Here is a 57671-nt window from a genome sequence, read left to right as displayed (position 1 = left end):
GAAATTGCATCATTATACCGAGAAAGAGAAGCGATGCTGCTTGCCATTAAAGAGGGGATTATTGCGTTTGACCGCAAAGGTGCGATGACGATGATGAATACGTCAGCTGAACACATGCTGCGCGTTTCATCAGAGCGCCCCCTTCATATTGACCAAGTCTTGCCAAATGCCAATCTTCTATCCTATTTAACGGAAGAGACGATTGAGCCTAACATAGAGACAGTCGTCAATAATAAAACCTTTGTGTTAAACGTGAAAAAAGTTAAGCAGGACAATAGAGTATTCGGAGGAATTGTGAGCTTCAGGGAGAAAACAGAGCTGACGAAGCTGCTGGATACATTAACAGAGGTAAGCCAATATTCAGAAGACCTTAGAGCGCAAACACATGAGTTCTCAAATAAGCTGTACGCCATTTTAGGCTTGCTTGAGCTGAAACAAGTGGATGAAGCGATCGACTTAATTAAGGAAGAATATACGCTGCAAAATCGTCAGCATGATTTACTCATGAAGCAAATTCGTTCTCCTAAAATACAAGCTATTTTACTCGGGAAATTAGGAAAGGCATCTGAGAAAAAGGTCCATTTCCACATCGATGAAAATAGTTCATTGGAGCCGCTACCCGCTCATTTGAGTCTATCTCACTTTATCACCATCATTGGCAATCTTGTAGACAATGCCTTTGAGGCCGTATTAAACAAGGAAAAGCGAGAAGTAGGTCTGTTTATCACAGATATTGGATTTGATATTATTATAGAAGTTTCCGATTCAGGTGATGGCATCAATGATAAGGAATTATCACACATTTTTACAAGGGGTCATTCGTCAAAGGGAGAAGGGCGAGGCTATGGACTAGCTAATGTGAAAGAAGTATTGGATGAACTTGGGGGCTGGATTGAAGTCTCGAACCAAAAAGAAGGCGGTGCCATCTTCACTGTATACATACCGAAAGGCACAAAGGGGGAATAGATTGTGATGAAGGTACTCATTGCGGAGGATGATTTTCGAATCGCTGCCATTCATGAATCCTATATACAAAAGATACAGGGCTTTCAAGTCGCCGGAAAGGCAAAAAGTGCAAAAGATATGTGGGAGGCGCTTCAAAAAGAACAGATAGATCTCATCTTGCTTGATGTGTATATGCCTGATGAGCTCGGTACAAACCTGTTGCCGCTTTTAAGAGAACGCTATCCTGAAGTAGATGTGATCATTATCACCGCTGCAACAGAAACGATGCTTTTAAGAGATGCCCTTCATTATGGAGTGGTTCATTATTTAATCAAACCGGTGACAGCCCAAAAGTTCACGCAAGTCTTAACCGAATATAAAGAAAAGAAAGACTTAATCAATTCAAAGGATGAAGTCAATCAAACGATGATCGATCTGTTTTTTGGGCAAATGCAGGAAGAATCAAAACAAAAGGATGACCGGGACCTGCCAACAGGCATCAATTCACTCACCTTGGAAAAAGTGAAAACACTGATGGCATCGGAGAATAACGGAATTACAGCGGAAGAACTCGGAGAAAAAATGGGCGCATCACGCACAACAGCGAGACGTTACGTAGAATATCTCGTGACAACGGGAGAATGCCGGGCAGAGCTTGCATACGGGATCATTGGCAGACCAGAACGAAAATATTATCCTGCCAAAAAGCAAGCGGAGTCTTAAAAGATGAAAAAAGGAATGCTCCTAGTCATCATCATCTTTCTTTCTATGACGCTCACCTTTAATGAAAAAACAGCAGAAGATTCTTTCTTGCAGCATAGCCCATTATATATTGTAGTGTCTGGTGTACCTGACGGTGGATTTGACCAAACGGCCCAGGTAATGAAATCAGTGCTTGAACAAGAGAAGCTGGTGAAACGGCCTGTGAACATCCTTTATCAAAGAGGCGGGACGGTGGATAAGGGATGGACTTATATGATGGAGCGAGATGCCAATTATATTAGTTTAAATTCAAGCTTATTATTGAGCCGTAATTTGCTTGGAAGCAGTAACGTGACAATGAATGATGTCACGCCACTTGCGATTCTTGCGGAAGAGTGGCAGGTCGTCGCAGTCCCAGTGGATTCTCCTTTTGCAAATGGGAAGGAGCTATTAAACACATTAAAGAAGAAACCGGATTCCTTAAAAATTGGATTTGCCCCAGACTTCGGAAATGATGATCAAATCTCGTTCGCACGGGCAGCAGAAATGGCAGGGATTGATCCATACCGCATTCAATTTTTGAAATTTGACAGTGCAGATTATTTATTTCAGGCGCTTATTGACCATGAGGTGGATGCAGCAACAACAACGATTACAGAGGTTCGTCATGATTATGAAAAGAAGAGGCTAAAACTCATAGCGACCACAACCAATCAGCGTTTAGAGGGATTTGAAGATGTGCCTACTTGGAAAGAGCAAGGAATCCCACTCATCTTTTCTCATTGGCGTGGTGTCATGGGACCCAAGCAAATGAATCAGCACGAGATTCGTGAATGGGATCAGCTTCTTCAAAAAATGACACAGACTACGTCCTGGAAAAAGCAATTAAAGCAAAAGGGCTGGACAGGTCGCTATATGAACAGTAAAGAGGCGAAGGTCTTCATGGAAGATCAATTAAGGCGTTATGAGCAATTTATACAAGGAGAACAAGCGGTCAAATGAGACCGCTTTTTTTCATGGAATCGAGGAACAACAACGAATGCACAAAATGAACAAAAAGCATTTATCGACCGAAAAAGAATTAAAATTCATAATATTTACTTCAATTCAGGCGTCAGATATCATGACAGAAAGGGTTGGAAATGGGATACCGACAATTAATGAAAGCGTATACAACATAAGGGGTGAACAAAGTGTTAGCAATTTTAGGATTTCTTATGATGGTTGTATTTATGGTTTTGATTATGACGAAACGTATGTCTGTTTTAACGGCATTGGTGTTAACACCAATTGCATTTGCTCTTATTGCAGGTTTTCATTTTACTGAAATTTCAGACATGATTGTCAAAGGTGTGCAGCAAGTCGCTCCGACAGCGGTCATGATCATGTTTGCGATTTTGTACTTTGGCATTATGATTGATGCGGGTTTATTTGATCCGATGGTGGCGAAAATCTTAAAAATCGTCAAAGGCGACCCATTAAAAATTGTTGTCGGAACAGCTGTCTTGACCATGCTTGTCGCACTTGATGGTGATGGGACAACGACGTACATGATTACAACAACAGCGATGCTTCCGTTATTTACACTGCTTGGCATACGACCGATTATTTTAGCGGGAATTGCCGGAGTTGGCATGGGAATTATGAATACGATTCCATGGGGCGGTGCCACACCTAGAGCGGCGAGTGCACTTGGTGTCGACCCTTCACTTTTATTTGGCCCGATGATTCCAGTCATTGGCGCAGGGGTTTTGAGTATGATTGTTGTGGCATACTTTCTTGGAAAAGCCGAAAGAAAACGCCTTGGTGTCATTGAGCTTGACCAGCCGATCCATGCAAATGAAATGGCAGCGGCACTGCAAGATGACATCAAACGACCGAAACTTTGGTGGTTTAACCTAACACTTACTTTGTTATTGGTACTTTTGCTTGTATCAGGAAAAGTCAGCCTAACCGTTCTATTTGTTCTTGCTTTCTGTGTGGCGATTATCGTGAACTATCCGAACTTAGATCAGCAGCGTGAGCGGATTGCGGCTCATTCAACAAACGTCTTAGCGATTGCTTCGATGATTTTCGCAGCAGGTGTTTTTACAGGCATTTTAACCGGGACGAAAATGGTAGATGAAATGGCGATCTCCATTGTATCTGCGATTCCAGAGCAGCTTGGCGGATTTATTCCAGTCATTGTCGCGTTAACAAGCGGGATATTTACTTTCTTTATGCCGAATGATGCATACTTTTATGGGGTGCTGCCGATCCTATCAGAAACAGCGGCAGCATACGGTGTCGATAAAATTGAAATTGCCAGAGCTTCTATTATTGGTCAGCCGATTCATATGTTAAGTCCACTTGTTCCATCGACTCATTTGCTTGTTGGACTTGTTGGGGTATCACTGGATCAGCATCAGAAATTTGGGATGAAATGGGCTGTGCTTGCAGTCGTCGCCATGACCGTTATGGCGATTCTGATTGGAGCCATCTCCATCTGGTAAATAGAAGAGTGTTCTGCTGTCCGAGCAGGCACTCTTTTTTAGGTCATATTGCCGAGCAAGCTTCTTTCATTTGCCCTATAGAAAGAAATGCCTGTTCCTCCTAAAGATTTATTTTTGAAAAATGCTGACACTTTTGCTGTTTTTTTCTTTATAATGCAAATCAACGAAGGGAGAGGATAGCATGTCCAAACGAAAAGGCACGATTCTTTTTGCTGCTGTATGCCTCATATCAGGCAGTTTGTCGATGGTGACCCCAGCTTCAGCTAATGCAGACACCCCTTATTATGGAAAAAGTTATGAACAGCCAGCCTCAGTCAAAAAGCTATACCCTGAGCCTGATGAGACGTTCGACACCCCTGCCTTTCAGAAAAAAGGAGACGCATTTACGACACAAGAAGAGCTTCAACACTTCTTACGTGACATTGTCCGCAAAAGTCCTTACGCCACGCAAAAACAGATTGGAACATCCATTGAGGGTCGATCCATTCCAGCCCTCTACTTTACAAAGGATCGTCATATCTCTCCACTTTCAAAAAAGCCAACGATCTGGCTACAAGCACAAATACATGGAAATGAACCAGCCTCCGGTGAATCTGCTCTTGTTATCGCGAAACGACTAGCAGGTGATGAAGGAGAGCGTATACTGAGCCATGTCAATATCATCATTGTCCCAAGAATCAATCCTGATGGTTCTTATGCATTTGACCGCAGGCTTGCAAACGGAATGGACGGGAACCGTGATCATATGACATTAGAATCTCCAGAACTGATAGCCTTGCATGAAGAATTTAATCGTTATGCGCCAGAGGTGGTCATTGATGCCCATGAATACGATGTAGGCCAAAAGCAGTTTGAAAATGTTGGCTCATCAGGCGCCCTCAAATATCACGATTTGCTCATATTATCAGGGAAGAATTTGAACATTCCGGAAAGCATTCGTCTGACATCAAATGAGTTGTATGTGAACGGAGTTCGGGAAACGCTGACGAACAAAGGATTTTCTAACGACCTATATTATACAAACACGAGAGGGAAGGATGGAAAGATCGACCTCTATGAAGGCGGAACGGATGCACGAATTGGCCGGAATGCCTTTGCACTCTCGCCAGCTCTATCGTTTCTTGTAGAAAGCAGGGGGATTGGAATTGGAAGAGAAGACTTTACCCGCCGCGTCGCAGCACAAGTCACCACTCATGAAAAAATCATTAAGACAACAGTGAAGCATGCCAAACAAGTGAAGCAGCAAATGGTAACCGAGCGGCTGAAGCTGGTGAAAAAAGGTCTTCAAACAAACGATGACGATCAAGTGGTCATTCAAGATGATTTCAAAGCACCTGTGAACGATTCACTGGAAATGGTGGATATTGAGAAAGGACAGACCATCGATGTCCCTGTGCGTTTTCATAGTGCGAGCGATGCTGTTCCAGTCTTGACGAGAGAACGACCGACAGCTTATCTCATCCTTCCGGGACATGAAGGGGTAGAAAAGAAGCTCAGAACATTAGGATTAAAAAGTGTCACATTGCCTGTTGGCGTGAAAGTGCCAGTACAAGCCTATCAGGTGACAAAACGAGAGGAAAAGAGCAAAACGGATATTCAGCTTGAAACAACGCTCGTTGACAAGAAACGTCAGCTGCCAAAAGGAACGAAGGTATTTGTCACGGCACAGCCACAAACCAATTTGCTGTCACTTGCCCTTGAACCAGAATCAAAAGATAGCTATATGTCATCAGGGTTTATCGCTTCAAAAGCAGGGGATGAACTGCCAGTTTACCGTTTCTTGCTTCATCAAAAGACGTTAGGGATCAAATGAAAAAGCGGCACGCATTGTGCCGCTTTCACTATTTTCGTCCAGCTCTTATCTCATCTGTCATGCCTTCATACGGTGCTTCTGCGATAATCGATTCGTCATTTACACCTGCATGATTCATATACGTAATGTCTGCGAATTCTGGAACAACATATTTCGGATAAGTTTCGTATTTTTCACGAGATTCTTTCATGAGATCGATGTAGTCATTTTGATAGCAAACCGTGATATCTGGACGTTCATGCACCCATTTTGGGAAGAAGATGACGCCATGCATGCGTTTTTCTTCAGGCATAAAGTTCAGAGAGACGTCTGTCCCCGTTGGTTCTGTCCAAGAGACTTTGTAGACGCCTTTTGTCAGCTTCACAATATTCACTTCTTGATCACGAACCCAGCGGCCTCCAACCATCCCACTATGAATACGATAATCAATGGTGTGATCATTTTTAATGTAAATCTCATATTCCCAGCCATTTTCATACGTATAAATCATATGAAGTCCAACGAATTGATCCATGTTTATTCCTTCTTTCATTAGAATGATGTTGTTTCAAACATGTCATGATTTACATGTTTACTTTAGTGTGTATGGTATACTATTGTCAAAGAATATGCGTTGGAGGTCCGTCATGAGAGTACTGAAATATGCCATTCTTGGCTTACTAGATCAGCGTGAGCTGACGGGATATGATATGAAGAAACACTTTGAAGATTCCCTTGGACAGTTTTGGAGTGCGAAGCATAGTCAAATATACCCTGAATTAAAGCGGCTAACAGAAGAGGGTTTTATTGAATTTGATATTCACATACAAGGAAAGAAGCTAGAGAAGAAGGTTTATCAAATCACTGATGCAGGAAAAAGAGAACTGCATGAATGGTTAAGGACAAAAGACCCGATTCCAGAAACAACAAAGGATGAATTTATGCTAAAAACATTCTTTATCTCCTCCATGGACAAAAAGGAAGCGGTGGATCTGTTTACACATCAACTACTAGAGCGGACCAAGAAAGTAGACATGCTTGAACAGAAGCTGAATGCTTTAACGGAGGAAGATCCTTCCGCTGAATTGCTTCATTCAGCGCAATTCGGGCATTACTTAGTGCTGACAAGAGCAATTGAAAGAGAAAAAGGCTATGTCCGCTGGCTCCAAAAGACCCTTGAGCTCATGGATTCATCTATTGTCTAAGGACAATGGTCGGATGATATGATAAAAAATGGTTTGAAACAAGTGAATTTCTTAATAGAAACCGCTACAATGGATATATTCGTATTAAAGTGAGGCGAGTATGTTTGAGTAACCAAGAAGCGTTGTGGAATGAAGCAGAAGCTTTTATTTCTTTATGCTATGAAGAATTAGACAAATCAAATGAAGAGAAAGCAGCACGTCTGCATGAAATAAAAAAAGACATTGAGTCTGAAGGCATCTATACTCATACGCCGGAGGAATTAGCTCACGGGGCTAAAATGGCGTGGCGGAATAGTAACCGCTGCATTGGCCGTTTGTTTTGGTCGACGCTGCATGTTCATGACTGCCGGCATGTGAGGACAGAAGATGAGGTGAAAGAGGCGCTCTTTCATCATATTGAGTATGCGACAAATGGTGGGAAAATCAAACCGTCCATTACAATCTTTCCGCCAGAGCACGAGGGACAGAAGGAAGTTGTCATTTACAATCATCAGCTTGTTCGTTATGCAGGCTATGAAACGGAATATGGCATCATCGGAGACGAGGCATCGCTTGAATTAACAAAGTTATGTGAAGCCCATGGCTGGAAAGGTGAGGGCACGCATTTTGATATTCTGCCTCTCATGTTTCAGCTAAAAGGTCAGCCGCCCGTTCTGTATGATCTTCCGAAAGAGATCGTTCAAGAAATCGAGATTACCCATCCTGAATATGAAGGATTTCGTGATTTAGGATTGAAATGGTACGCTGTTCCGATCATTGCTGATATGAAGTTAGAGATTGGCGGCATCCATTACAACGCTGCACCGTTTAATGGCTGGTATATGGGAACAGAAATTGGCGCACGTAACCTAGCGGATGAAAATCGCTACAACATGTTGAAAAAAGTCGCTTCTATTTTAGGGCTGGACACGACAAAGAATGCGTCACTTTGGAAGGACAAAGCCATTGTGGAATTGAATGTGGCGGTTCTTCATTCTTACCGCGAAGCAGGGGTGACCATTGTCGATCACCATACAGCTGCTCATCAATTCAAACAGTTTGAAAAGCAGGAAGAGAAGGCCGATCGCAAGCTGACTGGAGATTGGACATGGCTGATTCCGCCGGTATCACCAGCTGCTACCCACATCTTCCACCGGCATTATGACAATACCACTCTGAAACCGAATTATTTTTATCAGGAAAAGCCCTATCATGGGACAGAAAAAGCCTAGCGAGAGCTAGGTTTTTTCTGTAAAATGAATCCTTTGAATGATGCCTCTGTTGGGATTTTATGGTTTAATGAAAAGGAATTGAAAAAGGGGGAATGATGATGAAAAAAGTCACATTGATGATGTTAGCGGCTGTATTAAGTATGACAGGATTTTTACCGTTATGTGCTGAAAGAGCAAATGCAACTGATGTAGGTTCAGTGGTTCAAAACTCCGTCGATTTGAAGGTCACAACCGACCGTTCAACTTACTCTTCGCTTCATCCTCAAATCAATGTCAACATGGCGACAACGACAAATGAAACGCTCTATTATACAGCAAGTATACGAAAGCTTACGTTCCCAGTGACACCTGCCTTCACACACCAAGGGTCTATCTCTAGACAAGCAGCTTTCACAGCACCTACTCGTTTGTTTCTTCCTAACAGTGGATCAGCAAATTATGATGTTCATGTGAGCCTGTATAAAGACGCTTCACGTACAACGCTAATCGGTTACTATGTTGCAAACCCATTTACTGTTGTGAAATAAAAAGTACACATCGTTATACATTATCCTTTTATTCGGAAGTTCTTATAATAGGCTAGTTCGGTGAGCGGCTCCATCTGTATATCTGTCACTTTTGAAAAAGGACTTCCTTTCCGGACTGTCTCTAAGAAGTCATGAACCGCTTGCTGCTCACCTTCTACTTTTAACTCGACATGACCTTCATCTGTGTTGCGCACCCAGCCTTTCATCCCACGATTGTTGGCTTCCCCTTGAACAAAATAACGAAATCCGACACCTTGCACCCGTCCTTTTACAATGGCGTAATAATGAATCAATGTCATCTCTCCTTTTTTCTCATCGTATCATAGCCTTTATCTTACCTTCACGCATCGACTATGATTTGGCTGTCAAACGATGTAAAATAAAAGCAATCAGACAACCGAAGGAGATGGCCATAGTGGGACAGAAAAGGTACGACATAGAAGGAATTCAAGTAGGACAACCGATCACCATTCATGCAAATGGAAAAGAAATCAAAACAGCCATCAATAAAAGGCGCATTTACGAGCCTGTCTATTTGAACAGGCTCAATTTTGAAGGAGATGGTCAGGGTGATTTGGTTCATCACGGAGGCTATGATAAAGCGATCTGCGTCTTTCCATATGATCATTATGATTACTTTGAGCAATTTTTAGGGGTACCGTTACAGGAGGCGGCCTTCGGTGAGAATTTGACAGTGCATCAGCTTGTGGAGACAAAGGTGTGCATTGGAGATGTGTTTCAGCTTGGAGAAGCGCTTGTTGAGGTTAGTCAGCCAAGACAGCCTTGTGTGAAGCTATCTCTTAAGCACGGCAACATGAAGCTTGTGAAGGAAGTGCAGCAAACAGGGTATACAGGCTTTTATTTGCGTGTGTTAAAAGAAGGAATGGTGTCGCCTGATGAACCTCTTGTGTTAGTTGAGAAAGCGTCCCATCAGATTACGGTCCATGAAGTCAACGAAGTCAAATACCATCAAGCTGATCCACAGAGGCTGAAAGCCGTTCTAGAAGTAGAAGCCTTGGCAGATGCAGTGAGGAAGTCATTAGAAAAAAGAATCCATCATATTTAAAAAAAGCCGTACATCAGCACAAGATGTACGGCTTTCCAACATTTATGAGCTTGGTTTCTTTTGCTCAAGAAGATTTGCAAGGAAAAAGGTTTTAAAGCTTTGAAGCTTTCTTCCTTCATGCTTGGTCACACCAAGCTTCTTTAATTCTTCGACATACCAGCCTTTGCTACCATAATGCATGATAGAAAACTCCTTTCAATGGAAACTGCCTGCATTGTAACATCTCAAAAAAGGACGTGAAAACTGTGCAGGTGTTCAGAAATGAAAACTGATTCTATCTGCCTATGATCCATGTATATGCTGGAAATGATGAATTATGAATTTGGTGGATTGAGGGTGACAATGATCATGCCGATCGTCATAATCATGATGACAACACCAAGATACGTCATCATGGATTGTTTTTTCTTGAGACCCACAACCGTTAAGATAATACTTTCGATGAAAAAGATGACACCGATGATGATGAACCACATATCAAATAAGACCCCTTTCACATATCTTTGCCTATTTTACCACAGGCATTTTTGTTTAGTCATGACAGATTCGTGAAAGGGACACGAAAAAAATCCCCTCCAGTGAAAGGAGAGGATGGATGGACTTACAGCTTCGTTAAAATAATCGGTTCGTCTTTTGTGATCACAATCGTATGTTCAATCTGTGCCACCATGCTTTTATCTGGCGTTTTAAATGTCCAGCCATCATCGGCCTGATAAACGGATTCAGCATTTGTTGAAATAAAAGGTTCAAAGGCAATAACGGTGCCATTCTTAAACAAAGCATTATCGAAAGGATCATAATAATTCAAAATATGGTTTGGTGCTTCGTGCAGATTTTTCCCAATGCCGTGTCCTGTTAGGTTTTTAATCACTGTAAACCCTTGTTCTTTGGCGGTATTGTAAACCGCACGGCCAATTTGGTTTTGTCTTTTACCGGCTTTTGCATGCTTTAACCCTTCTAGGAATGCATCCTCTGCACACTGGCATAATGCTTCAAGCCGAGCATCACCTGTACCTAGTACGAATGAAATTCCAGTATCGGAATAATATCCGTCAAGCTCTGCTGAGATATCAATATTAATGAGGTCGCCCTCTTGTAAAATGGTTTTTTCACTTGGAATACCATGTGCGACTTCATCGTTCAAACTAATACATGTGGTACCAGGGAAGTCATATTCCTTTTCAGGCGCTGAATTGGCTCCATGCTCTTCTAAAATTTTTTTTCCAATCAAATCTAATTCCTTTGTAGACATGCCTGGTTTCGCTTGGCTTTTCATTTCTTCTCTTGCCAAAGCAACAATTCGGCCAACTTTTTTTAAGGCTTCTAACTCATGATCATGTTTGACAATCACTGCTCATTCCCGCTTTCTATAACTTCATTCTATTCAATAGCTTACCACATTTTACGCAAAAAGAGTAAAGGGCGGGACTTCAATTAGATATGGACAAATTGGTATAGATAACTAGATGTGCATATGATATATTTTTTATGAACATCATGAGAAATTTGCTCATGATGATGACGAAGGGGGGAGACATCAGATGGTGTTTCAGTTTTTTCAAAAGTTAGGAAAATCATTTATGCTTCCAATCGCTGTGCTTCCGGCAGCAGGCATTATTTTGGCCATTGGGCGGGAGGATGTATTCAATATCCCGTTTATTCATGCGGCAGGTAATGCAATTTTTGCGAACTTGGCTTTAATTTTTGCAATGGGTGTGGCGATCGGCATTTCAAAGGATGGTAACGGGGCAGCGGCGTTATCAGGTGCCATCTCTTACTTTATTTTGTCAGCCGGCACAACGTCGATTAACTCAACCAACAATATGGGGGTATTGGGTGGTATTTTATGCGGGCTTTTGGCAGGTTACGTTTACAATAAATTTAAGGATACAAAACTGCCGGAATACTTAGGCTTCTTTAGTGGAAGACGGCTTGTGCCAATTATGACAGCACTTTTCACCATTTTATTAGCAGCCGTTTTTGGATATGTATGGCCTCCGATTCAAAGTGTGATCAATGATTTAGGAGAATGGATTTTAAGTCTTGGTGCAACGGGTGCGGGGCTGTTTGGTTTCTTTAACCGATTGCTGATTCCATTAGGACTTCACCATGTGCTTAATAACTTATTCTGGTTTCAATTTGGGGACTTCAACGGGGCAACAGGGGACTTAGCGCGATTCTTTAAAGGAGATCCAAGTGCAGGTGTCTTTATGACCGGGTTCTTCCCAGTGATGATGTTTGGTCTGCCAGCGGCATGTTTAGCCATGATTGTAACAGCAAAGCCAGAAAAGCGAAAAGCAACAGCTGGTCTGATGATTGGAATGGCGCTAACGTCATTTATTACAGGGATCACAGAACCAATTGAATTTTCATTTATGTTTTTATCTCCACTTTTATATGGTGTCCATGCTATATTAACTGGTCTGTCACTCTTTATCGTGAACACCCTCGGAATTCATAGCGGCTTCGCCTTTTCAGCAGGTGCGATTGATTACGTCTTAAGCTTTGGCATTGCTCAAAAACCGATCATGCTGCTTGTGGTTGGGGTGATTTATGGCGTTATTTACTTTGTCGTCTTCTATTTCCTCATTAAATTGTTAAAGCTGAAAACACCAGGCAGAGAAGATGATGACAGTGAAGATATCCCAGCAGATGATACTATTACTGCCGGAGCGAGTATGCTCGTAGAGGGACTTGGCGGTAAAGACAATATCACGAACATTGATCATTGTGCTACCCGCCTTCGCTTAACAGTAGAGGATACGAATTTATTGAACGAAGGCACATTGAAAAAAGCAGGTGCCAAAGGGGTACTAACTTCAGGGAAAACATCCGTACAAATCATCATTGGAACGAATGTGGAATTTGTCGCAGATGATCTCCGCAAGGAAGTCGATCGAGATTAAAAAAAGCGTTCAGCCAGGTCAAATGGGCTGAACGTTTTTTTGTTTGCGCTGTTCGATGACTAAAACAATACTGATGACAACAAGTAAAAACCATGAACTGATTTTCCCTAAATGTACGAGAGACCAAGCGTGCTGTTGATTTGGGTATTGCCATGCCCCTAAAAAGGTGGTGACATTTTCAGCAATCCAAATGAAAAAACCAATCAAGAGAAATGAAACAACAAGCGGCATTCGAAAGGTAGATGAACCAACCTGAAAGGAAACCATCGTTTTTCGAAACACCACAACCAGGAGCAATGTCAGGCACCAGCGAAAATCATAGATCCAGTGATGAGTAAAGAAATTTAGATAAATACATAAACTGATTCCAATTGAAAGAAATGGATAAGGCCAAGCGGTCACCTCTACGCGAAGTCGTGAAAGTGCCTGATAAATATAGCTTGCCACGCTCGCATACATAAAGCCGCTATAGAGAGGAACACCAAAAATTTTCGTATAAGCATCCTCAGGATAGGACCAAGAACCCATATGTACTTTATAAATTTCTAAACCTATTCCAATGAGATGAAATAAACAAATGACCTTCAGCTCAGTCAACGTCTCTAGCCGAAGCGTCAGCATGAGGATCTGTGCCATGAGACAAAGCAGAAGAATGAAATCATAGCGATGAAGAAAATGAATAGACACCGTCTTCGATAGTGCAAGTGCTGCAAAGATCATGACGGGGAATAGGCACGAGATGGCCTGTAAATAGGCGAAGTGGAATAAAGTTTTCATACATGTTCAAACCCCTTTTATCTGTCTGAAATGACTTAGACGGTTAAAGGAAGGGGAAAGTTTACCTCGATTAGATATTCATGAACAATTTGTGAATATATATGTGAAAAAGATCACAAATTAAATATTACGTAGTATAATAAGATCATAAAGAAAATGTGAAATATTTCACATAAATTAAAAGGAGGCATCATCATGTTTACAAAATTTTTACAAACGAATGTGTGGGCAGCCGTTATACTTTTGGCAGCAAGACTTTATATCGGATGGACTTGGCTGACATCTGGTATTGGAAAACTAACAGGCGGATTCGATGCATCAGGATATTTGCAATTTGCGATATCTGAACCCGTTGTCAAAGATGGCCATCTTGTTTATCCGTTCTATGTATGGTTTTTAGAAAATGTCGCTTTGCCAAATGCCGGACTATTCAGTGCCATGGTCATGTGGGGAGAAATCTTAGTTGGTCTAGGGTTAATTGTTGGATTGTTCACAACAACGGCAGCCTTTTTCGGTAGCATGATGAATGTCTCTTTCTTACTAGCTGGAACCGTCTCTGTCAACCCACTTCTTCTTATTATTGCCGTCATCATCATGGCAGCGAAAGGGAATGCCGGAAAACTCGGCCTTGATTATGTAGCAGGCCCAGTCCTTAAGCGAAAACTGCAAAGAAAGCCGCATTTAGAAGTGGCATCTTAATAAAGGAAAGCATCCTGAGCGAGAACTCAGGATGCTTTTTATTTAGAAACCGGCTTTGATGAGGTTAATATGCACCACAGTCAGCTCGTGCTGGCTGATATCTGGATCATGTCCGACGATAAATTCGAGCTCATAATCACCGGTGCGGTAAACGTATTTCTTCTCTTTTGTTTGTAGGATGGTGCTCACTGAATCGGCCGGTCCAAGCTGTTTCTTTAATAGGGAAGGGGTCATTCCGCCGATATTCGTTTCTTTTTCTACATTTGTACCGAAATAACGGATTTCGTCAATTTTGCCTTTTTTGTCATAGTGAAAAGCAAATCCTGGATTCCCCATTTCAGCATGATACAAATCAAAGCTGCTTTGACCTGTTTCTGGATAAGGCTTTCCTAGTTTATGATGAACGTCTTTTTTTGTTTGAACGCCTATTTTGAGCCCTTTTGCATAGTAGGGCATTTGTCCTTTATGCGCCAGCTCATAAATGCTGTTTAGCGCGGCTTGAGGACCTTGGGGAATGGATTGTTCTGCCGTCGTTTTGGTCATGGTGTGTGCTGAGATCGCAGGGCTGAAACCGAATAGGGCGGAAGAAGCAAGTGAGGCGTATACGACAAAAGCTGCTGTTTTTTTCATGAAAAATCCCTCCTTGATCTCCTATACCCGGTGCAATAAGGATCAAACGTCAAAAGAACCAGCTGATCAAGGATCGGCTGGTTCTTTGATGAAGAAAGTTATTTTGAAGAAGAGCTGGATTCATCTTTGGCGGAAGAGGAATCTTCTTCATCCTGTACTTTCTTTGTATAGTCATACTTATTGCGATCAATCGGTGTAAAGCCTTTAGGCTTGTAGAAACGGAGTAAATCTTCAGTGACGATCTTATCAGATGTCTCTAGCATCTTTTTCACCGTTTCATTTTCTTGTGATGCTTTTTCAGTTGGCTCGATTTTCTCGCCTGTTTTGTTGCTGTAATAGCTATTGCCTACTTTCGTGTAGTCCTTTGACACGAAGTCTCCATTTCTAAATGGCACAAGCTCTTTAAAGTTATTCGATAAGATATCAGAACCAGACATTAAATAGTTCTTCGTATCATCGCCGAGCAGGTGCAGAAGGGTTGGAGCGATATCGACTTCACCAGAGTATTTATGAATCTGTCCGCCTTTCACACCTGGCACATGAATAAAGAGCGGCACACGCATGAGCTGGGCATTTTCATAATCTCCAATTTTTTGTCCAGTCACTTTTTCCATGGCTTCATTATGGTTTTCTGAAATACCGTAATGGTCGCCATACATAATGACCACTGTATTGTCATATAGACCAGATTTTTTCAAGTCTTTGAAGAACTGTTCAATAGCTTCATCTAAATAATGAGCAGATTGGAAGTAGTTATCGACGACAGAGTCTCCGAAATCACCAGGTTCGAAATCGGTATCACCTTCATCCATGCCAAATGGGAAGTGGTTCGATAACGTAATGAATTTCGAATAAAACGGCTGCTTTAGATTTTCAAGCATTGGCATTGATTCTTTGAAGAACGGTTTGTCTTTCAAACCATAGTTCTTCGTATCTTGCTCGTTCATATCGTAGTACTCAGAATCGTAAAATCTGTCATATCCAAAGGACTTAAACATTTCATTACGGTTCCAGAAGGTTTTCGTATTCCCGTGGAATTCTGCTGACGTGTATTGATCCTTCTTCAAAATACCAGGAAGTGCCTGATACGTGTTTTGCGCTTTGTTAATAAAAACAGAGCCTTGTGATAATGGGAATAGCCCAGTATCCATCATAAATTCGGCATCAGACGTCTTTCCTTGTCCTGTTTGATGGAAGAAGTTATCAAAGTAAAACGTTTTGTTGTCATGTGCCAATGAATTAAGGAATGGAGTGACTTCTTTTCCGTTCACTTTGTAATCAATGACAAAGTTTTGCAGAGATTCAAGAGAAATCGTAATCACGTTCATGCCCTTCGCTTTCCCGTAATAAGCCGGGTTTGGATCAGCGCTGTTCGCTTTTAAATAATTCTCTACATCTGTCACATCATTTGAATTTGCCAGTGCACGCTGGCTGTTTGATTTCACATTTTGAATGGCATCAAACACGGTAAAGTTATAAGCACCCAAATATTTGACTAAATAATTGCGGTCGAACGATCTTGATAAGAGTTCTGGACGATCAATCTCTGCAGCGACTAAGTTGACAACAAAGATCACAACAGAGGACGCAAGAACGAGTCTAAACGATTTTGACTTTTGAACAGGTACAGTTGCTGTACTTGTTTGCTGCTGCCTTTTCATGCGGACTGCGAGTACGATCAAGATGATTGTATCGATAAAGTAAAATACATCAGTCCAACGCATGAGTGAAAATGCACTATCACCTAATTGTCCGCCATTCGTTCCTGCCTGCATCACAACAGGCAGCGTGATAAAGTCATTGAAGAATCGATAGTACACGATGTTTGCGTATAGTAAAAAAGACATGAAAAAGTGAATCACAATGATAGCGGCAGGCTGCCATTTTTTCTTGAACAATAAAGCAAAGCCAAGAAAGAACAAGCTGGAGCTAATAGGATTCACGAAAAGCAAAATATGCTGAAGCATATTTGATATACCAAGTTTGAATTCGATTAAATAAGCTGTATACGTTTTGAGCCATAGTAGGATGGCTGCAATCACAAAGAAGCCGAGGCCTCTTTTTTGAATAAATGTTTTCATATAAACACTCCTTTTCTCCGTTAAACGGAAGAGGCGGAACGAAAGAAAACGAACCATTAGAATATACCACGAAATCCACAAATAGAAAAGTCATAACCGGTGAAGAGCGACAGCAGCCTGTCCGAGCAATAAAAGGAAAGAAATCGAAAATATTCGATCTTCGAAAAAATTTTTATGAAATTTATCCTAATATTAACAGAAAATTCAGTAATTTTCCTGTTGTTATATCAATAAAACAGGCAAAAAGACACAAGTCTAAAGAATTAATTTGATTTCTACAATGGTGCTTTTGAGATAATTTCCAGTGTTTATTAATGTTTATGCAAGTTAAGTAAAAAAAATGAGTAAATGAACAGCGAATTAAGGTGGATAAAAATTCCTGATAAATAATATATCGATATATTTTGTTGTTTCACAAACAAAATGGTTTTGATGTGTTTTGTAAGGGTTTTATTTGTTTTGATGAGTGAACAAATTATCCGAATATACTTAAGTGAACATTTTGAGACTATAAACTTTTCAATTGAAGTCGATATAGAGATTGACAGGAAATCTTCCATTGAAAGGATTGATAGTATATGACTGTACGAGCAGAGAACCTCGTTCAGAACTGGTTTCCGAGTGAGGACGGAAATGCAGAAGAGCGTAAAGAATTTATCAAATTAATGGAACAGATCATTTCAGGGGTCGATCACCTGAAAGATCCGAACCGTGCTCACCTAAAGGGTGAAAAGAATCGTGGAGAGGATTTTTATCAAAAGCTTACTGAAACAAGTCAAATTCCGGTGAACGGACAAAAAGCGGAACTTGTGAATGAAGAATTACTTAAGCTTTTACATAACCATCCATACCACACAAAGTATTTCTTTACGAACATTTTGCCAATGGCAAGTACACCAGGAATTCTAGGCATGCTGACGGCTATGCTGGTAAATGGAAACAACCTATGGGATGTTTATGGACCAGCAGGTGCGGAAGCTGAGGTCAGAGTGGTCTCAATGATGTCTAAACTCATCGGATATGATCCAAATGTGAGCGGGGGATACACAACATGGGGAGGTCAGGGGGCTATTTTCTCAGGACTTCGTTTAGCGATTGCGAAAGTCGCACCGGAGTCATTACGAAAAGGCGTCCCACAAAATCTTTATGCGTTTTGTTCTGATGCAGCACATTACAGCTTATTTAAGTCAATGGAAGCAACAGGACTTGGCACAGACAATTTAATCAGAATTAAGACGAATAAAGATCATTCAATGGATATGGAAGATTTGCGTTGTCAAATGGAACGTGTTGCACAAAATGGCGGGATTCCCGTTTATATTGTGGCAACAACCGGAACAACAGATGCCATTGCAATTGATGATGTAAAAGGGGTACGTGAATCAGCAGAAGCTATTGCTGAGAAGTATGGTCTAAAGGTGCCGCATATTCACGCAGATTCGGCGCTTGGCGGATTCTTTGCTTTCTTTAATGAGTATGATGTATCTAAAAACCCGCTGCAATTCTCAGACGGTGTTCTTCGTATGCTAAAAGAAATCAAAGCGAAATTCGAACATCTTTCTCTTGCAGACACGATGTGCTTTGATTTTCAAAAGCTCGGTCAAACACCTTACACATCTAGCTTATTCTTAGTGAAAAACGCTGCTGACTTAAAGCGTTTGGACCTAGAAGAACAAGAGACACCATATGTTGGACATAGGGGCTACGGGGAATACCATACGGGTTATACACTTGAATGCACAAGAATGGGAAGCTCTATCAGCATGCTGAGTGTACTGTTAACGTTTGGGATTGAAGGCTATCAGCGCTTGCTCGGGCAATTTTTAGAGGTGAACCTTGCATTCAGAGAAGCACTCAGTCAGGAAATTCCGCAAGCAGAAGTCGTAAATGATGACAACGTCGGAATGGCTACATTGTTTAGAATTTACCTAGACGGCTCTCCGCGCTTTAAAGAAGAAATTTCCGGCGAGGCGACTTCAATGGAAATTGAGCGGAACAATCAATTGAACAAAATGCTGTTTGAAAAGCTTGGAGAGAAAAGAGACGAAATGTTCTTTGGCGATACAACGAAGTTTTTACTTGTGAACGCGAAAGAAGGTCAAGAATTCTATCTAAGTGTAAGTAAGTTTTTTGTGATCTCACCTTATACGTTACCGGAGCATATCCCTCATATCGTATCTTATTTAAAAGATGTAATTGCATCTGTTTGTGGACAATTTGAAAGTGTACATGCTTAAATCAAATCTGAGAGTGGAGATGTAGAAAAAAATGGCGAAACAAAGGAAATTTGGAGGACTCACGATATCCTCCAAAATCATGTCAGTCGTTGTCGGAACATTACTCGCAACCGTTGCACTATTCGTTCTAACATTTTATCTAGTCAGCCAGGATTTATCATCCCAGTTATTAAAGCAATTTGATTATCGATTAACAACAGATATTGATACAGCAAAAAAAGAAATCGATCATATTGATGGAAACGTCCTGAGCATTAGCGGGAAGGATGATCCGATTTATGTGGAGATCAAAAAGAAATTCACAGAGCTTCAAGAAGATCATACGCTTGAGAACTTATACGTGTTATCAAATAAGGGTGGTAAAGAAAGAATCGTTGTATTAACTGGGGAAGACAATGATTTTGATCAAGATTATGTATTTTCAGATGAGATGAAACAAGCTCTTTCTGAAGATAAAATAGTCAAAAGTGATATTTACAAAGATTCATTTGGAACACATAAATCAGTCTTTTTACCAATCAAAGATTCAGGCGGTGAGCTGACGGGGATTCTAGGAATTGATTTAGATGCGTCTGTTGTACCTGAAACAACGCAGAAGCTGACGATCTATATCACGGTTGCATCTGCCATTGTGCTCATCGGCGGATTACTCTTCTCATTCATCATGGGAAGAAGAATTGCGAAACCAGCACGTTCATTGATGGAATCAGCGAACCGCATTGCAGATGGCGATTTAACTGGAATGGTAGAGGTTGAAAGTAAAGACGAGATCGGTCAATTAGCTGCTTCCTTCCAGAAAATGCAGGGACGGATCAAAGAGCTCATTGGAAAGATTTCCAACTCATCAAGCGAAGTGTCGAAAATGTCTTCACAGCTTCGCACCGTGACGAACGAATCAAGTCAAAGTGCGCAGCAAGTGTCAGAAGCCATGACGAATATGAGTGAAGGAATTAATGATTCTGTAGCAAACATTACAGACTGTACGACCTCTGTTGCGGAAATCGATACTCAAATCGAAGGCGTAACGAAAGAAGTAGATGAAATGAAATCTGTGTCATCAGAAGTACAAGAGCAGTCAGAATCTGGTCAAAAACTGGTGCAGCATGTCCTTGAACATCTCAACATGCTCCACGACATGATGACAAGCTCAAAGCAGGCAGCAGAAGAATTACAATCACATTCAACAGAGATTGAAAGTGTCATCTCCATTATTACCGACATTTCAGCGCAAACGAATCTGCTTGCACTGAATGCTTCAATTGAAGCGGCACGTGTTGGAGAAGAAGGAAAAGGGTTTGCTGTTGTGGCAGATGAGGTGCGTAAGTTAGCAGAGCAATCAGCTGATGCAGCTAAAACTGTGTCAGACCTCGTCACTGGCACACAGGAAAACAGTCAGCGTGTTCTTGAAAGCGTAGAGGAAAGCAGTAAGGCAGTGGAAGAAGGACGTGAGCAAATGAAAGGCACGTCACAGAACTTCGCTGGTATTTACGACGGAGTGTCTCAATTTGCAAACAGAACGAACAATTTGCTTCAATCCATCAAGCAGGTAGAACGAGCATATCAAACGATTTCTACATCGATTGAACAAATTTCGGTTGTGTCAGAAGAACATGCTGCGAGCTCACAAGAAGTAGCGGCAGCAACAGAACAGCAAAGTGCTGGCATGCAGCAAATTTCAAGTGCGATTGAACAGCTCTCTGATATGTCAGAGGACTTGGCACAGATGGTATCCACCTTTAAAATCGACAATAAATAACGAGAAAGCTGGCTCTTGTGAGAGAGTCAGCTTTTTTGCTATGCTTAATCAAATACATGCGGCCGAAAGGAGAAGCGCCATGGATTTTACGCAGAGATTATCAGAAGAACAGATTAAAAAGGCAATGGACAATGGAGCTTTTGAAGGTTTATCTGGCTTTGGGAAACCTCTGCCAAAGGATGACGCTGCTCATGTACCTGAAGAGCTGAGAATGGGCTACCGTATCATGAAAAATGCCGGCTTTGCTGGGGAAGAAACGGCACTTAAAAAAGAACTCATGACCGTCAAAGAATGACTCAAAACCAGTATAGATGGAGAGAAAAGAGAAAAACTTTCTCTCATATGTGAAGAAAAACAAAAACGTCTGGATGAACTCACATCAAAGCGCCAAACGTTTGACCGTCCAGCCTCCTCCTTTTATAAAAATAGGGTCTACGAAAAAATAACAGAGCATAAAAAAGATGATCACACGCTGCCTCTCTTAGCACATTGAGGGAGCTTTTTTTATGAAAGCGCTACATTTAGTTGTTGACTACATGTATATACAAATATAAAATATGAAATAAACATGTATATACAAGTTTATTGATTCTTTTTTCTTATAAAAAAACGGTCTCGGAGGGGATAGCATGGCTGATTATCAGGCAGCAGCAGATCAGATTGTAAAAGCCATCGGCGGCAAAGAAAACATTGATCAAGCGACACATTGTGTGACAAGACTGCGCTTTGTGCTGAAAGATGAAGGAAAGGTTGATGAGAAAGCACTTGAACAAATTGAAGAAGTGAAGGGATCTTTCTCAGCGAATGGACAATACCAAGTCGTCATTGGCCAAGGGGTTGTCAATCGGGTATATGCTGAAATGGTCAAACAGACAGGGATTGGGGAAGCAACAAAAGAGGACGTCAAGCGTGCCTCTGATCAGAAATTGAATCCATTACAGCGTGCTGTGAAAACGCTTGCGGATATCTTTATTCCGATCCTTCCTGCTATCGTCACAGCCGGTTTATTAATGGGGATTAATAATATTTTAACGGCTCCAGATATTTTCTTCGATCAAAAATCAATTGTGGATGTGTATCCGGCTTGGGCTGATTTAGCGAATATGATCAACCTGATTGCGGGCACTGCCTTTACCTTCTTGCCGGCATTAATTGGCTGGTCGGCTGTGAAGCGATTTGGGGGAAATCCGCTTTTAGGGATGGTCCTTGGACTAATGCTCGTACATCCTGACCTGTTAAATGCGTGGGGCTATGGAGCGGCTGAAACGTCTGGTGACATTCCTGTATGGAATTTGTTTGGACTTGAAGTGCAGAAGGTAGGATATCAAGGACAGGTTCTTCCGATACTTGTCGCCTCCTATTTACTTGCAAAGCTCGAATTATTTATAACTAAGCGGACACCTGAAAGTATTCAGCTGTTAGTCGTTGCACCGATTACGTTATTACTCATTGGGTTTTTATCGTTTATCGTCATTGGACCCATTACATTTGCGATCGGAAACGTTTTAACATCTGGACTTGTGACTGTATTCCAGCAATTCGCAGCACTTGGCGGTCTTTTATACGGCGGGTTGTATGCAGCATTAGTCATTACAGGTATGCACCATACATTCCTAGCTGTCGATATTCAATTGATTAACTCAAAATTGCATGGCACGTTCCTATGGCCGATGCTCGCACTGTCCAATATCGCACAAGGATCAGCTGCGCTTGCGATGATGTTTGTCTTAAAAGATGAAAAGCAAAAAGGACTCTCTCTAACTTCAAGTATTTCCGCTTACTTAGGGATTACCGAGCCGGCGATGTTTGGGGTCAATCTGCGCTATCGATTCCCGTTTATTTTTGCACTGATTAGCTCAGGGTTAGCTGGTATGTTTATCGCCTCTCAAGGTGTGCTGGCAAGCTCGGTCGGAGTTGGAGGCATTCCAGGGATCTTCTCAATCATTCCAAAATATTGGGGCGCTTTTGCAATAGGAATGGTCATTGTTCTCATCGTTCCATTCATTGGTACCCTATTATATGCAAAACTAAAAAAGAAGAAGGATTTTTCACAAGAACTTAACTAGTGGTGGTGAAGGAAATTGAATCAACAAACAAACGAACCGTGGTGGAAAAAAGCGGTGGTCTATCAAATTTATCCGAAGAGCTTTTTAGATACAACAGGCTCTGGTACAGGTGATATCAATGGCGTGACGAAAAAGCTCGACTATATGAAAGAGCTGGGGGCAGATTGTATTTGGCTGACCCCTATGTATGAGTCACCGCAGTATGACAACGGCTATGATATTAGTGATTATACAAAAATCCATGACATGTACGGCACAATGGCTGATTTTGAGCACATGCTGAAGGAAGCCCATGAACGGGGAATACGAGTCATCATGGATCTAGCAGTCAATCATACGTCGATTTTCCATGAGTGGTTTCAAGCCTCGCGTGAGTCAAAGGATAACCCTTATCGAGATTATTATATTTGGAAGGAGCCAAAGGCGGACGGATCTCCGCCGAATGATTGGCAGTCAAAATTTGGCGGACCAGCTTGGGAGCTAGATGAAGCGACAGGTGATTATTATCTTCATTTATACGATGTTACCCAAGCGGATCTCAATTGGGAACATGATGAAGTGCGCAGGCAAGTATATGACATCATGCACTTTTGGTTTGAAAAAGGAATTGATGGATTCAGGCTGGATGTCATCAATAATATTTCAAAGGATCAACGTTTCCTAGATGATGCCGGGCAATCTGTGCAGGGGGACGGGCGGATGTACTATACAGATGGTCCGAGAATTCACGAGTTTCTGCATGAAATGAACGAGGAGGTTTTTTCGAAATACGATAGCATGACCGTTGGTGAAATGTCTTCAACGAATATCGCAGACTGCATTCGGTATACAAGACCGGATCGGCAGGAGCTGGATATGACGTTTAACTTTCATCATTTGAAGGTTGATTATCCAAACGGTGAAAAATGGGCCATTGCGCCATTTGATTTTCTAGAGTTGAAATCAATTCTGTCAGAATGGCAGATGAAAATGCATGAGGGAGGCGGGTGGAATGCACTATTCTGGTGCAATCATGATCAGCCGCGTATCGTCTCCAGGTACGGTGATGATGGCACGTATCATCAGCAATCAGCGAAGATGCTAGCGACCACCATCCATTTGATGCAAGGCACTCCGTATATTTATCAAGGTGAAGAAATTGGGATGAAGAATCCTCGTTTTGAGGACATTTCGTCATACCGCGATATCGAATCACTGAATATGTATGAAGCTATGCTTGAAAAAGGGAAATCAGAGGAAGAAGCACTGGCGATTTTACAGGTCAAATCAAGAGATAACGCAAGGACACCTATGCAATGGACTTCGGAAAAAAATGTGGGATTCTCAAAAGGTACACCTTGGATTGAACCAGCTCAAAACGATATTTCAGTAGAAGCTGCATTAAAAGACGAGACGTCGGTTTTTTATCATTATCAAGCCCTTTGCAGACTTCGAAAAGAACTTGATGTGATCACCTATGGGAGCTTTACTTTACTGCTTTCAGATGATCCAAAGGTGTTTGCGTATGTGCGAGAAGGCAAAGATGAGAAGATTCTCGTGATCAACCATTTTTATGCAGGCGAGACGGACTTTACACTTCCAGATGAGCTTGCAAAGGATGTCAATGAAATGGAAGGGCAAGTCCTGCTGTCCAATTATGAGGATGTGCCGGCAGATATCAAGGGATTTACGTTGCGCCCATATGAGTCAATCGTTTATCATTTAACCAAACGCTAGTAAATGGGGCGGAGGGAAAATGAAAGAGAATAAATTTCGAGTGATTTATGATCAGCTCGCTAGACGAATTGAACAAGGTGAATGGCAGGATAAAGGCATCCTCCCATCAGAGCATGAGCTGTCCTTGATGTACGACACGTCCCGGGAGACGGTGAGAAAGGCATTAAACATTCTTGTACAAAATGGCTATATCCAAAAAATCCGCGGGAAGGGCTCTGTATTGCTGAATCGGGAGAAAATGCAGTTCCCTGTCTCAGGTCTTGTCAGCTTTAAAGAGCTTTCGCAAACGCTTGGCCGGAAGACGGTCACAACAGTTCATGATTTTGGTTTAATCAAACCGGATCAGTATATTCAGTCTCAGCTGAAAATAGGTGGGCAGGAAGACGTCTGGGAAGTTATTCGTTCTCGCAATATTAGCGGGGAAGAAGTCATTTTAGACAAGGATTACTTTTTGCAAAAGCATGTGCAGACACTGTCTAAGGACATATGTGAAGGATCGATCTACGAGTATATTGAAGGAGAACTCGGTGTATCGATTAGCTATGCCCAAAAGGAATTTGTGGTGGAGCCATGTACAGAAGAGGATGCCAAGTATCTTGATTTGAATGGGTTTGACCATGTAGTAGTGGTGAAGAATTATGTGTTCTTGGAGGATACGAGTCTATTTCAATACACAGAAAGCCGTCACCGATTAGACCGCTTCAGATTCGTCGAGTTTGCAAGAAGAGAAAAGTAGACAGGGCCGAGGCTCTGTCTATTTCAGGTTTTAGGGAAGCAAGGGGATAAACAACGACAAGAGCAAAATTTCAGGAGGAAAGATGATTAGACTGAATAGACCACTAAAATTACGTGACTTAGAAATTTTTAGCGTGATGAAAGATCACATGATTTTATGTTACGTCATCATTGAAGACACGCGAAAACCGTTTACGGAAGAAGATAGAAAATTAGAGCCGTTATGTTATATGGATGAAGAAGACATTCAAGCGATTTTGAATGTGTTTCATATTTCAATTATCAGTGATGAAACATTAAATGAAGTAGATTTAACCCTTGTGAAATCGTACTTTGCTGAATTTGTGAATAACACGAACTTAACGAATTTTATTACGCGAGAATATGTTCTAGAGGATTTATATGCCATCGATGATGAAGATGACATCACTTTCTTTAATAGAATGCTGCGTCATATAGGATCAGATGATGTGAAAGAATTTGACGATCGCAATTGGATTTATTTATCCCAAGATTGATGTTGTAATAAACAAAGGACAGAGCCTAGGCTCTGTCCTTTTCTATTAAGATGATACTTTGTTTCGTGTGCGCTTGCGCTGGTAGTAATAAAGAATACCGCCTGAGGCGAGCATGAGTAAGCCAATCAATACCGCTGTATACATCATCGTTGCCGTATTCGGCAGTGTGCCGCCTGGTAAGCCGCTTCCATCCTGATTTGGATCCGAACCGCCTGGAGCAGAAGTTCCACCGTCTCCTCCAGTTTGGTCTGGAACTGATCCAGCAGCTTCGCTTTGATTGAGTACGGTGTATTCACTAAAGTGCTCCGTTTTACCTGAGACAATCCCGTTTTCGAATGAACCGTTACTTGTTTTGGCATAGCGGTTTTTCTCACGATCGACATAATAGACACCTGGTTTCTTCGCTTTTTCAGGCGCGTCTAATGTAAAGAACAGTGTGACGGGATCTTTAAAGGTAGAAACCTTTTTCTGATCTTGTTTGATTTGGAAATCATATGTGCCGGTTAATGCGTTTTTCACCTTATCTGTTTTTGCCATCCGTATATCTGCACTTTTCTCTGACAAATTGGAAAGCGGTAATTCTAGTCCCACTTTGTCATGATAGATGGTGACGTTTGGATCTTGCTCTCTTTTCTTTAGCTCGGCTACTTGCGCTTTTGATAGAGACAATTGAACGTTTTTCGCCTCGCTCGCTTTGTCTAAATAGAGCCATGCTTTATTTGTATGCTGCACATACGTTTGGAATTTCTCATCATCTTGAATGTCATAGGCGCCTTTTCCTTTCACACGAGGAAGGAACACTTCTTTCACTCGATGGTCGATGATCGGAGAAATATGGCCGTCTGCCTTTTCAATTTGCTCTTTGAAAATTTCATAGTCAACATAGCCTAAGTCTTCTCCATGAGAGGCTTCAGTAAAGACGCTGTAGCCGTCACCGCCTGTGCCAACAAATGCGTTTGTCGCCACGCGGTATGTTTTTTTATCATCAATGTCAGTCAGTTTGCCATTTTGATCTTTCAATTTGACATCAATTAGTCTGCTGCCAGCTGGTTTACTTAGTGTAAACGTGTATTCAATGCCAGCTACATGAGGGAATGCGCCTCCACCTTCTTCAATGCCTGACAAACCTTGTTCAAGCGCTTTTTTAATTTGACTGCCTTTTAAATCTGCGACATAAAGTGTATTTCCGAATGGCATCACCGTTAAAATATCACCTAATGTGATATCTCCTTTTTCAATGCTGCCTCGAATACCACCGCCGTTTGTAATGGCAAGGTCAGCTCCAGCAGATTCTTGCGCTTTCTTCAGCATGCCATCTGCAATAAAGTTTCCAAGATTCGTTTCCTTTGCACGGACGTGCTCACGCTGTCCATCTAAAAGGACGTCGGTCGTCCCGACTTTTTCGGTTTTTAAATCTTGGATATCTGCCTTGTACTGATCAAGAATCGCCTTTGCATCTGCATCTTCTTTTACAGAGTCATCGATTGTGATGAGGTCAAAAGAAGATTCTTTTGGCTGTACGACTCCTTTTTGATCAAAGGCGACATCTACTTTACCTAAAAATTGTCCATAGTCTTTTACTTGCGCAACAATTGTTGGTTCTTTTTTATTGACGACCTTTAATTTTTCAACAAGGGTATGCGTGTGACCGCCAATGATGAGATCAATGCCGTCTACTTTTTGAGCCAGCTTCAGATCACGGTTATAGCCGATATGTGTTAAAGCAATGATTTTATTGATTTTTTCTTCTGTTTGTATGGTGTTGACTGTTTCTTTTGCTTTCTTGTACGCATCTTTAAATTGAATGTTAGGGCCGCTGCTGGATGTAATGGCCGTGTCTTCAGTAGTTAAGCCAAATACGGCCACCTTTTCGCCGTTTACATCAAGCAGGATGTACGGATAAATCCCGGCTTCTTTTTTCTCACCAGCTTTGAATGTTGCTGGTTTTTTCACTAAGTCGCTTAACTGTTTTTCCTTAGTGACATCAACGTTTGATGACACGATCGGGAAGTAAGGCTTTTCAAATTGATAACGGTTTTTAGCATCTACACTTGATGCATCTCCTGTCAGGAATTGGCGAAGGACAGAAGGGCCTTTGTCAAATTCATGATTTCCAAACGTCATCGCATCGTATTTCATTAAGTTCATTAGCTTCAAATCAGCAAGTCCTTGCCATTTTGTGAAGTATAGGTCACCAGAGAATACATCTCCAGCGTCTAATAAAATATTGTTTTCACTTTGAGCACGAACTTCTTTGATTTTAGTTGCGCGTCTTGCAGCATCATCTAAGTGTGCATGTGTATCGTTCGTATGCATCACCGTTAAATTCCAGTTGTCTGAGGTTGGCGGCTCTGTTGTGCCATCCTCTTTGAAGGCTAGCTTGTACACGCCAAGTCCGTCTGTGCTGGCGTTTCGAACAAAGTCTACGTTGCTTGATCTCTCAGCGAACGGCTTTGCAAGAAGAGAAGATTCAAAGGTTACCGTCGCGCCTTTTACTGATGCAATGGACCAGTTTTGATCCGCACTTGGGTTAATGGTTTTTTGTTCGATAATATAATCCATCAGTACTTGACGGTTCTCATCCGCTGAGGCAAGCACCACTTTATCTTGCGTGAGGTGCGGGAAGCCTCCGCCGCCAGAAGCACGATAATTGTTTGTCACGACTAAAAACTCTTGATTGTCAGAGACAGGTTTCCCGTTGTAAGACAGGTTTTTGATGCGGCTTGCATTGGCATTTACAAGTGTGCCTGTTGTGCTATATTTAGCAGGCTGCGTTACATCCACTTGGTACGTCACACCATCGATCACATCAAAGTTATACGAGCGGTATTCTTCGTTTAAAATAGGCTGTTCTTTTGAATCGTTTTGTTTGATTTGGTTAAATTGCCCGGCAGACATCTCTAACCAGTCTTTCACTTCACTGCCTCTCAGTTTCACAATCTGTACGGTGTTATCGTATAGGTAGAGATCACCGATATTTTTAATCGCTAAATCTCCTTTTGCGATATTTGTATAATAATTCACACCATTTCGGCCGCCAGCTTTAAATGGCGCACCCGCAGATAAAATCGGTAAGTTTTTATACGCAGTGTCCTTCATTTTTTCTTGTGCATACCATTTTTGTGCATCTGTCACAATTTGAATAGAAGGGTCATCCATCACTTGGGCAAAAAAGCTGTTAATGTCTGCTTCTGTTTTACCAACAGGCTTTCTGACATAATCAAGTGTGTATTGATGTGTCGTTTGAATGGCATCTTTCACTGTACTGTTTTGAGATGTCACCCCAGCAACAGATTCAATTTTTCCTGTTCCGTCTGTGACCTTCCAGTTGCTGCCGTCAGGCTCTAGTGTTAAATCAATGACCCCTAGGTAGCTGCCCCAGTTTTTTGACATGACGACTGGGATGCCGTTGATGGTTCCTTTTGAGACATCGAATTTGTCTACGCCGCTATATTCAGAGCTTGGGAATGTGCCGTGCTGGTGGCCAGACACAATCGCATCGATGCCTTTCGTTTTAGTGGCAAGGTCAAAGATCATATTTTCTGACCCTTTAGGCGAAGCGGTTTTTTCAATTCCAGTATGGGCAAGAGCGACGATGACATCTGCGCCTTTCGCCTTCATTTCAGGGATGGCTTCATTGGCAGATTCGACGATATCCTGCACTTGAACTTGTCCATCTAAATGTTTCTTATCCCACGTCATAATTTGTGGTGGGACGAATCCTATGTAGCCAACTTTCACAGTTTGAGATGCTCCGTTTGCATCTTTAAAGGTTTTATCTTGGATCACATAAGGCGTAAATCGATGTTCTCCATTTAACTTTTTGACGTTCGCATTAACAATCGGGAAGTTAGCACCGGCAATGGTACCGTCAAGGAAAGATAAGCCGTAGTTAAATTCATGATTGCCAAGAGTTCCTGCGTCGTATTTTAGTTTGTTGAGTGTATGAATAATGGGATGAACCTTTGATTGATTGATGATGCTGTCTTTCTCATTTTTGTAAACGTATTCTCCAAGAGGGGTTCCTTGAATCAGGTCTCCGTTATCAACAAGGAGTGTATTAGGATTTTGTGAACGGTGCTTTTCAATGAGCTCGGCTGTTTTTGCCAAACCGAATTCATTTGTTTCTTTGTCGCTGTAGTAATCGTAATTCATCATGTTCGCATGAACATCGGTTGTGGCTAAGATGCTGACTTTTACGGCTTTGCCGTTTTCTGTTTCTGCATGAGTAGGTACTGCTGGGAGAATGAGACTAATCATCATAATGGAAGTGAGCAGAATAGACAGGTTTTTCCTTCGTTTAGACCTATGTGCTTGCTTCTTCACCTGATCTCCGCCTTTCTAATTTTTTTGACCACAATACCTATTGTAGAAATGTTTCGTTAACTTTTGTAGTTATTTTTTGCAGATTATTGTAAAGATAACATAAATCATACGAATTACCTTGTTAAGGGAAAGGGAATGAGTCTAAATGCTTATTTTTATCATAAGGGGTTTTCTGATAGGGATAGGATGTTTGATTTCATCGTGCCCGGGTATAGTGTGTAGTGTAAACGATAATCAAGCAGGAGGGTTTCTACATGGGTAAGAAAATTGCAGTTGTATTAACAGATTACTTTGAGGATGTTGAATTCACCGAGCCTGCAAAAGCCTTTAAAGACGCAGGTCATGACATCACAGTGATTGAAAACGAAAAAGGAAAAACAGTGAAAGGGAAGCAAGGAGAAGCTGAAGTGAGAGTGGATGCGTCCATTGATAACGTGAAGCCAGAAGACTTCGATGCACTTCTCATTCCTGGCGGTTTCTCACCAGATATTCTGCGCGCAGATGATCGCTACGTCCAATTTACAAAAGCATTTATGGACGAGAAAAAACCAGTATTCGCGATCTGTCACGGACCGCAATTGCTGATTACAGCGAAGACGCTAGAAGGCAGAGGGGCGACGGGGTATACATCCATTCAAGTGGATATGGAAAACGCAGGCGCTAAATTTAAAGATGAAGAAGTCGTCGTTTGTCAGGATCAGCTCGTGACAAGCCGTACACCAGACGACATTCCAGCATTTAATCGTGAATCATTAAAACTGCTTGCGAAATAAGCAGCAGTAGTTAGAGCATAAATAAGCCAGCACTTATAAAGTGCTGGCTTCAGCGTGTAGACAAACCCTCGCATTCTGTGTCAACACGAGAAAAACTGCTCGAAGACTACAGAGCAGTTCCTTTTACACAATTATTTTCTTAAGCTTTTCAGCTCGCTTGCGATGGCTTGCATTTCACTTGGGCTGAATGAAGATTTTTTCATCACCATTTGGTGAAGAAATTCGATATCTTCGTACTTGTCTGGACTGAAGTCCTCGGCTTTGATGACTCCAATGTTCAGCATATTTAACTTTTGCGAAATGTCTTCAATCAGCTGATTGACTTCAGCCGCTTTTTGCTCTGACAAGGGCGGCACGTCCTTTCCTACATGTGTGTCGAATAATATGTCTATTTTAACAGAAATGCAAAAGAATAAAAGGGCTATTAAGACGATACTGAGATGTTTTTCTCCTTTTTCTCCTGCTTGATCTTATCAATGATTCGTTTAGATTCAAACACCACAACCCCTGATAAACCGATAAGCCCAATTAAGTTTGGAATGGCCATAAGCCCATTTAACATATCTGCCACACCCCATACGAAGTTATTCTTAAACACGGCTCCGAAAAAGACAGCGATAACAAACACAACGCGATAATACATGACATACGAATCTTTGGCCAAGTATGTAAAGCATTTTTCTCCATAATATGACCAGCCAATGATCGTTGAATAAGCAAACAAAAGTAACCCGATTGCCACAATGGTTGAACCAATTGGACCTAGGAAATGAGCAAAGGATAAAGAGGTCAGGGCATCACTTTTTTCCGTGACATACATATCGGCCATGACAATGGTAATCCCCGTAATCGAACAGACAATCATTGTATCAATAAACACTTGGGTCATCGACACAAGCGCCTGACGTGCTGGCATATCAGTTTTTGCTGCAGCCGCAGCAATTGGTGCAGACCCAAGACCTGCTTCGTTGGAAAATACCCCTCTCGCCACACCCCAGCGGATCACAGTACCGATAGCGCCGCCTGCGACGGCTTGACCTGTAAAAGCATCAGAGAAAATAAGCCCAACTGCACCTGGGACAAGATCTGCATTCATCACAAGAATGATCAGTCCACAAATGACGTAGAATAAAGCCATGACCGGTACAAAAATAGACGTCACACGGCCAATACTTTTAATGCCGCCTAAAATCACGAGGGCCGTAAAGGCAGTAATGATGATGCCTGTCACCCAAGTTGGAATATGAAAAGTTGAATTCATGACCCCAGAAATTGAATTTGATTGAACGAGATTCCCAATCCCAAAGGCAGCACTTGCGCCAAAAACAGCAAACAGCACCCCAAGCCATTTTTGTTTTAAGCCATGCTCCAAATAGTACATAGGACCACCAGACATTTCGCCTTTTTCATTTTTAACGCGATATTTGACTGCGAGAACGGCTTCAGCATATTTTGTCGCCATTCCAAAGAACGCTGCAAACCACATCCAAAACACGGCGCCTGGTCCGCCGGCAATGACAGCAGAGGCAACCCCTACTATATTTCCCGTTCCAACAGTTGCAGCAAGAGCTGTCATTAATGCTTGGAAGTGAGAAATATCACCTTCTGATGTCTTATCTTGCTTTGAAAATGCAAGCTTGAGCGAATATGGAAGCAGCCTGATTTGAATGAAGAGCACGCGAAAAGTAAGGTAAATCCCTGTCCCCACAATTAAAAGCAAAAGCGGCGGTCCCCATAATACATCATTGATATTGCTGACCAACTGTTCAATCCATCCCATGTGTATCCCCCTTTGTTTGTACAATTCTCCTAAAGTGTCACCTTTTTTTGTATAATGTGTCAATGCCGATGAGAGTTTTTCTTGCAAAGTTTTCAAAAGAAAATGGTCTTGATATGATAGGGAAAAGGTTTTCGAAAGAAACTCTTAGGGAAAAGATAGGAGGAGAATGAAGAATGATTCATGTGTTATTCGTGTGTCTTGGCAATATTTGCAGGTCACCGATGGCAGAGGCCATGTTTCGAAAACGAGTAGAAGATGAAGGGCTTAGCGATCACTTTGTCATTGATTCAGCAGGCATTGGCGGCTGGCATCAAGGCAGTCCTCCGCATGAAGGAACAAGAAAGCTGCTTGATGAAAAAGGCATCAGCTATGAAGGAATGACCGCAAGACAAATCATGGATGAGGATATCACCTCATACGACTATATCATTGCGATGGATGCTGAAAATGTAGGTGCACTCCGCAGTATAGCCGGCTATGGGAAACATCACTTTATTGGCCGTCTTCTCGACTTTGTAGAAGACGACGATCGAGATGATGTGCCAGATCCTTATTACACAGGGAACTTTGAGGAAGTACATGATTTAATTGAAACAGGAATTGACCGTTTTTTGACGTATGTAAAGAAAGAGAAACACCTTTAACTGAAAGGAGATCAAATGAGATGGAAGAGAAAAATCAAATCGTGCTTCGAGGGGCTGTCATAGGCGCAGCCTGCGGCGTATTGCTGACATTATTTCATCGGCCAACAAGAATTGCACTAAAAGACAAATGGAATGACTGCCAGCAAAAGCTGGATGAATACCGCCAGGAGCCGGGCAGAGTGTCTGCTTGCATGAAAGAAAAAATGGAAGAAACGAAGCAGTTAATGCGAACGGTCTCAAATGATTTATCATTTTTAAATGAACAGGTAAATCAGTTAAAGGAAACAACCCCAAAGGTATTAGAAATTATTGAAGAAACAAAGGATCACTTTCGAACGAAACAGAAAGATTGATCATTGGAGATGAGGCGTATGGGTTTTGTTAAAGCGTTAATTGAACGCTTTTTACTACATGAAGGACCGGCTAAATCTGCTGAGCTTGCTTATTTCTTTTTACTTTCATTATTTCCGTTTCTCATCTTCGTGCTGACGCTCGTTGGATATTTGCCGCTGACGTCGAAGGATGTCCTAAGCGTCATCTCTGGTTATGCGCCAGAGGGGGCGCTTTCGATGATTGAATCCATTGCCGAAGAGACGCTGAATAGCCGGAACGGCGGATTATTGTCATTCGGGATTATTGCCGCCCTTTGGTCTGCATCTAACGGCATTAATGCGGTCGTCAGAGCGTTTAACCACGCTTACGAAGTTGAGGAAAATCGTTCCTTCATTCTCGTACGTTTAACATCGATCATCTTAACCATTGCGATGGTTCTTACGATTATTTTTGCCTTGATGCTGCCTGTCTTTGGCAAAGAGCTTGGTTTATTTGTTGCCAAATTAGTCGGGCAGTCAGATGCCTTCCTCACCATGTGGACAGCCATGAGATGGATCATTAGTCCGCTGATTTTAATGATTGTTTTTACATCCTTATATTATTTTGCCCCAAACATCAGGCTGAAATTGAAATTTGTTCTGCCAGGCGCCATTTTTGCGTCGGTCGGTTGGATTCTGGTTAGCATGCTGTTCTCATTTTACGTAGGCGAGTTTGCCAACTACAGTGCAATGTACGGTAGCATCGGGGGGATCATAATTTTGATGATCTGGTTTTATTTAACCGGCATCATGATTATCCTCGGAGGCGAGCTCAATGCGCTTTTACATAAGCGTAAAATCGTACCAGGCAAGCTGTAAAGAAAACAGGGCATCCTAAAGAAGAACAAACGAGTTCAATCTTGATAGATGGGGGAATCACATATGTCCAAACAATCGAAAAAAGGCGGAAGCAACACAAAACAAAACAAAGGTCATCAGCCAAAGCACAAAACAAGCGGTAGTGCGAACGGGCAAAATGGATATCATTAAATGAAAAAAACTCCTCTGCATAGGCGCAGGGGAGTTTTTTAATTAGTAATGGATTCATTGGGAGTTTCAAGCACTGCCGTTGTTCGCCCAAATCGAACGCAGAAAAATACGAATAATATCACGATGCTGACAAGGTAAAGTAAATTCATCCCCTCAAACGTTTGAACAAAGATTCCTCCTAGAACCGGTCCAAGAATACTGCCTGCACTAAACGCCATCCCGCACATTAAATTACCGGCAGGAAGCAGATGCTTTGGCAATAAGTCGGTCATATAACTGATGCCGAGTGAGAATGTAGAGCCTACAGCCATTCCGGCAATAAAGAAACAGATCGCAACAGCCAAAACGGATTGAATGAAAATACCTGCCAAAAGGAAAAAGAAGGATCCAGCGAGTGTGACACATAAAATGATTCGGCGTCTGCCAAACCGGTCGCTGAGCATCCCGAGAGGAAGCTGAAATACAATGCTTCCAATGGCAAAAGCAGGTAAAATAAACGCAACAGCATCTACAGTCACCCCGCTTCTTAGTGCATACACAGGGAAGTTACTATTGAGCGTCGTTTCTAAAAAGCCGTAGCAAAAAGGCATCATAAAGGCCACCCAGCCAAATTGAAAGGCTTTTTTGAAGCGCTTCAAACTGTTTGTTTGCTCTGACGTCTGCATTTCGCCCGTATCTGGATATGTATTTTTTAAAACAAACACAAGCAGCCAAATGCATAAGCTAACAGCACCAGACACGATAAAAGGCAATGATGGATTGATCTCAATGAGTGGCGTTAAAAAAGGCCCAGCGGCAAAGCCGAGTCCAAAGGATAACCCGTACAATGAAATATTCCGTCCGCGATTTTTAGATGACGAAGCGTAGGTCACCCAAGTCTGTGTGGAGAAATGCAGCATATGGTCACCAATGCCAATCATAAGCCGCAGGAAGAACCAAACGACATAAGATTCAAAAAAGACAAAGCTGAACAAGCTTAAAAAGACAGCAGCGCCTCCAATTACGATTAACGGTTTAAAACCAAAACGGCGAAGCGGCGCTTCCATAAAAGGAGAGGCAAGCAGCACGCCAAGATATAAGCCTGTGGCATGTAGTCCGTTTAACGTAGGAGAAGTGCCAGCATGTTCGAAAATAATGGATATGACAGGAAGTAACGCTCCCTGTGAAAAGCCAGATACGGATACAAGTAAAATTAAAATCATAAAGTGAATTCTCGGCATAAGATGCTCCTTACAAGTTCATGCTTTCATCGTACAATGGAACCATAGGGGTTTCAATAGAAAGGTGGTAAAGGAATGAAGCTGACATACGAAAATGATCGGTGGGTGGCAAATACTGATGATGGACAACTACATATTTCAGGAAAAGAAGAAGCTGGATACCGGCCATATCAGTTGTTCACCTCAGCCATTGCAGGTTGTTTTGGAGAAATGCTTACTCATGTATGCGGGAAAAAACGAATATCCTATGAAGGGCTGACCATCACACCTGAAACGACAAGAGAAGGAGCGGCCAACAAAATCTCCCGCATCCACTTACATATAATCTTTGAACGTATCAGTACCTCTGATGAACAAATAGAAAAAGTGATGAAGCTTGCGATGAAGCATTGTTCCATGGTGCAATCCGTTAAAGGAAGTATCGACATCACCATGTCACACGAGCTAATCTAAATGTATACGATGCCGGTCCTCACGAAAGAATAACAGTCAGACATATGTAAAGGAGAATGGCTGTATGAATCGTTTGTTTCTGGTAATTGTCGCAATCGGTGTTCCGCTATCTGTCATTGGCAGTTTTCTTCATTTCCCGCAGGTTGTCATGTTCGCCGTTTATTGTATCGCCATTATTGGTCTTGCTAGTTTTATGGGAAGAGCCACAGAAAGTCTTGCCATCATTGCGGGGCCAAGAATTGGTGGACTATTAAACGCCACATTTGGAAATGCAGTGGAGTTAATCATTTCGTTTTTTGCTTTAAAGCAAGGGCTGACTGCCATTGTACTTGCTTCATTAACTGGATCGGTCATCGGGAATTTACTGCTCGTGGCAGGGCTGTCTTTTTTCGTTGGCGGGTTAAAATATAAGCGTCAAGAATTCAATGTCCACGATGCAAGGCACAACTCTGGCTTGCTCATGTTTGCCATCATTGTGGCGTTTGTCATTCCAGAAGTGTTTTCTATGGAGATGGCAGAGGATAGACAATTCGTTTTAAGTATTGGCATTAGCATTGTGATGATTTTGCTTTATGTCGCAGCGCTTTATTTCAAACTGGTCAGCCACCGCGGGGTCTATGTCGCCAAGCAGGAGAGCATGAACGGTAAATCAGAGACGGAAGAAGAGACACCTGAATGGTCCGGGAAGTTTGCCACTGTGATTTTACTGCTTGCGACGGTGGCAGTTGCGTATATTTCAGAGCGGCTCGTTCATACATTTGACACGGTGGGAGCACAATTTGGCTGGAGTGAGCTGTTTATCGGGGTCATTATTGTCGCCATCGTCGGCAATGCAGCAGAACACGCCTCTGCTATCATCATGGCGTATAAAAACAAAATGGATGTGGCAGTGGAAATTGCCTTCGGCTCAACGCTTCAGGTCGCCATGATGGTGGCGCCGATCCTTGTCATCAGCTCTCTTTTTTTCGAAAAGCAGATGCCGCTGATTTTTTCCTTACCGGAGCTCATTGCCATGGCATCCTCTGTCTTACTGACGGTCATTCTATCAAATGATGGTGATACGAACTGGTTTGAAGGGGCCACATTACTCGCTGCCTATTTCATTATGGCGATTGGATTTTTCCTTTTATAATCTTTTGTGGATAAGGGACGTCTTTGCGGAAAATACTATGGAAAAATGAATGAGAAAGAGTGATGATATGAAAAAGATGCCCCGCATCATGTTTGTTGTTCTCTTATCCTTAAGTTTTCTATACAGCTTTCCAGCAGAGGCGGCTAAGCCGTTTAAGGTTCCATCCTCTGTCGCCAGTATTTCAAAGGAGAATACGTATCCGAATGCGTCACAGGATCAGCCGCTGCTTCAGCCGAGCGAGCTGACAGCCGAATTGTTCAAAACAACGAATGTACCGATTGAGAATACCCATTTGATCAAAATGCTGAATGAATCCAGTATCTCAGGAACACCTTTAGCTGTTGGATACCGGGCGACCATCTTCCTTGGAAGATGGGCACTGAGCTACGATTCAAATGAGACAGTCGCCAACTGGGAATATAAAAAAGTGAACACCAATCACATTGATAACAGAGGCGGCACCAAAACAGCCATTGGCAAATATGTTCAAAAGCAGCAAGTGAAAGTAAGCGGCGGGCTCACAGCAAAGGTACCAAACCCAGAAGATGTGAAAACATTGATGATGCAAAAAGCCATGCAAAAAACAAAGCTGCCGCTCGCCTTCGACACGGTGATTGGCGCAGGAACAAAACGAGATCAGTCCTACCACGTATCTCCGAAAAAAGCAGCATCCCTGCATGCCTACGCTCCAGCCATTAACGAAAAAGGAAAGGTCACATACGGGGAAGTGTACCTTGTGCTAAAAGGGAATAAACGCAAACTTGTCGTAAAAAATGTGACTTCACAAGGAATCGGCGCTTGGATTCCTGTTCAGGATCACCTGACGTTTGGGTTTCAGGGGATGAATTAAAACAGTCATCTCCTCTATTGATAAGAGGAGATGACTGTTTTTTTGCTAATAGGTTTTATCTTTTTTCTTTTTCATTTCATTTATGTAAAAGTCAAAGGCATTATATAAAAACCAAGCAATGAACAGAAAGAAGATGACTTTCGTAAACGTCGTCAGGTTGTTGAAAATAAAGCATAGGGAAACAAAAGGTATGATCATAAATCCATAATACGAAAACCACCATGTTTTAAAAATGAAACTCAGCTTCTTGAATATGTGTATCATTTAGCAATTTATTCATATGTTACAATTTTATGGTTAGTTCGTAAACCTTTTTGACAAACAAAAAAGCCGTTGTAGAAGCTCGATCAATCGAGCGACTACAATGGCTTCTATTTTTCCTTATTCCCCTAAATCCACATTATGATAAACCTGCTGCACGTCTTCAAGCTCTTCTAATACATCGATGAGTTTTTCAAATTGTGCTTTAGATTCCTCATCTAATGTTACTTCGTTTTGTGGAAGCATTGTGATTTCGGCGACAGTGAATTCTTCGACACCGGCTTGTTTGAATGCTTCTTGTACGTGATGGAATTGATCTGGCTCAGCGTAGACGATGACCGTTTGATCTTCTTCCATGATGTCACGTACATCAACGTCTGCTTCCATTAAAAGCTCAAGCGTTTCTTCTTCACTTTTCCCCTCGACACCGATCACCGCTGTTTGGTCAAACATGTAAGCAACAGATCCACTGACGCCCATATTTCCGCCGTTTTTCCCAAATGCTGCACGAACATCAGACGCTGTGCGGTTGACGTTATTGGTCAGGGCATCAACGATCACCATTGATCCGTTTGGACCAAATCCTTCGTAGCGCAGCTCATCGAAATTCTCTTCCGCACCGCCTTTGGCTTTTTCAATGGCACGGTCTACAATGTGTTTTGGGACACTATATGTTTTTGCACGTTCTAGGACAAAGCGAAGTGCTTGGTTTGATTCTGGGTTTGGCTCACCTTGTTTGGCAGCCACATAGATTTCACGACCGAATTTTGCGTAAATACGACTTGTATTGGCATCCTTTGATGCTTTTTTTTCTTTAATGTTGTTCCACTTACGACCCATCTTATTCACTCTCTTTCACTTAGTAAATACACAGTATGAGGGTCCCCATGCTGCATGAAATCATTCTGCTCTCTATTATACATGAATTAGTCAAGTGGATAGAAGTAAGAGGGCTGAAATGAAGAGAATTCCTTACCGGATGTGTCCAAGCTGTTCAAGCGTCTCATGAGGTCTAGTCAGCTCGTCACACTTCATTCATAAACAAAAAATAACCTCATAAGAATGAGGTTATTTTGCAGGCTGAGGATACACGAGATCTTCAAGCAATTTGACATCGTGCTCATGAAGCTGCTTGATGATTTCTTTACGTACAGCGAGGGCGGCTTCGAAGTATTTTTCATCTTCGACCATCCCTTTCACAGTGATTTCTATTCCGCGATTGAGCTTATTGAGGCCCATAATTCCATGAACCTGAAAGGGTTCAATGGCGTTTTGGAATTCATCTTTTTTGAGAAAATCATGATGCATTTGATTCAACTGGTCACAAGCTGATTCGAGCGCTTGAAAGGCGATGTCTGGGTTCTGATTTGCACTAATTAACACCGACTCTGTGATACGCATGTAATGTATGTTGTAATTTTGAATTTGCCGGATGTCTCCGTTAGAAATGGTTAACAGCTTGCCGCTCCATTCTCTAATTTGCAGAGAACGGAGACCAATTTCTTCAATGGTTCCATTAAAGAGATTATTCACCGTCACATAGTCACCTTTATGAATCTGACGTTCATAGATCAGGAAGATGCCTGCTAAAATATCACGAATCAGCGTCTGGGCGCCAAAACCGATGACGATCCCGGCAACACCAGCACCAGCAAGAATTTTTCCAAAGTCATGAAAGAAAAGAGAAATGACATAGAACACAAAGCAAATCGAAGCTGTGTACTTCGTCACAGATTTGACCAAGCTCTCGATCGTTTTCTTCTTCTTATCTTCAATAAACTCCGTTCGTTTAAAGAAAATCTGAAGGGCTTTGTTGATGATAAAGACGGCAAGCCAAAGAACAAGTCCAACAATTAGAATTTCAATGTATTTGTTCTTGACCACTGTCAGAAATGTATCGTCCATTTATCGGTTACCCCCTGGCTGTACGAGAAGTAAAATCAACATCTTGATAATAGCTGTTTTTCACAAGAACATTCGGACCAAGGCATTGCACATTTGGACAATGACAATTCAGCTCTTTCGCTAATTTTGTGTCCATCCAGCGTGTATATGCAGATTGCAATGTATCGGTTTCAATGTTTCCAAGCGGCGGCGTATCGCCAAAGTCTGTCACAATAATATTCCCATCAAAAATATTTACATTCAACCTTGAGCGACCGTCAGGATCATTTCGTACAGTAACATTTTTCTCCTGGCGCAATCGCTTCAGGAGGCGCTGGTCTTCTTCATTTGTGCTGCATGAATAAAATGGCAAGGTGCCAAACAGCATCCATGTGTTCTCATCACGAATATCAAGCAGTTGATGAATCGCATCACGCATTTGCGGAAGTGTTAATGACTCAAGTGCACTAGCGAAATCGCTTGGGTACATCGGGTGAACTTCGTGGCGCTGACATTTCATCTCCTCCACGATTTGACGATGGATGTGTTCAATATAAGGAAGCGTGCGCTTATTGAGCATGGTTTCAGCAGATACTGTGACACCAGCTTTCACAAGCGCCTGACTATTTTCGATCATTCGATTAAATAATTTTTCACGCTGCTGAAAGGTTGGTTTTCTATCCATCATTGCAAAGCCGACCGTTGCAAACTCTTCGACAGTGCCCCAGTTATGTGAAATGTGAAGAACATCTAAGTACGGAATAATCTCTTCATATCGAGCCAAATCAAGTGTTAAGTTTGAATTGATTTGTGTACGGACGCCGCGTTCATGAGCATACTTTAATAAAGGTACGACATATTCCCTCACAGACTTGAGAGAAAGCATTGGCTCTCCGCCTGTAATACTTAGTGAGCGCAAAAGTGGGACTTCATCTAAACGGCGAAGCAGCAAATCAAGTGGCAGTGCATGTGGGTCCTTTGGCTGCAACGTATAGCCAACCGCACAGTGCTCACATCTCATGTTACATAAAGTCGTCGTCGTAAATTCAATATTTGTCAGCTTCATTTCTCCGTAATCCTGCACATCGAGATAGGCTTCCCAAGGGTCGTATGCAGGTGTGATCGGACGAAGTGCTGTTTTTTGGTTCATGGTATCTATCTCCTTTTCATTCGGGTAAACGTAGACCCGCCAACAGTTAATTTTAAGCCCCATGACCGTTATACGCAAGAGGGGAGACAATTGATTTATAAGGGAAAGAAAGATAAGCTATAAACAAATGCTAAAGGGAGTGTATCTATGGGCAAGGCAGCAGATAGTAAAGAGCAGCAGGTTGATTATTTAAAGAACCGATTAGATATGTTTATGAATGTGATTGATTCATTAGATCCCGAATCAACAGACGTTGAAGATATAGACAGATTGATCCAGATGATTGACGATCTAGAAGCGAAATATGAACGGTTTAAAAAAGATTGGAAGGAAGAATAGCTCGCACTTGTGCGGGCTTTTTTCTTTAAATTGGCAGGCGAATGGACGTATGAGTCTCGGTCATATTCTGCACAATAAAAGAAAAACCGGGAAGTGACGTAGATGAAAAAATATATGCTGATCTGTTTATGTGTGCTTTTTGTTTCAATGCCTCTGTCAGAAGCAGCAGCCGAGTCTAATAAGCCCATCCATTGGGGATTTGCTAAAAGCAAAGAGCACAAGCCAGCAGATGCTGGGAAGGAACTGACGACACTTTTAAAAAAGTATGATGCTTTCTATTTAGGAAACACGAAAAAGAAAGAGATTTACTTTACATTCGATAATGGTTATGAAAATGGGTACACACCCAAAATTTTAGATGTGCTGAAAAAACACCAAGTACCAGGCACCTTTTTTGTGACAGGGCACTTCGTGAAGGATCAGCCGCAGCTTGTGAAACGTATGGCAGAGGAAGGACATATCATCGGCAACCACTCCTATCACCATCCAGACTTAACGAAAAAAAGTGCGAAAGAAATCAAAGAAGAGCTAGGCAGTGTAAATGAAGCCGTGTACAAAATTACGGGAAAACAAGATAACCTCTATTTACGTCCACCGCGCGGGGTATTTAGCGAAAGAGTATTAAAGGAAACAAAGAGGCTTGGCTACCAAACCGTTTTCTGGTCAGTTGCCTTTGTGGATTGGCATATCCATCATCAAAAAGGAAAACAGTATGCCTACGATCAAATGATGAAACAGGCACATCCAGGTGCGATTTACTTACTCCATACCGTCTCAAGAGACAATGCCGAGGCACTGGATGATGCGATCACATCTCTCAAAAAACAGGGGTATTCCTTTAAAAGTCTAGACGATCTCATGCTTGAAAAAGTATGGCATCTGCCTCAGTTATAGAAAAAAGCTTGCAGAGAAACTGCAGGCTTTTTAGTTATTTAAAAATCCGAAACCACCCTTTATGCTTAAACCATAAAAGCATACCCGAGACGAGCAGACCCATGAAAATAAGCACGCCAAAATAGCCGTATTTCCAGTGCAATTCAGGCATGTTATCAAAGTTCATCCCGTAAACCCCAACGATAAAGGTCAGTGGAATAAAAATAGTCGACACAATCGTTAGTGTCATCATAATCGCATTCATCCGATTGGAATTCAGCGTCTGATAGCTGTCTCTTAAATCTGCTGTCATGTCTCTGTTCGACTCGACAATCTCTGTCAATTTCAGAAGGTGATCATAGATATCATTGAAATAGGCTTGCCGGTTTTTGTCGTTTTTCATCATATTAATGTTCACGATACGGTATAAAAGGTCTCTCATCGGAATAATGGTCCTTCTTAGCTTTAACAAGTCTGAGCGAATCCCGAATACTTCGTTCATTAAAGTACCATACGTTTTATGACCTTCTTCATCTTCAATCTCATTCAGCCTGTCTTCAATTTGATAAATAATCGGGAAATAATCATCAACCAGATCATCAATCAGCATGTAGGCAAGATGCTCAGGTCCACTATTTCGCGCGTGATCAGATGTTTTTAGCTTTCGAATCACACGATCAATGTAAGGTGCTTCCTTTAAGTGAAAGGTGACAATAAAACTTTCACCAACAAACAAGTCCACTTCCTCTGAACGAAGTGTTTTTTGATTGAGAGCATGAAGAACGAAAAATAAATACTCTTCATAAAAATCAAGCTTAGGCCGCTGCAAATAATGGAAGCAATCTTCAATTGAAAGCGGATGAAACTGAAAGAATTCCATCAGTAGCGCTGCTTCTTTTTCCGTTGGCGCATGAAAGTCAATCCAATACCAGGCGATATCGGGGCTTGAAAGCTGCTGCAATGTTGCATGTTCAATCAAGTCTCCGTTTTTTGTCACTGCAAGTTTTTTCAGCATATACACCCCTCCAGACTTGCATTATATCATGAAGCAGCGTGCACAAACTTATTCATCTTATCCACAAAAAAGCCGATCTCATAATTGAGATCGGTCCATGTGCGTGTATGATTGATGAATAAAAGCGAGAATTAAGGACGACGGAAGTTAACGAAACCACCGTTACGGTCAAACCAGCCTCTAAATGCCCAGTTGATGTAGCCGCCGTCACCTTTATTTGTGAAAGATCCATTTTCAAATACCCAAACTCCGTAAGTAATGCTTCCGTATTTCACAGTAGCGAACGTTTTGACACCGCTGAAACGAGTCTCGTAGCCTTGGCTTAAGTTAAATACCATGACATTGTATTTAGCGCCAGCAGCATAGAAAGCAGACTCCATTAAACCTTTGACAAAGCCTTCACGGTTTGTGTTTGCATTTGCAGCATTGATCAGTGCATTTGCAATTCCAAGAACGTCAAAGTTAATGTTTACGTTTGTTGCATTTGTAGATGCTTTACCTTCAGCAGCTTTGTTTAAAACAGTTTGCTGAACAGTTGTTGAAACTGGAGCAGTTTTTTGCTCAGCAGCATCAGCGAATACTGGTAGTGTTGAAGAAACAGCAGTGGCAAGGGCAACAGAAAGGATTGTTTTTTTCATTGGTCGGATCTCCTTTGTTTTTGAATTTTGGGTCTTCTTTTTCGTAAAATGTGAAACTAGGTGAAGCCGGTAATCAATGAGGTAAATATGTTCCTGCAAGATGAAACGAATGATTGCCTAATCCGCTTATTTCTTTGTTCACCTCCTTGATATGTCATAATTATACAAATATTTTTGAAATAGAAGATATCACCCATAGGTTCTATTTCTAATTTAAGGAAAATGATCCTAAAATGTTGAGGGATTGTGTCGAATATTAGCTATATTCGACTAAAAATGTTCATCAATCCAAAAGGAGAATGACCAAGAATAAGGAATATATAACTGATAAATTCTTGTACTCTTTATATTTCAAAGTATTCAATATAGAGAATGATTCACGCAAAATGAAACAATCGCATCGGCGTGTGCTGGCAGAAAGGAAGAGGAAAAACATGTGGGAAAAACAGCTGGTGGTTGAGCCGCCGTATCACTTCGATCAAGTGCTAAGACGCTTATCAAGTGATCCATTAAAGGCAGTCAATTTGAATAGAAGAGAAATCAAAGTACCGATGAGGCTGAATCAAAAGCCGTACGTGGTGGTCGTTCAAGCCACAGGAACAAAAGAAGCGCCTACATTCCGGGTGCAAGCAAACGGCCCTGAGGAACCAATCATTTCTGAGGTGAAGCGGATTTTTGGCATGGAGCATCAATTACACGTTGTTCATCACCATTTTTCTCAAACAAATCTTGCGTCGATTTTCGAACGTCATATCGGAACACCGCTCATGCTGGACTTCCATTTATATCATTGTTTGATGAAATGCATCATTCATCAGCAGCTCAATCTTGCGTTTGCTTATGAGCTCACGAAACGGTTTGTTCATTCGTACGGTGAGCAAATAGAAGGCGTTTGGTTTGATCCTTTACCGGAAACCATCGCATCCCTTGAAACAGACGATTTGAGAAAGCTTCAATTCAGTCAGCGAAAGGCGGAATACGTCATTGATGTATCAAAGCGAATTGTGAGCGGCTCTCTGGATTTGGAGGAATTACACGACTTAACGGATATCGAAATCGAAGAACGTCTGCTTCCGATTAGAGGGATTGGACCTTGGACAGTTCAAAATGTTCTCATGAATGGGCTTGGAAGACCCAATCTCTTTCCGATGGCAGATATCGGTATTCAAAATGCGATTAAGCGGCACTTTGACCTGCCTGAAAAGCCAACAAAAGAAGAGATGGCAGCATTAAGCAAGGAGTGGACCCCTTATTTAAGCTACGCTTCTTTATATTTATGGAGAAGCATCGAGACAGACAAATAAATAAAACGCATTTTCTCTCTTTGTCCAAGTCATGATATACTAATGAGATGGAATAAAATGAGGACAACCTATAAAGGTTCAGATAGAACGGAGAGAATGAATTGAACGAAAAACAGCAAGGTGCCCTTTTGCAAAAAGGACAGCAGTTCCCGCTTACCATTAAACGCCTTGGCATTAATGGTGAAGGGGTCGGTTATTTTAAAAAGCAAGTGGTCTTTGTCCCGGGTGCGCTTCCAGGTGAGGAAGTGGTCGTTGAAGCAACAAATGTACAGGCAAAATATGCAGAAGGTACGGTTAGGAAAGTGCGAAAACGCTCGGAGCATCGAGTGAAACCGCCATGTCCAGTATACGAGCAGTGCGGTGGCTGTCAGCTTCAGCATTTGGCGTACGAGCAGCAGCTAAAGGAAAAACGTGATATTGTCATTCAATCAATGGAACGACACACGAAGCTATCGGTCGAAACGCTAGACATTCGACCAACGATCGGCATGGAAGATCCGTGGCACTACCGGAACAAAAGTCAGTTCCAAGTAGGGCGATCTCATAGCGGTGACATCATCGCTGGGCTTTATGGACTGAATTCTCATAAGCTTGTACCGATCAAGGAATGTATCGTTCAGCATCCGAAAACGAACAAAACAACGGGCGTTGTCCGCAAAATTTTAGAGAAATTCGGCGTATCGGTTTACAATGAACGGACAAGAAAAGGTGACGTGCGATCGATTGTCGTGCGAGTTGGCTTTGAAACAGGTGAAGTACAAGTCGTTCTTGTCACATCAAAACCTGAATTTCCAAAGAAAAAAGAAATTGCCGAAGCCATTCAAAAACGTCTGCCAGAAGTGACATCCATTATGCACAATATCAATGGCGAAAAAACGTCTGTCATTTTTGGACATAAGACATCACACTTAGCAGGCAACATGGTCATCCAAGAATTTTTAGGAGACGTTTCATTTGAACTAAGTGCACGTGCATTCTTCCAATTGAATCCGAAGCAAACGCTAAAGCTATACGACGAAGCGAAAAAAGCAGCCAAACTGACAGGAAAAGAAAAGCTTGTCGATGCGTATTGCGGTGTTGGGACCATTGGGATGTGGCTCTCAGATGGCGCCAAAGAAGTAAGGGGAATGGATGTCATCAAAGAATCAATTGATGATGCCAAGAAAAATGCCAAAAAACATGGTATGAAAAACACAACCTATGTGACAGGAACAGCGGAACACTGGCTGCCAAAATGGGTCAAAGAAGGCTTCCGTCCTGACGTCATCGTCGTGGACCCGCCAAGAACAGGCTGCGAAAGCACCTTCCTAGACACCGTCAAACAAGTCAAACCAAAACGCTTTGTCTACGTCTCTTGCAACCCATCCACACTAGCAAAAGACCTTGAGTACATGTCAAGAGACTACAAGATCGAATACATGCAGCCAGTGGATATGTTTCCGCATACGGCGCATGTGGAGACCGTTGTATCGCTCGTGAAAAAATAGACTTTAAATCAAGGCTCGAAAATCAATATTAGATTTTCGAGCTTTTTTTGTTTTGCGGGCATTTCTTTCATCAGACTTTTTTCTAAATGAACATCAACACTTGCAATATTTAAATTAGTACTATATAGTACTAATTATGACAAAGGTAAAATTAATGAATCAAAAACGTGTACTTGAAGTAGCTGCAACATTATTTTTAGAAAAAGGGTTTGCTTATACAAGCATGGATGAATTAGTACGTGTAAGCAAAGTATCAAAGTCTAATGTGTATTATCACTTTTCTAATAAGGAAGAATTATTAGAAGGAGTCGTTGATTATTGGATTGACATGTATCAATCTGCAATTGATGACGTACTGTCTCAGAACCAATTTTTAGTTGAAGATCGTATTCAGCTGTTTTTAAAGCAATTATCACAAGGGGTTCAGTCGAGAGACTATAAGGGCGGCTGTCCATTTATTACTCTTTATATTCAAAGTCCTACACAGGCCACGCAAATTAAAGAAAAAATAGGTCTTTTTTTTACAGGATTACAAAAGAAAGTATCTTTATTACTGAAACAAGGAGTAGAGAAGGGAGAATTCAGACATACGATTCAGATTGATGAGGTGGCATCACTTTTTATTACAAATCTTGAAGGAGCGTTATTTATTTCAGAAACATTGAAGGATGCAACTGTCATCACGAAAACAGCAGATCATTTATTTAACTTGCTTCGATAAAAGAAGCATTTTTTTTACACTAAATTAGTACTGGGTGGTACTAAAAAGGAGATTTCATATGAAAACAGTATTTTTAATTGGTGGAACAGGCTTTATTGGAAAGCAGTTAGTCGAAGAATTAGTGAAAGAGGATGTGAACATTCTTCTTTTAGTAAGGTCAAAAAGTAAAGCAACACGCATTTTTCAAGAAAGAGGCATTTTAAAAGAGGCAGTGATGCACTTTGTTGAAGGTGATTTGACGAAAGTCGATTTGGGTCTAAGTCCTGAAGTTCAGGAGAGGGTATATAAAACGGATGTGATCATTCACGCAGGAGGACCCATGGATATTCAAGCAACCAGGAAAGAGGCAGCTTCTGTCTTTTTGAATGGCGCCAAACACATTAGTGAGTTAGCTAAAAGTATTCATCAATTGAAGGGCTTGCAGCAATTTATTCATGTTGTCGGTTATATGAGTCCCTTTGATGATCAAAATAGTAAGATTGCAATTGATGTGTTTAAAGAAGGAAACCATTATTTGAAAATAAAAAATCCCTATGAGAGAACAAAATTTTTAGCAGATCTTTATATCCGTCAACAGGCATTAGCAGTAGGTTATCCGCTTTCTGTCATTAATCCGCCAACTGTCGTCGGTAGTAGTCAAACAGGGAGTACAGAGCAAATTGCAGGATTGGGTTTGCTTGTGAAGAGTATGCGAAGAGGGCTCATGCCAGTGATTCCTGGAGGTAAGGACTATCGGTTACCACTTATTTCAAACGATGAGTTTGCGAAGTTTATTGTGCAGGTTTTCAGATTGGAGCAGCCAGCTATTCAAACATATACGCTTGTTGAAGACTGGCAGCACGATCAGAACATTGGTGAATTATTAAGTATGATGTCAGAAAGTATGAATATGAGGGCACCAAAAACCTCTGTCCCAATGCCACTGATGAAAGCTATTATGAATAGTGGCGTAAGTAAAATAACAAACATTCCTTCTGATGGACTGAACTTTATGACAAAACGAACATTTTCAAATGTTGCAGTAAAAAAAATAATGGGAGAAGATTGGTTTAAGAAGACGAGTGTCATGAAATTTTTCCCTGCTGTAGTAGCTGATCTGGATTATCGAATGATGAATCCAAACGGTAAGGATGATCATTTATTTAAACGAACACTATGTGATAACACGACCCTTTACCAATTAAAAGGAGAGGGTAAACCGTTTATTTTATTACATGGTTTATTGAGTGATGGAGAGGATTTATTCCCCTTAGCACAAGAGCTACATGAAAAAACGGGTCAACCTGTATGGATCTTGGATCTTCCAGGCTTGGGACGTTCTCCTTTTAAACGAGAGAAACATCTTCTAGATATGTATTTGAATGTCGTGAAAAAGTTATTGGAGAAAGCGACGAATGGTGCACATCTAATCGGCCATTCATTTGGTGCGTATATTCTTCTAGAGGCATTGGTACAAGAGTACATCGATAAGAAGTATTCAATCACTTTACTTCAGCCACCAGTTGATAAGAAAAATGCTAAATTGCTAAATGTTCCTCAATTGATGAACAAATGGACATTGAAATGGGCAACGACTAATATGATAGGGCGTTATGTATTAAGGAATGGTTTGTTTGAAAATACGGAGAGCATCCCTGAACATTATATTGAAAAAGTCAGAAATAGTTTTACGTCTCCTAGAATATTAAATACGACGGTTCAGCTTAACAGCTTACTACAGAAAACCGATCAAGATGATTTCAATGAAGTCACAAAGGATCGTCTTTATATTATTTGGGGGGATTATGACAAAGGCTATTCTGCCCCGTCACATCTTGGCAAGGTTGATTTTGTTCCATATGGTCATCATTTCCCACTTAGCCATCCGAGTGAAACGGCAACATTGGTCATAAAGCAGATGAGGGTATGGGATAAATAAAAGGTTTGAGGTAGACCATCTACTCAAAACGAAAAATGAGATGTTTATGACAAGTGAGCACAATTTTTCGTTCTGGGGGGTAGACCAGTTTGGCTATAAGCGGAAATGGACAGAAAAGCAAAAAAGAGTAAAGCCGGGTGAAGCAATTCACAATAGATAACACTGTCATAGTCAATTTCTATTTGTATTTTCACCATTCATTATTTTTACATCAATTTTATTTGAGCTCATAAAATTCGACTCCATTCCTTCATTTTTTAAAAGATCTTGAAAGTCATATAGCTAAACAGAAATAATAGGTAAATATGTTATAGTGAAGGAAATCATTTTTTACAGGGAGTTATTAAATATGAGACTGAAAGAATATGAAACATAACAATTTTATACATTCGTAAGAGGCCCACCAAATATTTAATTATTAAAACTGCAAAATGAGTATTGGAGGGCTATTATGAATGACAAACAATTTACTTCGTTAATAAAACAAGCAGATGAACCTTTTGTTGGGTGGGATTTCGCATTCATATCTGAAACTGGAAGAATGAAAAGCGATATGCTTTCGTGGTCATATGGTAGTATAGCTACTTCTCTTGTTCAAAATGCAAGAATAATGCTAGATATGGGAACAGGTGGTGGAGAATTTTTATCAAAGTTAAGACCTTTTCCATCATCAGTTTATGCTACAGAAGGTTACATGCCTAATGTACCTATCGCAAAAGAACGATTAACACCTTTAGGCGTTAAGGTAGTTCAAATTGATGAGGATGAAACTCTTCCGTTTGAGGATGGGAAATTTGATCTTATCATCAATCAACACGAGTCATTTTCATCTAAAGAGGTGAGAAGAATTATCTCGAAAGAAGGTATTTTTCTAACTCAACAAGTAGGTGGACTCGATTGCATAGAGATTAATGAAAATCTAGGGGCATCAATAAATGAGGAATTTATTGATTGGAACTTAAAGCTAGCTTTAAAAGAAATACAGGAGAATCATTTTGAGGTTTTGAGAAGTGCTGAAGAGTTTCCTATTCTAAGATTTTATGACATTGGTGCATTGGTGTATTATCTGAAAGCAATTCCTTGGCAAGTGCCAGATTTTGAAATAAGTAATTTCAAGGATGAATTATACACCATTCATAAAACTATTGAACAAAAAGGTTATTTTGACGCAAAACAACACCGATTTATTATTTTAGCTAAAGCAATTTAGTTGGAAATAGAGATTCGATATATTCGAAAGCTCCATCCTAATTTTGAATCAATGATACTCCTGTTACATGCTAAAATCATTAAAAATGAAATATCCACTTACTTTTAGTAAATAAAGACTGTCCGTGATTTGAATACTGGTGTCTAGCTGGTAGGATGATCACGGATTTTTTTATATACTGATCCATAGGAATGAAATAGAGGAGGATGAGAATGAGCCAATTCGATATTCTAACAAAATACATATCAATGCTTCAGGAAGATCCTATTGGAGAATGGGTGATCGATCAAGAAAATGATGGAACAGCTGAACATCCGATTCAAATGCCTTTTGTGAAATATTCCGAAACGGTCCGTCACTTGATTGAAGATATTTATACCTTTGCAGAACAACACGAAGGGATGGGGTTTATCCGCTGCAGAGAGATCCTTAGAGAAAATGGGATTGAATCGGGAATGAATGATATGGAGAATGTGGACATTTCAAATTTAAATGCGCAGTGTGTGCTTGCTCTTATGATGGAGGTTGTGAGAGCCGAACGATTTAGCGAGGGTGCCATACTCAATTTCTTTAAAAGCGGAGCTATTGTAAAGTGCCTGGAAAGATTGGATTGTTTGGAGTGATCAAATGAAAAGTAAAACAGATGCAGCCAACACTTTTCCTCCTATAAAAATAGAAGAAATTGATCACATTTTATTAAATGATCTTGATGCAATAAAAATGGAAAAAGAAGATGAGCGTATAAAATTCATTTTACAAGATCCCTATTGTCCTGATAAAAGTGATATTCACAGTGTGTATGTCATCTATAAAAAGTCTATACTCAATTTACTTGAAGGCAGGATTCGTTCTATTCATAGTCATGAATTCATGAGTGCTAAGAAAAAAGATCGAACGATTTCTAAAGAAGATATAGAATATGTACTAGAGATGGCTACAGTTGTGGTTCTTACAAGTGAAAATAATGGAATATTAACAAATTATTTTTATAGCGGAGTCGGTGAAAGGTTAGATCGTATTTTTAATCTATGCTTAGGTTATTCTTCAGATTTACAGAAAAAAGAGAACAAAGCAAGTTTGCAACGGTTTATGAATGATATAAAGATTGTTGCAGAGATGGGATTGTTAGAAAAATTTTAGGATCATGAGCAAAACCTAGATGTTAGAGAAATCTAGGTTTTTTCGCGCTTTTGAAAAATTTATTCAACTTCATGTTGACCTTCCCCTTAACTGAAAGGTTTATACTTTGATCAGATCAACAAAACGGAGGAGATGCAGGATGTTCAAGATCGGCGATTTTTCTATGTTAAGTAAAGTGCCTGTTAAAACCTTAAGGTATTATGACCAAATTGATTTATTAAAGCCTAAGCAGATTGATCAAGATTCAGGATACCGTTATTACTCAGCTGAACAGCTGCTTGAGGTCAACCGAATTTTTCTGTACAAGGAATTGGGCTTTACGTTAAAGCAAATGGCTCAGCTTCTTCGTGAAGATATCTCAGTAGAGCAAATTCAGGGCATGTTTCTGCTGAAAGAAAGTGAAATTCAGCAATTGATCGAGAGAGAACAACAGAAATTAGCGCGTATTAAGGAGCGGATGCACCTCATCAAACGAGAGGGATGTGTTGAAAAAGAACAGGAGGTCATCATCAAATCCGTTGAAAGCAAACGCATCATGTCTTTTCAATCCAACGGAGCTGTTGACGAAATTCCTTCATTCTTTCAAATGTTTCATCATTTATTACTTAAACATCAACAAGAATCGATCTCTGGACCACAAGTAGTGCTATGGAGGGAATCATTCGAAAAAGAAAGTGAGTTCGAGTTTGAGGTGGGGTATTCCGTCAAAGCGTTAAGGGGCACTCTTCCTCAAGGAATCAAGATACGTACGTTACCTGCTGAAGAAACCATGGCGACACTATTATTTCATTCACATTCTCCATCCGCACAAACAGCTTGTATTGACCTGGCGACATGGATCGAAAATAATGGATACCGCGTGAAAGAAGACCAGCCGGGCCGAGAGATTTATTACCCATTGTCTGAAAATGAAGAAGGCAGACTCATTGAAATTCAAATTCCTATTATAGATGAAATCAAATCGTAAACATTGCCCAAAGGAGAAACGTCACGATGAAAAATAAAACCGTTGTCTATTTACTTGCATTAGCAGCCTTTTTAATCGGAACAATCGAATATATCATTACAGGCATTATCCAGATGGTCGCAGATGATCTACATGTCACGACGTCTGCCGCTGGATTATTGGTCACGTCTTTAGCGCTCTCAGCGGCAATCGGCGCACCGATTGTCATTGCACTGACCATCAATATAGACCGCAGAAAAATACTGTCATGGATGCTGATTATTTTTATTTTAAGTAATTTCATCACAAGTGTCAGCCATTCGTTTGAAATGGTGATGATGACAAGGATTTTACAAGGAATCAGTGGGGGAACGGCTATTGTGGTGGCAATGGCTGTTGCGACTCGTCTTGTAGAACGTGAAAAAAGAGGAACTGCTATTGGTATCATTTTAATGGGACTCAGCAGCTCCTTGGTTTTAGGCGTTCCAATCGGGACATTTTTAAGCAGTATGATCGGATGGAAAGCATTATTCGCAGCCATTGGATTGATCACGCTTATTCCGCTGATTGTTGTGTATAGGCGGATTCCCTCTATGAAAGAACAAGAACCGGTGACGCTTCGTATGCAGTTATCGATTTTAAAAGATAAGCGAATATTACTCGCGGTGGCAGTGACGCTATTCTATGTAGGTGGATATTCCACGTTATTTACCTATTTAACGCCCTTCCTGCAAGCATCAGCAAACCTTAGCATCACAGAAATCAGTGGTATTTTGTTACTAGCAGGAATATGCAGCTTTTTGGGTTCCAGTCTGGGAGGGATGGCGGCAGATAAAAAAGGCCCAATATTCACGATTTTCTCAGGAATCATTTTGCAAATCATCATGCTCTTGCTGCTATCATTTGTCACAGGTAATCTCGTGGTCATGGTAGCTGTCATCATGATATGGATGATCGCTACATGGAGCACATCACCAGCTCAGCAGTTATATCTTGTCACACTTGTACCAAAATCTCCTGATATCGCATTAAGTGTCAATACATCATTTATTCAATTCGGATTTGCTTTAGGATCGGGTTTAGGGGGGCTTGTGATAAGCAGGACATCTGTATTGAACCTGAGCTGGATCAGTGCTGGAACGGTTCTTCTCGCTTTACTTATGACCATCCTGATGGTGGCGTTTGACCGAATCTCTCAGCATAAGAGTTTGAAGGTGATGGAGCAAGGAAGGTAACATGATAGATTCACTAGTGATCACACAAATTCAGTTTTGTATTGAGGAACTACTCATTTCGGGTAGTTCTTTTTTGCGATTTGAATAATGCACCAGCTGAGTTGTTTATTTGCTACAATAGGAGTGAATATCCAAAGATTAAAGGCATCAATTTTATATTAGCTTTTAGGGGTCCGAAAATAATGAATGTCAAACAAAAGTACTACTAGACAGGAGAGAATACATCATGCCAATAAGTGAGGAGATCATCAATCGAAAAGGTGCTCGAAAGGGGACTGATATCCCTCATGACGTCTTGATCCTTTTGAATCAGGGAAAAATAGAGAGTGTGAATTTAACTGAATGGCTGGCTGTCAATCATATGACGTTAATTTATCATGTTTTGCCATCCATTGGTTTAGACCATCATTTAGACGATGTATCATCTGAGGTCACTCAACAAAAGGCTGAGTCTGGAATGAAAGCAATTCGTCTCATCGGTCAATTGTTAGATGAAGTGCTACAGAAAGAGAATGGGGAAAAACAAGCGGAAGTGCTACAGGCATTTACTCACCACGTATCTGATAGCGTTCGCTGTTGGGCTGCTTATATGAACAAACAGCGTTTATCATCTTTGGAAGAGAAACTAGCGTACATTCAGCCATTTGCAGCTGATCACCATTTTGGTGTTCGAGAAATTGCTTGGATGTCAGTGAGAGAAAGTCTAAGTCATCAGCTCGACCAAAGTATAGAACATTTAACAGAATGGGCAAAAAGCGAGGATGAACATATTCGTCGATTCTCTGTAGAGGCGATCCGTCCGAGAGGTGTATGGACAAAGCATATTGAGTTATTAAAACAAGAGCCAGAGAGGGCACTGCCTATTCTAGATTACCTCAAATCTGATCCATCGACATATGTTCAAGATTCTGTAGGAAACTGGCTTAATGACGCTAGTAAGACACAACCAAATTGGGTCATAAATCTGTGTGAACAGTGGTTAAAAGATTCTGATACAAAAGCAACTAGGAGGATTGTCAAGAAAGCCAAAAGAACGATTGTGAAGGGGAATTTGTGAATAAGTACATGAACTGAATTTCCCTTTTTGGAGGGTATTTCTATCAATAGATCATTAGAAAGAAAGTCTCAAAGTTAGCTCAGTAAACTAACTGCCCCATTTCGTGGGGTTTTTCATTTATTATAAAAAATCTAGTCTCCTCAATTCTGCATTCTTTATATAGATCTTATCCTCTCATCGTCGTACTTTTGAATGAAATTGACTCAATAGAATTGACGTAAGAACCATGAATAGGCGAAGATGAAATAAAATGTAAGATAAAGGGAGACGAATAATGATACATATCGTATTTGGGGCAGCAACTGCTGGTAGTTTAAAACAAGCATTACGTGAAATGAAGCAAAAACCAGTGGAAGACATCATCACCTTTGATGATATCTACTCCATTGGCCCACTTACGCACTTACATGAACGTCGAGGACAAGAGACTCGTATTGAGTGGCTTCGTCATGTCATGTCCAATGAGTTTGGTGAATTTAATGATATGGTAATCAATCAGCAAATAATGATTCAACAAGTTAAGGATATAAAAGATGGATCACATATGATGATATGGATAGGCAACAATGCACACGAACAAATAGGTCTACGATTTGCCATCTATTTATTAAAAGGAAAAAACGTGGACGTGTCTGTCATCAATACAGCGATTGCATATGATCACCATTTTAATACAAAGACGATTCGCATGGACCTTCGACATACTGGGGAAAGCCCATCTGAAAAATTTAAAATCATTTATGAAAGTAAAAATCACTTTCACACCATTTCCAAGGAAGAAAGAGAACGATTACAAGAAGAGTGGCTTCACATTGCCGAAACAGATCATACACTTAGGATATGGCGAAATGAACAAACGATCAACGTATCAGAAGATGAATTTGATGCTTATTTAGTGAAAATGGCTAAGCGGCTTCATCTGTCCGAGCCAGAAGAGGAATACATCGTAACTCCACGCTTAATTGGAGAAGTCCTTGGTCATTTAGAACAATATATCGGAGATGATTTTATTGAGTATAGGCTAAAGAAGCTGATTGATCAAGGTGTTTTTGCCATGAAAGGAAAACGAACGTCCATGCGTTATTACTCGATAAAACTGACAACATTTGGTCATGAATTCAAAAAATGGGTATGCTGTCGTGATTTTGAGCATCAACCTTATGTGAGAATTGAAGGAACCTATGGTGGCGAACCTTTTCAATGCGGACATTGTCAATGTCATTTAGAAAGAGATGATGTACCTATAAGCGATGTACTATTCTCTAAAATATGGAATTGGGCCATACAGTATGGTTGTTGGTTTGATGAAGAAACAAATGACTTGCTGCCAGAAGGGGTAGAAATGGAAAAGAAGTTTAATCAGGCAGGCGAGTGTATAACGGAAGAAGTGAAGAATGCGTTATCTCCTAAGTATCAAGTCGAATATAGCCCCAGTGAAAGACAAGACATTTCATTTAAAGAATAAAATTCAATAGCACTGTACAAAATAAATCTTTACATCATTCCCCATCATCATGTAATATATGGAGAAATCAAAAGCGAAGAAAAGGACATGAGCAGCTTTTATCGGTTCACAGAGAGGGAAGTCACGGTGAAATCATGAAAGCAATTCGTCTCATCGGTCAATTGTTAGATGAAGTGCTACAGAAAGAGAATGGGGAAAAACAAGCGGAAGTGCTACAGGCATTTACTCACCACGTATCTGATAGCGTTCGCTGTTGGGCTGCTTATATGAACAAACAGCGTTTATCATCTTTGGAAGAGAAACTAGCGTACATTCAGCCATTTGCAGCTGATCACCATTTTGGTGTTCGAGAAATTGCTTGGATGTCAGTGAGAGAAAGTCTTAGTCATCAGCTCGACCAAAGTATAGAACATTTAAAAGAATGGGCA

Annotated in this window: 54 protein-coding genes and 2 pseudogenes (1 of these 56 running past the window's edge); 39 read left to right on the top strand and 17 right to left on the bottom strand. The window is 41.1% G+C overall.

All coding sequences use genetic code 11. The annotated features are described in order from the left end of the window. From BA70_RS14310 to BA70_RS14290, 5 genes are all read left to right on the top strand, one after another. A protein-coding gene (locus BA70_RS14310) for an ATP-binding protein (protein ID WP_034323553.1) crosses the window boundary here: on the top strand, positions 1-966 show its 3' portion. 630 nt of this gene lie to the left of the window's left edge; the window shows 966 of its 1596 coding nt (coding positions 631-1596); the start codon falls outside the window, past its left edge; the stop codon is at positions 964-966. Positions 967-969: 3 nt separating this feature from the next. Continuing rightward, positions 970-1668 (top strand): response regulator, encoded by a 699-nt coding sequence (locus BA70_RS14305; RefSeq protein ID WP_034323551.1) that lies wholly within the window; start codon positions 970-972, stop codon positions 1666-1668. A 3-nt stretch (positions 1669-1671) separates the two neighbouring features. Then, entirely contained in the window at positions 1672-2649 is a 978-nt protein-coding gene (locus BA70_RS14300) for a tripartite tricarboxylate transporter substrate-binding protein (protein WP_034323549.1), read from the top strand. A gap of 191 nt (positions 2650-2840) precedes the next feature. Continuing rightward, positions 2841-4139, top strand: coding sequence for an Mg(2+)/citrate complex secondary transporter CitM (locus BA70_RS14295; RefSeq protein WP_034323547.1), 1299 nt, complete (start codon positions 2841-2843; stop codon positions 4137-4139). A gap of 181 nt (positions 4140-4320) precedes the next feature. Further along, complete coding sequence (locus BA70_RS14290; RefSeq protein WP_034323544.1) at positions 4321-5952, top strand: M14 family metallopeptidase; 1632 nt, start codon at positions 4321-4323, stop codon at positions 5950-5952. A gap of 28 nt (positions 5953-5980) precedes the next feature. Here the strand turns inward: BA70_RS14290 and BA70_RS14285 are convergent, their stop codons facing one another. Continuing rightward, positions 5981-6466 (bottom strand): phenolic acid decarboxylase, encoded by a 486-nt coding sequence (locus BA70_RS14285; RefSeq protein WP_034323542.1) that lies wholly within the window; start codon positions 6464-6466, stop codon positions 5981-5983. A gap of 112 nt (positions 6467-6578) precedes the next feature. Between BA70_RS14285 and BA70_RS14280 the strand changes: the two genes are divergently transcribed. The 3 genes from BA70_RS14280 (at position 6579) to BA70_RS14270 (ending at position 8874) form a co-directional block, all read left to right on the top strand. Beyond that, the gene (locus BA70_RS14280) at positions 6579-7136 is read left to right on the top strand and encodes a PadR family transcriptional regulator (RefSeq protein ID WP_034323540.1); all 558 of its coding nucleotides are present in this window, start codon (positions 6579-6581) and stop codon (positions 7134-7136) included. A 104-nt stretch (positions 7137-7240) separates the two neighbouring features. Next, positions 7241-8347: a nitric oxide synthase oxygenase gene (locus BA70_RS14275; RefSeq protein ID WP_034323537.1), complete on the top strand. Its 1107-nt coding sequence runs from the start codon at positions 7241-7243 to the stop codon at positions 8345-8347. A 98-nt stretch (positions 8348-8445) separates the two neighbouring features. Further along, positions 8446-8874 carry a hypothetical protein gene (locus BA70_RS14270; RefSeq protein WP_034323535.1) on the top strand — a complete coding sequence of 143 codons (429 nt, stop codon included), beginning with the start codon at positions 8446-8448 and terminating at the stop codon, positions 8872-8874. 20 nt (positions 8875-8894) lie between these two features. Here the strand turns inward: BA70_RS14270 and BA70_RS14265 are convergent, their stop codons facing one another. Further along, entirely contained in the window at positions 8895-9167 is a 273-nt protein-coding gene (locus BA70_RS14265) for an acylphosphatase (RefSeq protein ID WP_034323532.1), read from the bottom strand. A 122-nt stretch (positions 9168-9289) separates the two neighbouring features. Between BA70_RS14265 and BA70_RS14260 the strand changes: the two genes are divergently transcribed. Further along, entirely contained in the window at positions 9290-9940 is a 651-nt protein-coding gene (locus tag BA70_RS14260) for an MOSC domain-containing protein (protein WP_034323530.1), read from the top strand. 42 nt (positions 9941-9982) lie between these two features. Here BA70_RS14260 and BA70_RS19610 read toward each other — a convergent pair whose 3' ends face one another. The 3 genes from BA70_RS19610 to map form a co-directional block, all read right to left on the bottom strand. Then, a complete protein-coding gene (locus BA70_RS19610; protein ID WP_078061733.1) occupies positions 9983-10120 on the bottom strand; it encodes a YflJ family protein in 138 nt (45 codons plus the stop codon). Positions 10121-10254: 134 nt separating this feature from the next. Further along, the gene (locus tag BA70_RS20360; RefSeq protein WP_099727680.1) at positions 10255-10416 is read right to left on the bottom strand and encodes a hypothetical protein; all 162 of its coding nucleotides are present in this window, start codon (positions 10414-10416) and stop codon (positions 10255-10257) included. Positions 10417-10541: 125 nt separating this feature from the next. Beyond that, complete coding sequence (map, locus tag BA70_RS14255; RefSeq protein ID WP_034323528.1) at positions 10542-11291, bottom strand: type I methionyl aminopeptidase; 750 nt, start codon at positions 11289-11291, stop codon at positions 10542-10544. Positions 11292-11481: 190 nt separating this feature from the next. Between map and nagE the strand changes: the two genes are divergently transcribed. Beyond that, the gene (gene nagE / locus BA70_RS14250; RefSeq protein WP_034323526.1) at positions 11482-12846 is read left to right on the top strand and encodes an N-acetylglucosamine-specific PTS transporter subunit IIBC; all 1365 of its coding nucleotides are present in this window, start codon (positions 11482-11484) and stop codon (positions 12844-12846) included. Positions 12847-12864: 18 nt separating this feature from the next. Here nagE and BA70_RS14245 read toward each other — a convergent pair whose 3' ends face one another. Next, positions 12865-13623 (bottom strand): DUF817 domain-containing protein, encoded by a 759-nt coding sequence (locus tag BA70_RS14245; protein WP_034323523.1) that lies wholly within the window; start codon positions 13621-13623, stop codon positions 12865-12867. Positions 13624-13818: 195 nt separating this feature from the next. On the opposite strand from BA70_RS14245, the gene BA70_RS14240 reads away from it, so the two are divergent. Beyond that, positions 13819-14322 carry a DoxX family protein gene (locus tag BA70_RS14240; protein WP_034323521.1) on the top strand — a complete coding sequence of 168 codons (504 nt, stop codon included), beginning with the start codon at positions 13819-13821 and terminating at the stop codon, positions 14320-14322. A 42-nt stretch (positions 14323-14364) separates the two neighbouring features. Here the strand turns inward: BA70_RS14240 and BA70_RS14235 are convergent, their stop codons facing one another. Beyond that, entirely contained in the window at positions 14365-14952 is a 588-nt protein-coding gene (locus tag BA70_RS14235; RefSeq protein ID WP_034323519.1) for a YjgB family protein, read from the bottom strand. 98 nt (positions 14953-15050) lie between these two features. Beyond that, positions 15051-17033, bottom strand: a complete 1983-nt coding sequence (gene ltaS, locus BA70_RS14230) for a lipoteichoic acid synthase (RefSeq protein WP_034323516.1) — start codon at positions 17031-17033, stop codon at positions 15051-15053. 578 nt (positions 17034-17611) lie between these two features. On the opposite strand from ltaS, the gene BA70_RS14220 reads away from it, so the two are divergent. The 7 genes and pseudogenes from BA70_RS14220 to BA70_RS14190 all read left to right on the top strand — a co-directional run bounded on the left by BA70_RS14220 (position 17612) and on the right by BA70_RS14190 (position 26061). Then, a complete protein-coding gene (locus BA70_RS14220) occupies positions 17612-19270 on the top strand; it encodes a pyridoxal phosphate-dependent decarboxylase family protein (protein WP_034323511.1) in 1659 nt (552 codons plus the stop codon). A 31-nt stretch (positions 19271-19301) separates the two neighbouring features. Beyond that, entirely contained in the window at positions 19302-21026 is a 1725-nt protein-coding gene (locus BA70_RS14215; RefSeq protein ID WP_034323509.1) for a methyl-accepting chemotaxis protein, read from the top strand. Positions 21027-21105: 79 nt separating this feature from the next. Beyond that, positions 21106-21519, top strand: a pseudogene (locus BA70_RS14210) (DnaJ family domain-containing protein). Positions 21520-21655: 136 nt separating this feature from the next. Further along, positions 21656-23092, top strand: coding sequence for a PTS system trehalose-specific EIIBC component (gene treP, locus BA70_RS14205; protein WP_034323508.1), 1437 nt, complete (start codon positions 21656-21658; stop codon positions 23090-23092). A 15-nt stretch (positions 23093-23107) separates the two neighbouring features. Continuing rightward, positions 23108-24808, top strand: a complete 1701-nt coding sequence (gene treC / locus BA70_RS14200) for an alpha,alpha-phosphotrehalase (RefSeq protein WP_034323505.1) — start codon at positions 23108-23110, stop codon at positions 24806-24808. A 19-nt stretch (positions 24809-24827) separates the two neighbouring features. Beyond that, entirely contained in the window at positions 24828-25544 is a 717-nt protein-coding gene (gene treR, locus BA70_RS14195; RefSeq protein ID WP_034323502.1) for a trehalose operon repressor, read from the top strand. 82 nt (positions 25545-25626) lie between these two features. Beyond that, positions 25627-26061: a hypothetical protein gene (locus BA70_RS14190; RefSeq protein ID WP_034323499.1), complete on the top strand. Its 435-nt coding sequence runs from the start codon at positions 25627-25629 to the stop codon at positions 26059-26061. Between the two features lie 45 nt (positions 26062-26106). Here the strand turns inward: BA70_RS14190 and BA70_RS14185 are convergent, their stop codons facing one another. After that, positions 26107-30387: a multifunctional 2',3'-cyclic-nucleotide 2'-phosphodiesterase/3'-nucleotidase/5'-nucleotidase gene (locus BA70_RS14185; RefSeq protein WP_034323498.1), complete on the bottom strand. Its 4281-nt coding sequence runs from the start codon at positions 30385-30387 to the stop codon at positions 26107-26109. A 254-nt stretch (positions 30388-30641) separates the two neighbouring features. On the opposite strand from BA70_RS14185, the gene BA70_RS14180 reads away from it, so the two are divergent. Then, positions 30642-31160, top strand: a complete 519-nt coding sequence (locus BA70_RS14180) for a type 1 glutamine amidotransferase domain-containing protein (RefSeq protein ID WP_034323495.1) — start codon at positions 30642-30644, stop codon at positions 31158-31160. 131 nt (positions 31161-31291) lie between these two features. On the opposite strand, the gene BA70_RS14175 is transcribed toward BA70_RS14180, so the two are convergent. Beyond that, a complete protein-coding gene (locus BA70_RS14175) occupies positions 31292-31507 on the bottom strand; it encodes a DUF1128 domain-containing protein (protein WP_034323493.1) in 216 nt (71 codons plus the stop codon). Positions 31508-31584: 77 nt separating this feature from the next. Then, positions 31585-32940 carry an alanine/glycine:cation symporter family protein gene (locus BA70_RS14170; protein WP_034323491.1) on the bottom strand — a complete coding sequence of 452 codons (1356 nt, stop codon included), beginning with the start codon at positions 32938-32940 and terminating at the stop codon, positions 31585-31587. A gap of 173 nt (positions 32941-33113) precedes the next feature. Between BA70_RS14170 and BA70_RS14165 the strand changes: the two genes are divergently transcribed. From BA70_RS14165 to BA70_RS14155, 3 genes are read left to right on the top strand one after another with little or no spacing between them, the layout of a single operon-like run. After that, positions 33114-33584, top strand: coding sequence for a low molecular weight protein-tyrosine-phosphatase (locus BA70_RS14165; protein WP_034323488.1), 471 nt, complete (start codon positions 33114-33116; stop codon positions 33582-33584). Positions 33585-33604: 20 nt separating this feature from the next. Beyond that, positions 33605-33937, top strand: coding sequence for a hypothetical protein (locus BA70_RS14160; RefSeq protein WP_034323486.1), 333 nt, complete (start codon positions 33605-33607; stop codon positions 33935-33937). A gap of 18 nt (positions 33938-33955) precedes the next feature. After that, on the top strand, positions 33956-34774 hold the full coding sequence (locus BA70_RS14155) for a YihY/virulence factor BrkB family protein (protein WP_034323483.1): 819 nt from the start codon (positions 33956-33958) through the stop codon (positions 34772-34774). A 209-nt stretch (positions 34775-34983) separates the two neighbouring features. Here BA70_RS14155 and BA70_RS14150 read toward each other — a convergent pair whose 3' ends face one another. After that, a complete protein-coding gene (locus BA70_RS14150) occupies positions 34984-36165 on the bottom strand; it encodes an MFS transporter (RefSeq protein WP_034323480.1) in 1182 nt (393 codons plus the stop codon). Between the two features lie 75 nt (positions 36166-36240). Here BA70_RS14150 and BA70_RS14145 point away from each other — a divergent pair, with 75 nt between their 5' ends. The 3 genes from BA70_RS14145 to BA70_RS14135 all read left to right on the top strand — a co-directional run bounded on the left by BA70_RS14145 (position 36241) and on the right by BA70_RS14135 (position 38600). After that, complete coding sequence (locus BA70_RS14145) at positions 36241-36618, top strand: OsmC family protein (protein WP_034323477.1); 378 nt, start codon at positions 36241-36243, stop codon at positions 36616-36618. Positions 36619-36682: 64 nt separating this feature from the next. Continuing rightward, the gene (cax, locus tag BA70_RS14140; RefSeq protein WP_034323475.1) at positions 36683-37750 is read left to right on the top strand and encodes a calcium/proton exchanger; all 1068 of its coding nucleotides are present in this window, start codon (positions 36683-36685) and stop codon (positions 37748-37750) included. Between the two features lie 67 nt (positions 37751-37817). After that, positions 37818-38600, top strand: a complete 783-nt coding sequence (locus BA70_RS14135) for a YfkD famly protein (protein ID WP_034323474.1) — start codon at positions 37818-37820, stop codon at positions 38598-38600. 381 nt (positions 38601-38981) lie between these two features. Here BA70_RS14135 and BA70_RS14130 read toward each other — a convergent pair whose 3' ends face one another. From BA70_RS14130 to yfkAB, 3 genes are all read right to left on the bottom strand, one after another. Beyond that, on the bottom strand, positions 38982-39701 hold the full coding sequence (locus BA70_RS14130; RefSeq protein WP_034323471.1) for a YebC/PmpR family DNA-binding transcriptional regulator: 720 nt from the start codon (positions 39699-39701) through the stop codon (positions 38982-38984). Between the two features lie 228 nt (positions 39702-39929). Next, positions 39930-40766: a mechanosensitive ion channel family protein gene (locus BA70_RS14125; RefSeq protein WP_034323469.1), complete on the bottom strand. Its 837-nt coding sequence runs from the start codon at positions 40764-40766 to the stop codon at positions 39930-39932. A gap of 7 nt (positions 40767-40773) precedes the next feature. Then, entirely contained in the window at positions 40774-41895 is a 1122-nt protein-coding gene (gene yfkAB / locus BA70_RS14120; RefSeq protein WP_034323466.1) for a radical SAM/CxCxxxxC motif protein YfkAB, read from the bottom strand. Between the two features lie 147 nt (positions 41896-42042). Between yfkAB and BA70_RS14115 the strand changes: the two genes are divergently transcribed. Together BA70_RS14115 and pdaA are read left to right on the top strand one after the other, a co-directional pair. Continuing rightward, entirely contained in the window at positions 42043-42234 is a 192-nt protein-coding gene (locus BA70_RS14115; protein WP_034323464.1) for an SE1561 family protein, read from the top strand. A 114-nt stretch (positions 42235-42348) separates the two neighbouring features. Beyond that, a complete protein-coding gene (gene pdaA, locus BA70_RS14110; RefSeq protein WP_411266078.1) occupies positions 42349-43128 on the top strand; it encodes a delta-lactam-biosynthetic de-N-acetylase in 780 nt (259 codons plus the stop codon). A gap of 34 nt (positions 43129-43162) precedes the next feature. Here the strand turns inward: pdaA and corA are convergent, their stop codons facing one another. Both corA and BA70_RS14100 read right to left on the bottom strand, forming a co-directional pair. Beyond that, complete coding sequence (gene corA, locus BA70_RS14105) at positions 43163-44122, bottom strand: magnesium/cobalt transporter CorA (protein WP_034323459.1); 960 nt, start codon at positions 44120-44122, stop codon at positions 43163-43165. 131 nt (positions 44123-44253) lie between these two features. Further along, a complete protein-coding gene (locus BA70_RS14100; RefSeq protein WP_034323456.1) occupies positions 44254-44760 on the bottom strand; it encodes a hypothetical protein in 507 nt (168 codons plus the stop codon). Between the two features lie 434 nt (positions 44761-45194). Between BA70_RS14100 and BA70_RS14095 the strand changes: the two genes are divergently transcribed. The 12 genes and pseudogenes from BA70_RS14095 to BA70_RS14040 all read left to right on the top strand — a co-directional run. After that, positions 45195-46064 (top strand): DNA-3-methyladenine glycosylase family protein, encoded by an 870-nt coding sequence (locus BA70_RS14095; RefSeq protein WP_034323451.1) that lies wholly within the window; start codon positions 45195-45197, stop codon positions 46062-46064. Positions 46065-46165: 101 nt separating this feature from the next. Continuing rightward, a complete protein-coding gene (gene rlmD, locus BA70_RS14090; RefSeq protein WP_034323448.1) occupies positions 46166-47551 on the top strand; it encodes a 23S rRNA (uracil(1939)-C(5))-methyltransferase RlmD in 1386 nt (461 codons plus the stop codon). A 154-nt stretch (positions 47552-47705) separates the two neighbouring features. After that, positions 47706-48272 carry a TetR/AcrR family transcriptional regulator gene (locus BA70_RS14085; RefSeq protein WP_034323446.1) on the top strand — a complete coding sequence of 189 codons (567 nt, stop codon included), beginning with the start codon at positions 47706-47708 and terminating at the stop codon, positions 48270-48272. A 58-nt stretch (positions 48273-48330) separates the two neighbouring features. Continuing rightward, positions 48331-50190 carry an alpha/beta fold hydrolase gene (locus BA70_RS14080; protein WP_034323443.1) on the top strand — a complete coding sequence of 620 codons (1860 nt, stop codon included), beginning with the start codon at positions 48331-48333 and terminating at the stop codon, positions 50188-50190. A 448-nt stretch (positions 50191-50638) separates the two neighbouring features. Further along, positions 50639-51400: a class I SAM-dependent methyltransferase gene (locus BA70_RS14075; RefSeq protein WP_420834685.1), complete on the top strand. Its 762-nt coding sequence runs from the start codon at positions 50639-50641 to the stop codon at positions 51398-51400. Positions 51401-51612: 212 nt separating this feature from the next. After that, on the top strand, positions 51613-52023 hold the full coding sequence (locus BA70_RS14070; protein ID WP_034323438.1) for a DUF6508 domain-containing protein: 411 nt from the start codon (positions 51613-51615) through the stop codon (positions 52021-52023). Positions 52024-52027: 4 nt separating this feature from the next. Then, a complete protein-coding gene (locus BA70_RS14065; RefSeq protein ID WP_034323436.1) occupies positions 52028-52540 on the top strand; it encodes a hypothetical protein in 513 nt (170 codons plus the stop codon). Between the two features lie 139 nt (positions 52541-52679). Next, complete coding sequence (locus tag BA70_RS14060) at positions 52680-53507, top strand: MerR family transcriptional regulator (protein WP_034323433.1); 828 nt, start codon at positions 52680-52682, stop codon at positions 53505-53507. A gap of 26 nt (positions 53508-53533) precedes the next feature. Beyond that, on the top strand, positions 53534-54721 hold the full coding sequence (locus BA70_RS14055; RefSeq protein ID WP_034323431.1) for an MFS transporter: 1188 nt from the start codon (positions 53534-53536) through the stop codon (positions 54719-54721). 226 nt (positions 54722-54947) lie between these two features. Beyond that, complete coding sequence (locus BA70_RS14050; protein WP_034323428.1) at positions 54948-55778, top strand: DNA alkylation repair protein; 831 nt, start codon at positions 54948-54950, stop codon at positions 55776-55778. A gap of 274 nt (positions 55779-56052) precedes the next feature. Continuing rightward, complete coding sequence (locus tag BA70_RS14045; RefSeq protein WP_034323426.1) at positions 56053-57243, top strand: DUF1835 domain-containing protein; 1191 nt, start codon at positions 56053-56055, stop codon at positions 57241-57243. A gap of 134 nt (positions 57244-57377) precedes the next feature. Next, positions 57378-57671: pseudogene (locus tag BA70_RS14040) on the top strand (DNA alkylation repair protein); the annotation flags it as partial.

This window comes from Bacillus zhangzhouensis (assembly GCF_000715205.1).
Taxonomy (GTDB): Bacteria; Bacillota; Bacilli; order Bacillales; family Bacillaceae; genus Bacillus; species Bacillus zhangzhouensis.
Note: the sequence above shows the minus strand (reverse complement) of the source record. Positions and strands in the feature narration are given on the sequence as shown.

Coding starts and splice junctions, on each gene's coding strand:
- BA70_RS14300 (WP_034323549.1), top strand. CDS start 1,672: ATGAAAAAAGGAATGCTCCTAGTCATCATCATCTTTCTTTCTATGACG.
- BA70_RS14290 (WP_034323544.1), top strand. CDS start 4,321: ATGTCCAAACGAAAAGGCACGATTCTTTTTGCTGCTGTATGCCTCATA.
- BA70_RS14285 (WP_034323542.1), bottom strand. CDS start 6,466: ATGGATCAATTCGTTGGACTTCATATGATTTATACGTATGAAAATGGC.
- BA70_RS14280 (WP_034323540.1), top strand. CDS start 6,579: ATGAGAGTACTGAAATATGCCATTCTTGGCTTACTAGATCAGCGTGAG.
- BA70_RS14270 (WP_034323535.1), top strand. CDS start 8,446: ATGAAAAAAGTCACATTGATGATGTTAGCGGCTGTATTAAGTATGACA.
- BA70_RS19610 (WP_078061733.1), bottom strand. CDS start 10,120: ATGCATTATGGTAGCAAAGGCTGGTATGTCGAAGAATTAAAGAAGCTT.
- BA70_RS20360 (WP_099727680.1), bottom strand. CDS start 10,416: ATGTGGTTCATCATCATCGGTGTCATCTTTTTCATCGAAAGTATTATC.
- nagE (WP_034323526.1), top strand. CDS start 11,482: ATGGTGTTTCAGTTTTTTCAAAAGTTAGGAAAATCATTTATGCTTCCA.
- BA70_RS14245 (WP_034323523.1), bottom strand. CDS start 13,623: ATGAAAACTTTATTCCACTTCGCCTATTTACAGGCCATCTCGTGCCTA.
- BA70_RS14240 (WP_034323521.1), top strand. CDS start 13,819: ATGTTTACAAAATTTTTACAAACGAATGTGTGGGCAGCCGTTATACTT.
- BA70_RS14235 (WP_034323519.1), bottom strand. CDS start 14,952: ATGAAAAAAACAGCAGCTTTTGTCGTATACGCCTCACTTGCTTCTTCC.
- ltaS (WP_034323516.1), bottom strand. CDS start 17,033: ATGAAAACATTTATTCAAAAAAGAGGCCTCGGCTTCTTTGTGATTGCA.
- BA70_RS14220 (WP_034323511.1), top strand. CDS start 17,612: ATGACTGTACGAGCAGAGAACCTCGTTCAGAACTGGTTTCCGAGTGAG.
- BA70_RS14215 (WP_034323509.1), top strand. CDS start 19,302: ATGGCGAAACAAAGGAAATTTGGAGGACTCACGATATCCTCCAAAATC.
- treP (WP_034323508.1), top strand. CDS start 21,656: ATGGCTGATTATCAGGCAGCAGCAGATCAGATTGTAAAAGCCATCGGC.
- treR (WP_034323502.1), top strand. CDS start 24,828: ATGAAAGAGAATAAATTTCGAGTGATTTATGATCAGCTCGCTAGACGA.
- BA70_RS14190 (WP_034323499.1), top strand. CDS start 25,627: ATGATTAGACTGAATAGACCACTAAAATTACGTGACTTAGAAATTTTT.
- BA70_RS14180 (WP_034323495.1), top strand. CDS start 30,642: ATGGGTAAGAAAATTGCAGTTGTATTAACAGATTACTTTGAGGATGTT.
- BA70_RS14170 (WP_034323491.1), bottom strand. CDS start 32,940: ATGGGATGGATTGAACAGTTGGTCAGCAATATCAATGATGTATTATGG.
- BA70_RS14165 (WP_034323488.1), top strand. CDS start 33,114: ATGATTCATGTGTTATTCGTGTGTCTTGGCAATATTTGCAGGTCACCG.
- BA70_RS14160 (WP_034323486.1), top strand. CDS start 33,605: ATGGAAGAGAAAAATCAAATCGTGCTTCGAGGGGCTGTCATAGGCGCA.
- BA70_RS14155 (WP_034323483.1), top strand. CDS start 33,956: ATGGGTTTTGTTAAAGCGTTAATTGAACGCTTTTTACTACATGAAGGA.
- BA70_RS14150 (WP_034323480.1), bottom strand. CDS start 36,165: ATGCCGAGAATTCACTTTATGATTTTAATTTTACTTGTATCCGTATCT.
- BA70_RS14145 (WP_034323477.1), top strand. CDS start 36,241: ATGAAGCTGACATACGAAAATGATCGGTGGGTGGCAAATACTGATGAT.
- cax (WP_034323475.1), top strand. CDS start 36,683: ATGAATCGTTTGTTTCTGGTAATTGTCGCAATCGGTGTTCCGCTATCT.
- BA70_RS14135 (WP_034323474.1), top strand. CDS start 37,818: ATGAAAAAGATGCCCCGCATCATGTTTGTTGTTCTCTTATCCTTAAGT.
- BA70_RS14130 (WP_034323471.1), bottom strand. CDS start 39,701: ATGGGTCGTAAGTGGAACAACATTAAAGAAAAAAAAGCATCAAAGGAT.
- BA70_RS14125 (WP_034323469.1), bottom strand. CDS start 40,766: ATGGACGATACATTTCTGACAGTGGTCAAGAACAAATACATTGAAATT.
- yfkAB (WP_034323466.1), bottom strand. CDS start 41,895: ATGAACCAAAAAACAGCACTTCGTCCGATCACACCTGCATACGACCCT.
- BA70_RS14115 (WP_034323464.1), top strand. CDS start 42,043: ATGGGCAAGGCAGCAGATAGTAAAGAGCAGCAGGTTGATTATTTAAAG.
- pdaA (WP_411266078.1), top strand. CDS start 42,349: ATGCTGATCTGTTTATGTGTGCTTTTTGTTTCAATGCCTCTGTCAGAA.
- corA (WP_034323459.1), bottom strand. CDS start 44,122: ATGCTGAAAAAACTTGCAGTGACAAAAAACGGAGACTTGATTGAACAT.
- BA70_RS14100 (WP_034323456.1), bottom strand. CDS start 44,760: ATGAAAAAAACAATCCTTTCTGTTGCCCTTGCCACTGCTGTTTCTTCA.
- BA70_RS14095 (WP_034323451.1), top strand. CDS start 45,195: ATGTGGGAAAAACAGCTGGTGGTTGAGCCGCCGTATCACTTCGATCAA.
- BA70_RS14085 (WP_034323446.1), top strand. CDS start 47,706: ATGAATCAAAAACGTGTACTTGAAGTAGCTGCAACATTATTTTTAGAA.
- BA70_RS14080 (WP_034323443.1), top strand. CDS start 48,331: ATGAAAACAGTATTTTTAATTGGTGGAACAGGCTTTATTGGAAAGCAG.
- BA70_RS14070 (WP_034323438.1), top strand. CDS start 51,613: ATGAGCCAATTCGATATTCTAACAAAATACATATCAATGCTTCAGGAA.
- BA70_RS14065 (WP_034323436.1), top strand. CDS start 52,028: ATGAAAAGTAAAACAGATGCAGCCAACACTTTTCCTCCTATAAAAATA.
- BA70_RS14060 (WP_034323433.1), top strand. CDS start 52,680: ATGTTCAAGATCGGCGATTTTTCTATGTTAAGTAAAGTGCCTGTTAAA.
- BA70_RS14055 (WP_034323431.1), top strand. CDS start 53,534: ATGAAAAATAAAACCGTTGTCTATTTACTTGCATTAGCAGCCTTTTTA.
- BA70_RS14050 (WP_034323428.1), top strand. CDS start 54,948: ATGCCAATAAGTGAGGAGATCATCAATCGAAAAGGTGCTCGAAAGGGG.
- BA70_RS14045 (WP_034323426.1), top strand. CDS start 56,053: ATGATACATATCGTATTTGGGGCAGCAACTGCTGGTAGTTTAAAACAA.